The following is a 57,143-nucleotide window of genomic DNA, read 5'->3' on the forward strand; positions in this document are numbered from 1 at the left end:
GGAACACCGACGGCCGACGGCTCGACCGTGACGTCGATCCGTCGGTGCGCCGGGTTACGGGAGGCCTCGGGGAACCGGCTGTCGTCAGACGACAGCGACCCCGGCGGGCGGACCCCGAGTGGTGATCGTGTGGGTGAGGAGGAGCCGGCGCGGCATCCGGCCTTGGCCGGCGCGGCGCGCACGGACGCGTGGGCGGTCCGGTGGCGCGGGCAACCACAGCAGCAGCCCACGCAGCGGCGCGAACAGCCTGCCGGCGAAGGCACGCAGGATGCGGAACGCGGCACGTTCACCACGCGCGAGCCAGAGGGCGCACACCAGCGCGGCCAGCAGGTGGGCGGCGAGCATCCCGGTCGACGACATACCGTCCGCAGTCATGGAGTGCGCGGTGTGGTCGGCATGGGCGGAGTACGCGGAATGCGGGGTGCCCGCCATCTCACCACCCATACCGTCACCCGGGGAAAGGGGCGCGGCGTGCTGACGCATCAGCAGGTTGCCCAGCCCGCGTTCGAGCAACGAACCTCCGCCCGAGGGATCCGGGTGGACAAGCGCCTGGGCGAAGGCGAACAAGGCGTGCAGGGCGGCCTGTGCGGCCACCGCGACGGAACCGACCAGCCACGGCCCGCGCTCCCGGCCGGCCAGGAACCAGACGGTGACGCCGGTCGCCGCCGCCCCCGCCGCCAGGGCCCACCCGGGCACCGCGGTCCCTGACATCAGGACGTGGCCGAGGGCGGCGAACAGCACACAGACAGCCGCGAACACCGCGGCCCGTACCGTGCGAGAACACCACCCACTGGTCATGGCGGCCTCATCCTCGCATCCGGATCTCGAGCGTCACGTGAGGGTACGGACATTGTCCTGGTGGCCGACTCAATCGCGACGATGTGATGCGCGCCACATTCCACTGTCGGCCGAGGCCGTCACCCGGCCGGCGCAGTCGCCTCCGGCCGCCGCCCGCGCCCCCGCACCCACCCGAACAGGAGCAGCGAGCACACGGCGGCGAACGCACACCACGTCGAGACGAACTCCAGCCGCCACAGGGCCCAGCAGACGAGCGCGCTTGCGCCGGCCAGGGCACCGAGGACCCGCAGGCCGCGGTCGCCGGAGAGCAACAGGGACCCGACGGTGGCCGTCAGGTAGCCCACGACCAGCAGCGGGGCGTACGGCAGGTCCATGACGTAACCGATGGTCCGGCCGCGGATCTCCGCCCGTACGGGACGCGTGGCGAGGGTGTGCCCGAGGACCGCCGCCGTCACGGCCCCGGCGACGAGGGGCAGTGTCAGCCTGCGCAGCGCGTCCCGCCGCGCGCCCTCCGGCGCGGCGCACAGCACGCACACCGGTACCCAGAGCGCCAGCAGAGGCAGGGCGACGACCGCCCACAGCAGCACGACCGGACCCGTCCCTCCGCCCGAGACCCAGACCGCCGCCTCGATCATCTGGTGCACGCCGAGCAGCAGCGGCAGCGCGGCCGGCGGAAGGTCACCGCCGCGGCCCGCCCGCACCGCGCGGGCCACACAGGCCACCCCGACCGCCGCGATCCCGGCACCCGCCACGAGGCCGGTCTCCGCACTCCAGCACATCGCTCCGCCCTCGGGTCACCGCAGGAAGCCTCCATCCTCGCGAACCCGGAGCAACCGGACAGCAGCGGACACGGTGGCGCGCTCCCCGCCCCCGCACCCGTCCGCCCTCGCACCGCCTACCCGGTGCGCTCCCAGCCCCGGGGGGGTGTGCGGGTGCCGAGGGTGGTGTCGCGGCTGCGGTAGACGACGTAGGGGCGGGTCAGGTAGCCGAGGGGGGCGGTGAGCATGTGGACGAGCCGGGTGAAGGGCCAGGCCGCGAAGAGCAGCAGGGCGCTGAGCACGTGGAGCTGGAACAGCACCGGGGCGCCGGTCATCAGGGCCGGGTCGGGCTGGAGGGAGAAGATGGAGCGGAACCAGGGGGAGATGGTCTCGCGGTAGTCGTAGCCGCCGCCGATGTTCGCGGCCACGGTGGCGGCCAGGCCCAGCACGATGGTCGCCGTGAGGGAGACGTACATGGCCTTGTCGTTGCGGGTGGTGGCGGAGAAGACCGCGCCGACGGTGCGCCTGCGGTAGATCAGGATGGCGATCCCGCCGAGGGTGGCGACGCCGGCGATGGTGCCGAGCACGACCGCGCCGACGTGGTACATGTGCTCGCTCACTCCGATGGCCTCGGTCCAGCTCTTGGGGATGAGCAGGCCGCCGATGTGGCCGAGCAGCACGACCAGGATGCCGAAGTGGAACAGCGGGCTGCCGATGCGCAGCAGCCGCCGCTCGTAGAGCTGGGAGGAGCGGGTGGTCCAGCCGAACTTGTCGTAGCGGTAGCGCCAGATGTGGCCGAGGACGAACACCGCGAGGCAGACGTAGGGAAGGGCGACCCAGAGCAGGATGCCGCCGGTGCCTGCCTCCGCCGCCAGGGTGACGGGCTGCGCGGGCTCGGACATCGCGGGCGCGGTCATCGGGGACCTCCTACGACGGGGTCGGGCAGGAACACGGGGGATGACGCGTACGGGTCGAGCCCGACCTGTTCCTCGGGCGGGCCCTGGGCGGCGAGCCGCATGACGGCTTCGCGGTCGTCGCCGGCGAGGGCGGGCAGGGTGGCGGAGAGGGAGTCCAGGATGTGCGCCCAGGGCGAGTCGTCGTCGTTCAGGGCCAGCCGCAGCAGTTCGAGGCCGGCCCGGTGCTCGGTGAGCAGGCGTGCTCCCTCGGCGGGGTCGGCGGCGGCGAACTCGAGGACGACGGCGAGGTGGTCGGGCAGTTCGTCGTCGGCGAGCCGCCAGCCGGCCGCGGCGTAGGCCTGTTTCAGCTTCAGCAGACCCATGCCGCGCTTACGGGTGTCGCCGTACGCGTAGTACGTCAGGTACGGGCAGCAGCGTTTGCGGTGGTCGAAGGTGGCGACATAGGCGGCGGTCAGGTCGGCGGGGGCGGTCTGCTCGGCGTGTGCGGCGAAGCGGAGCAGGGGGCGGGCCACGGCCGGGTCGGGGAGGGTGTCGGCGACCCGGCGGGCCAGGGCCAGGTGCCGGCCGAACTCGTCGTCGGGGTAGGCGAGCAGCAGGGACTGGACCTGCCAGGCGGAGGGGTGCCAGGGCTGGGTGCGGGCCGCCCGCTTGGTCTTCGGGAGTCTGGCGGGCTTCGGGGACTTGCGCTTCATGGTTTCGGCTCCGTCTTCCCGTCGTGGCCCGTGCCGGGGCCGTCACCGCCCCGGTCGTCGCCGCCTTGGGACGGTGTGTCCGGGAACAGGCCGGGTGGGGAGCCCTTGCCGTCCCAGTTGAGGAGGTTCACGCGGGTGGCCTTTTCGGTGGGGGTGGCCGGGGTGTCGGAGGTCTGACGGTCGCGCAGGGCGTGGAAGTTCTCCACGGCGATGGGGGCGGCGCCGCCGGACGTCTCGCCGAAGGGGCCCGAGCCTCCCATGCCGGGGCCGCCCTCGTAGTCGAGGCTGCACTCGGTGGCCAGTTCCTCGAGCTGATGGGCCTGTTCGGCATGGGCCGGCGGGATGACGTACCGCTCGTCGTACTTCGCGAGGGCCAGCAGCCGGTACATGTCGTAGACCTGCTCGCCGGTCATACCGACCGCATCGGGGATGGCGTCGTCCGGTTCGCGGCCCAGGTTGATGTCGCGCATGTAGGCGCGCATGGCGGCCAGGCGGTGCAGGACCGCGTCGACGGGAGCGGGGTCGCCCGCGGTGAACAGCTGGGCCAGGTAGTCGACCGGGATGCGCAGGGCGTCGACGGCCGCGAAGATGTTCCGGTGGTCCTCGGCGTCGCGGCCGGTGTCGCGGACGGCGTCCACCACCGGGGACAGCGGCGGGATGTACCAGACCATCGGCATGGTGCGGTACTCCGGGTGCAGTGGCAGGGCCACCTTGTAGGTGTTGATCAGGGCGTGGATCGGGGAACGCTGCGCGGCCTCGATCCAGTCCCGCGGGATGCCGGCCTTCTCGGCCGCGGCGACGACCCGGGGGTCGTCCGGGTCGAGGAAGACCTGCCGCTGCGCCTCGTACAGGCCGGTGTCGTCGGGGGTGGAGGCGGCTTCCAGGACGCGGTCGGCGTCGTAGAGGACGAGGCCGATGTAGCGCAGCCGGCCGACGCAGGTCTCGGAGCAGACGGTGGGCAGTCCGACCTCGATGCGCGGGAAGCAGAACGTGCACTTCTCGGCCTTGCCGGTGCGGTGGTTGAAGTACACCTTCTTGTACGGGCATCCTGTGACGCACATCCGCCAGCCCCGGCAGCGGTCCTGGTCGACGAGGACGATGCCGTCCTCCTCCCGCTTGTAGATCGCGCCGGAGGGGCAGGAGGCCGCACAGGACGGGTTGAGGCAGTGCTCGCAGATGCGCGGCAGGTAGAACATGAAGGTCTGTTCGAACTCGAACTTGATCTTCTCGGAGACCTGGTTCAGCAGGACGTCCTTGTCGCCGTGGTCGGGCGAGCCGCCGAGGTCGTCGTCCCAGTTCGCGGACCAGGCGATCTTCATGTCCTTGCCGGTGATCAGGGACTTGGGGCGGGCGACGGGGGTGTGCTCCTGGAGCGGAGCGTTGGTCAGCGTCTCGTAGTCGTACGTCCAGGGCTCGTAGTAGTCGTCGAGGGAGGGCAGTTTGGGGTTCGAGAAGATCTGGATCAGCTTCTTGAACCGGCCGCCCGCCTTCAGCCCCAGCCTGCCGCGCTTGTTGAGCTCCCAGCCGCCCTGCCAGGTGTCCTGGTCCTCGTAGCGGCGGGGGTAGCCCTGGCCGGGGCGGGTCTCGACATTGTTGAACCAGACGTACTCGACGCCGGAGCGGTTGGTCCACGCCTGCTTGCAGGTGACCGAACAGGTGTGGCAGCCAATGCACTTGTCGAGGTTCATCACCATCGCCATCTGCGCCATGACGCGCCCGATGGGGGCGGCCTCGGCCCCGGCGGGGGCTTCTTCGACGGTGACCATCAGTACGTCACCTCCTGGTTCGAGCGGCGGCGGACGACGGTGACCTCGTCGCGCTGGTTGCCGGTGGGGCCGAGGTAGTTGAAGGCGTAGGAGAGCTGGGCGTAGCCGCCGATGAGGTGGCTGGGCTTGATCAGCAGACGGGTCAGGGAGTTGTGGATGCCGCCGCGCCGGCCGGTGGTCTCGGTGCGGGGCACGTCGATGAGCCGGTCCTGGGCGTGGTGCATGTAGACGGTGCCCTCCGGCATGCGGTGCGAGACGACCGCGCGGGCGGCGACCACACCGTTGCGGTTGACGGCCTCGATCCAGTCGTTGTCGTGGACGCCGATCTTCGCCGCGTCCTCCTTGCTCATCCAGATCGTCGGACCGCCCCGGGAGAGGGACAGCATGAACAGGTTGTCCTGGTACTCGGAGTGGATGGACCACTTGTTGTGCGGGGTCAGATAGCGCACGGTCACGCCCAGTTCCCCGACGTCGCCGATGCGCGGCTCGCCGAACAGGGCGTCCATGTTCAACGGCGGCCGGTAGACGGGCAGTCCCTCGCCGAGCGCGGACATCCAGTCGTGGTCGAGGTAGAAGTGCTGCCGGCCGGTGAGGGTGTGCCAGGGCTTGAGGCGCTCCACGTTGACGGTGAACGGCGAGTAGCGGCGCCCGCCGGTCTCCGAACCGGACCACTCCGGCGAGGTGATGACCGGGACCGGCGCTGCCTGGGTGTCGGCGAAGGTGATCTGCTTGCCCTCGTGTTCGGCCGCCAGGTCCGCGAGCCGGGTGCCGGTACGCGCCTCGAGGCTGTGGAAGCCCTGGGTGGCGAGGTGGCCGTTGGTGGTGCCGGAGAGGGCGAGGATGGCCTCGCAGGCGTGGGTGTCACGCGCGAGCGACGGGCGGCCGTCGGCCGTGCCGCCGCGCACGGTGCCGTTCTTGTGCCGCAGGTACTCCAGTTCGCGGTCGACCTTGAAGGTGATGCCCTTGGTGGTGGCGCCGAGGGTGTCGAGCAGCGGGCCGAGCGCGGCCATCCGGTCGGCGACGGCGGCGTAGTCGCGTTCGACGGTGACGAGTTTCGGCATGGTGCGGCCGGGCACCGGTTCGCACTCCCCCGCCTTCCAGTCGCGGACCCGGCCGTGCGGGTTCGCCATCTCGTCCGGGGTGTCGTGCAACAGCGGCGCCGCGACGACGTCCGTCCGTGCGCCCAGATGAGTGGCCGCCTGCCGGCTGAACTCCTTCGCGATGGTGTGGAAGGCGTCCCAGTCGCTGCGGGTCTGCCACGGCGGGGCGATCGCCGGGTTGAAGGCGTGCACGAAGGGGTGCATGTCCGTGCTGGACAGGTCGTACTTCTCGTACCAGGTGGCGGCCGGCAGGACGACGTCGGAGAAGACCGTGGTGCTGGTCATCCGGAAGTCCAGGGTCAGCAGCAGGTCGAGTTTCCCCTCCGGGGCCTCCTCCCGCCACACCACGTCGCGTGGACGGGCGGCGGGCGGTGCCTCGGTGGCCCGCACGGAGGAGTCGGTGCCGAGCAGGTGTTTGAGGAAGTACTCGTTGCCCTTGGCGGAGGAGCCCAGCAGGTTCGCCCGCCAGATGGTCAGCACCCGGGGGAAGTTCTCCGGCGCGTCCGGGTCCTCACCGGCGAACTTCAGCCGTCCCGCCTTGAGTTCGTCCACTACGTGATCGGCGACCGGGCGGCCGGCGGCAGCCGCGTCGTCCGCCAGGTCGAGCGGGTTGCGGTCGAAGGTGGGATACGACGGCATCCAGCCCATCCGCGCCGACTGTGCGATGACGTCCGCCGTAGTCTTCCCGGCGAACGGGCCGCTCCGGCCCGGCCCGGCTGCCGCGAGGGTGTCCGCGGAGAACGGGTCGTAGCGGAACTGGTCGGCGTGCAGGTACCAGTAGGCGGTCTGGATCATCAGCCGGGCCGGCCGGTTCCAGTCGGCCGCGGTCGCGATCGCCGAATAACCGGTGATCGGACGGACCTTCTCCTGTCCGACGTAGTGCGCCCAGCCGCCGCCGTTGACGCCCTGGCAGCCGGTGAGCGTGGTCAGGGTCAGGAAGGACCGGTAGATGGTGTCGGAGTGGAACCAGTGGTTGGTCCCCGCTCCCATGATGATCATTGAACGGCCGCCGGACTCCTCGGCGTTGACGGCGAACTCCCGGGCGATACGGGCCGCCCGGTCCGCGTCCACTCCGGTGATCGCGGCCTGCCAGGCCGGGGTGTAGGGCTCCTCCGCGTCCTCGTACGACGTCGGCCACCGACCGGGCAGTCCCTCCCGGGCCACCCCGTACTGGGCCAGCAGCAGGTCGTACACCGTGGTCACCAGACGGCCGGCGATCCGGCGCACCGGCACCCCGCGCCGCAGCCGGCCCGCGGCGCCGTCCGGGGCGTCGAACCTCGGCAGCAGGACGGTGACCGGTGCCTCGGAGGCACCGTCGGCGGACAGCGACGGATCGATGTCGCCCAGGTCAAGGTTCCATTTGCCGGCTCCGGACTCGCCGAAGCGGTCTCCCAGCGTGCCGTTCGGCACCACCGGCTCCCCGGTGGCCGCGTCCAGCAGCACGGTACGGAACTCCGCGTGCTCGGCCTCGGCGGCCCGGCCACCGAGGTCGGCGGCGGTCAGGAACTTGCCCGGTACGTATGTGCCGGGCTCGGCGCCGTCCTCGGTCTCGGCCCCGGACTCGTCGAGAGTGACCAGGAAGGGCAGGTCGGTGTACCGCTTCACATACTGGTTGAAGTACTCCGTCTCCCGGTCGACGAAGAACTCCTTGAGGATCACATGGCCCATGGCCATCGCCAGGGCGCCGTCGGTGCCCGGCTGGGCCGGCAGCCACTCGTCGGCGAACTTCACGTTGTCCGCGTAGTCCGGGGAGACTGCGACCACCTTCTGGCCCCGGTAGCGGGCCTCGGCCATCCAGTGCGCGTCCGGGGTACGGGTGACGGGGACGTTGGAGCCCCACATGATCAGATAGCCGGCGTCCCACCAGTCCCCCGACTCCGGTACGTCGGTCTGGTCGCCGAAGACCTGCGGCGAGGCCACCGGCAGGTCCGCGTACCAGTCGTAGAACGACAGCATCGCGCCGCCGAGCAGGGAGTAGAAGCGGGCGCCGGCCGCGTGCGAGACCATCGACATGGCCGGAATCGGCGAAAATCCGGCCAGCCGGTCCGGGCCGTACTCCTTGATGGTGTGCACATGCGCGGCAGCCACCATCTCCGTCGCCTCCGTCCAACTGGCCCGCACCAGACCGCCCTTGCCACGCGCTCGCTTGTAGCGGCGGGAGCGCTCGGGGTCGGAGACGATGTCGGCCCAGGCCGCCACCGGATCGCCGAGGCGGGCCTTGGCCTCCCGGTACATCTCCAGCAGGACACCCCGCACGTACGGGTAGCGCACCCGGGTCGGCGAGTAGGTGTACCAGGAGAAGGCCGCCCCTCGAGGGCAGCCGCGCGGTTCGTACTCGGGGCGGTCGGGACCCACCGACGGATAGTCGGTCTGCTGGGCCTCCCAGGTGATGATGCCGTCCTTGACGTACACCTTCCACGAGCACGATCCGGTGCAGTTCACGCCATGAGTGGAGCGCACCACCTTGTCGTGCGACCAGCGGTCCCGGTAGAACTCGTCGGCCTGGCGGCCGCCGCTCCTGTGCAGGGTGCGCAGATCCTTCGAGACCTCCGCCCGGGTGAAGAACCGGCGGCTGCGTACCAGCGCCTCCGCCAGATCGCCGTCCATGCCCGCCCGTCCCGGTCCGCTCCGCGTGCTCTCCGTGCTCACCGTGCCACTCCGCTCCGGGCACCAGCGGCCCGTTCGAATCGTGATCGGTTCCGGCCACCACGACTCTAGGTCCCCTCCCCGCTCACGGGTCAACAACCACGCCACGAACCGCAGGTGACACGGCGCAGTCCGTCCGCGTGCGAGACAGCGAGGTGGGGTGGGGTGGGGAGCGGAGAGCGCCAGGAGTCGCGGCGGGGTACGGGCGACCGTACCCCTGCGGACGGCCGGGGGTCAGCCGGCGGGACGGGGCAGGGCGCCTGCCTCCTGGTCGCGCACCGCGTCGACCGCTTCCCACTGCTCGGTGCTGAGGGTCGCGAGCGCGGCAGGGAAGACGCCGTCCTGTTCCTTGAGGATGTGGTCGCGCAGCATTTCCATCGCCTCCATCAGCCGGTCCGGCCAGGCCGGATCGCCGGGGGTGAGCCCGTCGGCGGCCTGGGCCAGCACTTCGTCGACGTGCCGGTGTTCCGCCTCCAGGATGGCGATCTGCTCGGGAAAGTCCTCGGCCATGGCGAGGAACAGGCCGCGTTCCTCCACCCGGGTGTGCGGGCCGAGCACGGCCGCGATCTCCCGGGCCACCTGCGCCATCCGGGGCACGTCGCCGTCCTCGTGGGCGGGGCGCAGGTGACTGATCAGTCGGACGACCTCGTCGTGCTCGCGGGTCAGCTCGTCGATCGCTGCCAGGGACTGGCAGCCGCAGTACTCGCACACAGGGCTTCTCCTCTGCTTCTCCTCTGCTTCTTCCTCGGTCCTGACACGCCTTCGACGGATCTGCGGGACCTCCGACCGATCTACGGGGCCTTCGGGGTCCGCTCGCTACGCGGCGGGCCTGGCATGGTGGTTCTCGGCGGGCAGCCGGTACCGGTCGCCTTCGGCCGCGGCGCGGGCACCGGTGAGGGTGTAGGCCAGCGCCGCGGCGGACACGATCGCGAGCAGCACCAGGCCGACGGCGTACGTCCCGTACGCGCCGTACAGCGAGCCCATCACCAGCGGCGGCAGGAAGCCCCCGAGGCCTCCCGCGGCGCCGACGACCCCGGTGACCGACCCGACCTGGCCTGCCGGGGTCAGCTGTGCCACCAGGGCGAAGGTCGCCCCGCTGCCCGCGCCGAGCGCGGCCGCCATGGCGAGGAACGCGATGGTCCCCACCGGCGCCAGCGGCGGGGTGAGCGACTGAACGAGCGCGCCGGCCACGACCACGGCCAGGGAGCCGGCCAGCACCCGGACCGGGCCCAGCCGGTCGGACAGCCAGCCGCCCATCGGGCGCATCGCCACCGCGAGCAGCACGAACCCGGCCATGCGGTTGGCGGCGTCGGCCTGGGTGAGGCCGTAGCCGGTCTTGAGGTAGGTGGGCAGGTAGACGGAGAAGGCGACGTAGCCGCCGAAGGCGACGGCGTAGAGCACGGACGCCTGCCAGGTGATGCTCAGCTTCATTGTGGCGGCCAGTCGGCGGGCCAGGGGCAGGCTCGGTACGGTGCGGCCCGGCGCGTCGCGCAGCACCAGCGCGGCGACCACGGCGTACGCGGCCAGCACCAGGGCAGTGCTCACGAACGGCGTCTCCATGCTGCTCGCTTCGACCAGCTTCACGGTGGTGAGGGCGCTGATGGCGGTGCCGCCCATGCCGGCGCCGAAGACTCCGATGGCCAGTCCGCGCCGCTCGGGCGGGAACCAGGCGTTGACGAACGGTACGCCGACGGCGAAGGCGGTGCCGCCGATACCGAGGAAGAACCCTCCGGTCAGCAGCGCGGCGAGCGAGGAGTGCCCGGCCAGGCCCAGGTAGAGGACCGGCACGATCGTGACCGCCGACACAATCGGGAACATCATGCGTCCGCCGAACCGGTCGGTCAGCGCGCCGACCGGGATGCGTCCCAGGGAGCCGACCGCGACCGGCACCGCGACCAGCAGCGACTGCTCGAACGACGTCAGGTCCAGGCTGTCCTGGAAGCGCGGGCTGAGCGGGCTGAGCAGAGCCCACGCCCAGAAGTTGACGGCGAAACCGATGGTGGCCAGAGCCAGCATCAGCCATGCCCGGCCGGACACCCGGGCACCCGACGGTGGGCTGCCGTTCTTCGATTTCGGCGACTGGACCATGCTGTCCGTCCCTTCCCTCTCACAGCCGTGCCTCGGCACCGGGGTCGCGCGGAAACCGCAGGCCCCTTGTCTGCGAACCGGGGCCCCGGAACCACTGTCCGAGTCCGGGACCCCGCGTCCCCAGGGGCCACGGGTCCCCAGGGGCCACGGGTCCCTGCCGTCCGGCGGAGAGTCCCTCCGGTCGGACCCGGTCGTCCCGTCGCCCGGCGCCCTTGGATCGGTGCTCCACCGATGCCCTTCCGGGCGGTCCGTGAAACAACGGCTGTGACCGCTGGTGTCCAGTGGTGTCCGGCGGTGTCAGGTGAAGGCCCGGTGGTCCGAGCGGCGCGAACGCGGGGCCGGCACAGGGCCGAACGGCCCTTCCCGTCCCGGTCAGTGGGTCCGCCCCCGGTCGTGCCCCTGATCCCGGCCCTGACCCGGCCGCCGCGACCCCACGTCGAGGCCGGGGCCGGACACAGGACGGGCCGACGCGCGCGGTGTGCGACCGCCACCGGAGCCGTAGCCGTAGCCGAAGCGGATCAGCAGTTGCGGACAGCAGCGCCGTCTCGTTCCCGCCATGGCCGCCCGCAGGTCCGGCCACTCCATCGCCTGGTGCAGCATCGAGGTGCGCACCCCGCACCGGGTCGCCGTGAGCAGGACGCGTTCCAGTGCCTGCCCCGCCCTCAGCCAGTCCTCCGGCCGGTCGTGGGAGGTCCACAACAGGGCCACCTGCGCATGGCGTTCGAACCGTACGGCCGGGAGTCTCGGCACGGGCAGCACTCCGGTGAAGTCCCGCACCGGCATCCGGCCGGACGCGTCCCGCGGGCCCAAGGCGGTCAGGGGAATGCCGTAGGGGGCGCGTTCGCCCGGGGGCGTGACCCAGGTGCGCATTTCGCCGGTGCTGGCCGGGTCGGCGGCGTTGCGGGTCTCGGCGGCCTCCGTCAGGTGCAGCAGGCGCCGGGTGCCCATGATGTCGGGGACGTCCAGGTGGGCTCCCTCGGCGCGGGCCGCGCCGATCATCTCGGTCACGATCGGGTCCGGCACCGGGCGGCCGGTGAACGGCATCCGACTGGTGTGGCGGCGCTCGACCGCGTCGTACAGGTCGCTCAGGGACAACTGCCGGTCCACGGTGGGGCAGGACAGTTGCACCGTGGCCAGCAGGTCCGGATCGTCCGCGGTGGGGCGCAGCCGGACGACGGGAGCCCAGCCGAGGTGTTCCGCGGCCACCCGGAGGTTGAAGACGGCCGCACCGACCGACATGTGCTGGGCACGCCGCAGGGGGTCCGCCATCGGCAGCTGCCGCCGGCGGTCGGCCCTGACCTGGACCGTCCCGCTGTCCGGGTCCAGGCCGAACCGCCAGGGCTGCGTGTTGTGGATCGACGGGGCCGCCACCGCCGCGGCCAGCAGGTCATGTACGGCTGCGGCGTCGAGTTCGCGGGTCTGCATCACGGCAATCACGGCTCCTTCGCAACGGCACCTCGGCCGAGTTCTCTCTGCTGCGTCCACCCTGCGCCGCGAAACCGCTCCGGAAGGAGGGTTGACCGGCCCCACGCCGCGGACCATGTGGCCCGTTCGGGGCGGTCAGTGGTCCCGTTCGGGGCCGTCAGGTGGCCGGCAGGGCCGTGGCGAGCAGGGCGACGCCGAGGGATCCGGCCAACGCGACGACCACCAGGGCACGGGCGAGCTCCGTACGACCCTTGGAGTGGGCGATCCCGTGTCCCGCCGCGCCGGCCGGCAGGGCGGCCAAGGGCCTTCATGGGCAGGGCCGTTGGTTCCTTGACCAGCCGTGTGCCGGGGGCCGTACGGTCTCGTGGTGGGGCCCGCCGGGCCCAGGTGTGCCGAGGTGCGCGCGGCCCAGCGTTCGGGACCATGGAGAACGATCGAAACGCAGGGCCGCGGGAGTCACGCGCCGCCCATGGCCGGCCGCTGGCGGCCCGTCGGCTGCTGACCCGCCGGGAGGTGTCGGCCGACAGCCGTGCCGTGTTCGGCGAGGGCGACCCTCGGTGGGAGGGCTTCCACCGGGACCGGTGGTCGCACGACAAGGCGGTGCGCTCCCCGTACGGAGTCGACTGCACGGGGTCCTGCTCGTGGATGGTGTACGTCAAGGACGGCATCATCACCTGGGAGCACCAGGCGACCGACTACCCGTCGATCGGCACGGACTGCCCCGAGTACGAGCCGCGCGGCCGCCCGTGCGGAGCGTCGTTCTCCTGGTACACCTACTCCCCTACTGCGCCGTGGTCCGGGTCGTCACCATCACCCTGTTCTGGTACGTCACCGTGCACTGCCTGGACCGGGGCCTCGTCCCGGCACCCCGGCCGGTGCGGGAGGTCGTCCGGGACACGCGCGGGATGCTGCTCGGCGCCTGGTACGCCCTGCTCGCCGTGCTCGTCCTCACCCGCTTCCGGTCGTACTGGAGCACATTGCTGTAGCCGTCGGGCCCACCTGGAGCGTCACCGGGCCGGATGCGCGGACCCTCGCCGATCAGTACGGTGGCGTCCTGGTGCGTGACCTTGAACGGAGTGACCCGCCCGAGGACGGCGCGGGTCACCGGGCGGTGGAGGCGGCGACATGGCCGGCAAGAAGGAGGCGAAGCTGCCCCGTGCGGCGTACGAGAGCGAGCTGCTGCGTCTGCAGGCTGAGCTGGTGAAGCTCCAGGAGTGGGTGCGGGCCGAGGGGGCGCGGCTGGTCGTCGTCTTCGAGGGCCGGGACGCCGCGGGCAAGGGCGGCACCATCAAGCGGGTCACCGAGCATCTCAACCCGCGCGTGGCACGGATCGCGGCCCTGCCCACGCCGACCGAGCGCCAGCGCACCCAGTGGTACTTCCAGCGGTACGTCGAGCATCTGCCGGCCGCCGGTGAGATCGTGCTGTTCGACCGGTCCTGGTACAACCGCGCCGGGGTGGAGCGGGTCATGGGCTTCTGCACGAAGCAGGAGTATCAGCTTTTCCTGCGCCAGTGCCCGATCTTCGAGCGGATGCTGGTGGAGGACGGGATCCTGCTGCGCAAGTACTGGTTCTCGGTGAGCGACACCGAGCAGGAGGCACGGTTCCGCAAGCGGCTGGAGGATCCGGTACGCCGCTGGAAACTCTCGCCGATGGACCTCGAGTCGATCACCCGTTGGGAGGCGTACTCCCAGGCCAAGGACTCGATGCTGGTACACACCGACATCACCGAGGCGCCGTGGTACGTCGTGGAGAGCGACGACAAGCGCCGTGCGCGGCTGAACATGATCGCCCATCTGCTGAGCACCGTGCCCTACCAGGAGGTGGGGCCGCCCGTCATAGAGCTGCCGGAGCGCCCGCCGTCCACCGGCTACCAGCGGCCGCCCCGCGACCTGCAGACCTACGTCCCCGACCACGCGTCCACCCTCTGATCCGGTGTCCGGGTGACCGGCCGGGGCAGCCTGGGGTGCCCCGGCTGCCCCGGTGTGCACCCCCTTCCTGCATGATCGGTGGTGGCCCCTCGACCTTCACGGCGGGGAGGCGACTCACCGAATCAGAAGGAGATGGCCTTGTCCATCTGGGAGGCACTGGCGGTCTTCGCCGCCGGAATCGGCGCCGGCACCATCAACACCATCGTCGGCTCGGGCACGCTGATCACGTTTCCCGTTCTGCTCGCCACCGGGCTGCCTCCGGTGACCGCCACCGTGTCCAACGCCCTCGGGCTGATCCCCGGTTCGGTCAGCGGCGCCATAGGCTACCGGGCGGAACTCAAGGGCCAGCGCCGTCTCGTCCTGCGGCTCGGCGTGGCCGCGGTGATCGGCGGACTCGCCGGGGCGATGCTGCTGCTCACGCTCCCCGCCACCGCCTTCGAGACGATCGTCCCCGTGCTCGTCGCGCTCGCGCTGGTCCTCGTCGTGCTCCAGCCCCGTATCTCCGCCCGCGTCCAGCGCCGCCGGGCACGTACGGGCACGGTCACCAGGACCGACGGCGGGCCCCTCCTCTTCGGCGGGCTCCTGCTCGCCAGCGTCTACGGCGGCTACTTCACGGCGGCCCAGGGGATCATCTACCTCTCCCTGATGGGCATGCTGCTCGAGGACACCCTCCAGCGGCTGAACGCCGTCAAGAACGTCCTGGCCGCCCTTGTGAACAGCATCGCGGCCCTGTTCTTCCTGTTCGTCGCCGACTTCGACTGGACCGCCGTCCTGCTCATCGCCGTGGGCTCGGCGATCGGCGGCCAGGTCGGCGCGAAGGTCGGGCGCCGGCTCCCTGCGCCCGTCCTGCGGACCTTCATCGTCGTCGTGGGCACGTTCGCCATCGTCCAACTGCTCCTGCGCTGAACCGGCGCCCGCCGGAGGCGCCGGCCATCGGTGCCCCCGCCGGCCCGGCGGGGGCCGACGGCTCCGGCCCCCGCCGCCCGGTTCACGAGCAGACGGTGTCGTTCCTCGGGACCGCCCCCTCGAGCAGGTACTTGTCAACGATCTTCGTCAGGCACTTGTTGACACCGTAGGTGCCGTGCCCCTCGCCCTCGACGGTGAGGTGGACGCCGACTCCCCTGCCCAGCTCGTCCGCCATCTTCTTGGCACCCTCGTAGGGGGTGGCCGGGTCGCCGGTGTTGCCGATGACGAGAACGGGGCCCGCGCCGTCGGCCTTCACGTCGACGGTGGACGCCTGACCTTCCACCGACCAGTCGGTGCAGGCGAGCAGCCCCCAGGCCATCATGTCGCCGAACACGGGGGACGCCTTGCGGAACTCGGGAAGCCGCCCGCGCACGTCCTCTACGGTGAAGCGGTCCTTGTAATCGGCGCAGTTCACCGCCGTGTTGGCGAAACTGGAGTTGGCGTACGAGCCGTCGGGGGTACGCTCGGAGTACGAGTCGGCGAGCCACAGCAGCCCGCCGCCCTCCCCCTTCTTGGCGGCCTCCAGCGCAAGGCTGAGCCACGACCAGCTGTCCTGGCTGTAGAGGGCGGTGATGATGCCCGTGAACGCCTGGCTCTGCGTCAAAACACGGTCCTCGTCCTCCGCGGGCAGGGGTTTCGCGTCCAGGCTCCCGAGCAGTTCGGTGATCTCCTTTTCCCCCTGAGCGGGGTCCTTCCCCTCGAAGAAGCACTTCTCCTGCTTCACGCAGTCCTTGAGGAAGTTTTGCAGCGCGCCCTCGAACCCCTCCGTCTGGCCGAGGAGACCTGCCGCGAAGTCCTCGGTGGGATCGACCACCGCGTCGAAGACGGTCCGTCCGACGTTCTTCGGGAACAGATGCGCGTAGACGCCGCCGAGCTGCGTTCCGTAGGAGATACCGAAGTAGTTCAGCTTGTCGTCGCCGAGGACCTGGCGCATCAGGTCGAGATCGCGTGCGGCCTCCTGCGTACCGACGTACTCCAGCACCCCACCCGAGTTGCTTTTGCACGCCCGGGCGTACACGCTCCCGCCGGTGGTGAGGGCCTTCTCCTCCGCCGCGTCGTCCGGCGTCGAGTCCTGAGCCATCCAGGCGTCCATGGCCTTGTCGTCCAGGCACTTCACACCGGCGCTGTTCCCGACCCCCCGCGGGTCGAAGCTGACCAGGTCGTATCGCTTGTGCAGCTCCAGGTACTCATCGGCGGCGAAGGCGGGAAGCATCGGCACCCCGGAGCCGCCGGGACCACCGAAGTTGAAGACCAGGGATCCGAGGCTCTTCTTGCCGGAGTCCTTCGCGGCCCGTGCCCGGACGAGGGCGATATCAATGGTCCTGCCGTCGGGCTTCGCGTAGTCCAGGGGCGCCTTCATGGTGGCGCACTGCCATGTCGTCCCGTCCGGCATGTCCTCGGGTTTCTCGCCGCCGCCCTGGGCCGCGGACGGAGCGGGACATGCGGCCCAGTCCAGTTTCTGCTCACCGAGAGCGGCGGGGACCGCGGGTATCGCGGCGGCTCCGTCGTCCTCGACATCCGGGTCGCAGGCTGTGAGGGTGGCGGCTGCCAGTACGGCGAGCGAGATCAGGCCGATGGCGGCCCGGGACGAACGGTGGTGGGACATGCTTCCGCCGATCTGAGGTCGTTGCTGGTGAAAGGGACGGACGCTCATGCGTCGACGTCCTGGTCGTGGTGCTGGTCGTGGCGTTGACGGCCGGCACGCCTGTCCCGGCGGGCCTTGTATCCCCGGACGACCGGCGCGGTGAGTACGGCGAACACAAAGGTCACGCTGATCAGGAGGGGATACTTGGACCATGGGCTGTTGACGATCCCGGCCGATTCCAATACCGAGAGCAATACCCTGTCCACGGGGTAGAGGAGGACGGCCAGAACGCCGATGTGCCAGGTGGGCACCTTCTTCAACGGCTTGGCCGTGACCACGAGGATCAGAACGGCGGCCAAGACGACGATGACATCGGTTCGTTCCATGCCTCAATCCTCCCGGCCCGGGACCCACCGGGACGTCGACCACCGGAAGGAACGTCACCTAGGCCGCAAGACCTAGAGCTCCGGCACGACCTCTAACCCCCCTTTGGTGAAGGCTCCCTGTCGAGACGTCACCAGACCTGTAATACAAGGGGGTTCGGCTAACCGGACGGACTCCCCCGCGCGCCGGGACCTTGCGGTTCCGGCGCGCGAGGTACGGCGTTCCGACGACACACGGCTCCATACCCAGCCATACACTTGTGCCAATGGGCAAGATCCGAGGCCGGCTGCTGCCGGGCCTGTTCGCTGTGACGCAGTTGGCCCAGTGGTGCGCCACCGTACCGACGCTGGAGAAGCCTCCGGGCGTCATGACGTGGATCGCGGCCTTGTCCACCACGGCACTCACCACGTTCGCGCTCGAACGGCGGAGGCAGGCACCGCTCCACGCCCTTGGCTGCATCCTCGTGGTATCCGTGCTGGTGCGGCTTCTGACCCCGCCCGACACGGTGGCCCTGGCGTCAGGGCTGGCAGTCCTGATGGCGCTCTACTCCGTCACCACTCTGCGCGCCTGGACCGTCGGCCTGGGCGCGACCGCCGTCGCCGCCGTCGTGGAGTTCCTGCCGAGCGCGGTGGAGAACGGATTCGGCAGGGTTTTCCTCAACGATTGGCTCACCACCGTCAGCCTGTACCTGGTGGCCTCCGCTCTAGGCGTCGGCCGTCGACACTGGCTGCGGGAACGGCAGGTGACGAAACAGCGGCTGACCCGTGCCGAGCAGGAGCGGGGGCAGGCCGCCGTCACCGAACGGGACCGGCTGGCGAACGAGTTGCACGACATCAGCGCGCACCACCTCACCTCCGTCGTGGTGTCCGTCGAAGCCGCCCGCAGGCTCGGGGACACCAGGCCCGAACTGACCGCGGAAGCCATCACGTTCGCGAGCCGTACCGCACTCGAGACCCAGTCCGCACTACGGCGTCTCGTGGCGGTCATGCAGGTGGACGACGTACCGGCTCCGCAGTCGATGACCCCTGCGATCGAGGCCCTGATCGCAGGATTCGGCAGGCTGGGGCGCCCCATCTCCGTTTCCCTGCCCACCGATCTCGTCGGCCCTGCGGCGGAGGCGGTCCACGGCATCATCCGGGAGGCTCTGACCAACGCCCTGCGCTACGCACCGGGCGCCTCGGTCGGCATCCGGGCGGAACGGTCCGAGGACGCCCTGGACCTGATCATCGACAACGGCAAGCCGCCCAGCGACACCGGCAGCTACCGGCTGAGTATCGGATCGGGTCGCGGTGTGGAGGGGATGCGCCGACGCGCCACCGCCATCGGCGGGGAGCTGTCCGCGGGGCCCCGCCCCGATGGGGGCTGGCGCGTACACGCGGTACTTCCCGACGCCCGGCCCGCACGGCAGCCGACCACAGGACGCCGGCGCAACTTCACGCGGGAGCAGCGGATCGCGGATGTGGCGGTCTTCGGCTCGATCACCATGACGTTGTTGAGCTACACCCTGAACACCGCGGTGGACCACGGCCACGGGGTCTCGCTCTCCCTGCTGCTCGCGCTGCTGCTGACCTTTCACGCGCTGCCGCTGCTGTGGCGCCGACGGGCCCCTTGGCTGGCCCTCGCCGCGGTCGGGGCCACCCCCTTCGTGTGGCCGGCCCTCCTGGTGAACGGTGTACTGCCGCGGTCCGCCGTGGACTATCTCGTGGTCGGTGGGCTCGTCGAAGTGGCCGCCGTCTACGGCGTCGCGGCATACGGCCGTGTCCTGGTACCCAGAACCGTGCCTGCCGGCCGGTACGTTCAGCCCTCGACCCTGCACATGACGCATCCGCACGGTAACCGGCTGTCGTATCTGCCGGTTCCTGCCATGACCCTCTCGTTCGGGGTCTCGGTAACGGGCGCCTGGGCCAGTGACGGGGTGCTGGACAGGGAGCCGATCAGCGCTTTCGAATTGGTGCTTTCGCTCTTCACGGGACTGTTCTACTTCGGCCTGGTGTTCACGGCCGCATGGCTGGCGGGGTGGCTGATGCACATGCGCCGAAGGCGGGAACTGAGCCGCGAGGACGCGACGCTCACGGCTCTGGTGTGGAGCACGAAGGACGCGGTACACAGCGAGCGGCAGCGCATCGCCGCCGGTCTGCAGGAGACGGTGCTCCAGCAGACCACAGGGGTGATCTCCGCGGCGGAGGAGGGCAGTCTGGACGCCGTCGCCGTCGCCACACGGGCGACGTTGACCGCCATGCGTGAGCTGCTCAGGAGTCTGGACGTGAGCGGTCGTCAGGAAGTGGACAGCCCCGACGGACGGATGAGTCCGCTTTCATAGGCGAAAATGGTCGCCTGCACACGATCCCGCAGACCCAGTTTGTTCAGCACCGCGCTGACATGGACCTTCACCGTGCCGATGGCGACCCCCAGACGCTCCCCGATCTCCGCGTTGCTCAAGCCCGTGGCGACCAGCGTCAGAATCTCGCGCTCGCGCTGGGTGAGGCTGCTCAGAGCCCCGGTGCTCTCCGGAGAGACCGGGGCGCCTTGGGCGAAGGCGGCTATCAGACGTCCGGTGACCGCGGGCGCGAGGACGCCGTCACCGGCGGCGACATCCCGTATCGCGGCCAGCAGGGCTTCCGGCTCGGCGTCCTTGAGCAGGTAGCCGGAGGCTCCGGCACGCAGGGCTTCGTAGACGTAGGCATCGAGGTCGAACGTGGTCAGCACCAGGACTCGGGTGCGACTGTTGTGACGCGTGATCAGCCGGGTGGCCGTCAGCCCGTCCATGCCGGGCATGCGGATGTCCATCAACACCAGGTCGGGCACGAGCTCGGCCGCCATCGCGACCGCCGTGTCCCCTTCGGCGGCCTCGCCGACCACGGTCATGTCGGCCCCGGCCGTCAGGATCGCCGCGAATCCCGCGCGGACGATCGTCTGATCGTCCGCGACCAGCACACGGATACTGATGGCCTTCTCCTCTTCCTGAGATCTTTCGTCCGGGCGGGCCGGATGGGGGCGGGGTCCGATGCCGGGGCACCGCTCACGCCCTTCGGACAGCGGAGGGGGAGCTCCGCGAGGCGCGGAGGTACAGTGCACGATCACGCCGGCCCGGCACGATCCCACCGGACGGGCCCCGGCCCACGTGGGGCCCGGTCGCCCGCGTCGTATCCTCCCACGGACGCCGAGCACGGCGTGCCGGGCCGGGACACGTCCACGGGTGGCTGGAGCGCCAACTCCCCCTCTCCTCCGGAAGAGTCGGGGCTCTCGAATGCCCTGCCTCCAGGCACGGATCACTCGGACATCGACGCCGCCCCCTGTCGGGAGACCCGGGCGATGCCGGCGCGGCGGGCCGGTCGGCCACGTTCCCGGCAACTGGGCCGGTTCGGGACCGCGGTCGTCTCCGACCCGCGGACGTCCGCCGCGTGTTGCTCCCGGGACCCGTCGCCGCGCGCCTTGATCGCGGACCTGCACGGGCCCCGAGGGCCGGCGGGGACGGGAGCGGGGAAGGAAGCCGAACAGCGCGAGGCCGCGCCCCGGTCGAGAAGGGGGCGCGGCCTGAAGGCGGTGGAGTCCGGCGTGGGCGAGGACCACCGGCAGGTGGTGGTGTCCCGAGCGGAGCTCAGGCGGGTATGAGTTCGAGGACGGAGACCCGGGAGGCGGAGGGCTTGGTGGAGGCCAGTGTCAGTCCGGCTTGTTCGAAGAGGTTCTGGAACTCGTCGGGGCTGCGTTCGCGTCCGGTCGACAGGGCCATCATGTTGAGGTCCATCAGCGGTTCCAGACCGGGTGTGCCCACCGTGTCGACGAGGAGTTCCATCACCAGCACGCGCCCACCGGGCTGGAGGGCTGCCCGGCAGTTGCGCAGGATGCGCACGCAGGAATCGTCGTCCCAGTCGTGCAGGACGAACTTCAGCAGGTGCACGTCCGCGGACGGCACCGGCTCGAAGAAGTCGCCGCCGACGAAGGCGAACCGGTCCGTGACACCCAGAGCCGCCGCCGAGGCGTCCGCCTCGGCGCCCACGTGCGGAAGGTCGAGGACCATCCCGGTCAGTCGGGGATGTCGCTGCATGAGCGTCTGGACGAGGTTTCCGCCGGCGCCGCCGACGTCCACGACGACTTCGGTGCCCTTGAGGTCGATCACGTCCGCGAGCTGGTGGGCCAGGCCGCGGGTCATGGCCGTCATGGCGTTGGTGAAGATCTCGGCTTCCTTCGGGGCGGCGGCGAGCCAGTCGAAGATGGGTGCGCCGAGAGCGGATTCCGCCTGGGTGGTGCCGGTGCGGATCGCGTCCGCCAGCCGCCCCCACGGCAACCAGTGCGACTCGGCCCCGCCCCACAGGGCCAGGTCCCGCAGGGAACCCGGTGCGTCGGTGCGCAGGGTGTCCAGCAGGGGCGTACCGGTGAACCGCTTCCCGTCGGTGGAGGTGGCCAGGCCGAGGGAGGCGCACGCCCGCAGGAACCGGAAGGCCGCATCCGGGTCCAGTGACTCCGCCTCGGCCACCTCCGCGGGGGTGGCACCGCCTGCGTGCAGGTGATCGGCGATACGCAACTCGGCCGCGGTGCGCACCACCTGGGTGACCCAGTACCCGGTCATCATCTGGAGCATCCGCCCCGTGTCACCCACCGGCCGCTCGGTGGAACCCGCCGCGACGAAATCATGCTCGAACAAAGTCATGATGATGATCATGGTGCACCGGAGACGTTCCGGCGTCGTCCGTCATGAGGAACAGCGACTAGGCCGCAGGACATAGAGCAGGTGCCGGCCGCCGGCCGGACCGTGCCTCAGTCCTCGCCCTCCAGGTCGCCCTCCGTCTCCAGGTACACCTTCCGCAGCGCGTCGAGGACCGCCGGGTCGGGCTTCTCCCACATGCCGCGCGACTCGGCCTCCAGCAGCCGCTCCGCGATGCCGTGCAGGGCCCAGGGGTTGGCCTGCTGCAGGAACTCACGGTTGGTCGGGTCCAGGACGTAGGCCTCGGTGAGCTTGTCGTACATCCAGTCGGCGATGACCCCCGTGGTGGCGTCGTAACCGAACAAGTAGTCCACGGTGGCGGCGAGTTCGAAGGCGCCCTTGTAACCGTGGCGGCGCATCGCCTCGATCCACTTCGGGTTGACCACCCGGGCGCGGAAGACGCGCGAGGTCTCCTCCACCAGGGTGCGGGTGCGGACCGTCTCGGGGCGGGTGGAGTCGCCGATGTACGCCTCGGGCGCGGTGCCGCGCAGAGCGCGGACGGTGGCGACCATGCCGCCGTGGTACTGGAAGTAGTCGTCCGAGTCGGCGATGTCGTGCTCGCGGGTGTCGGTGTTCTTGGCGGCCACCGCGATCCGCTTGTACGCCGTCTCCATCTCGTCGCGGGCCGGGCGGCCGTCCAGTTCGCGGCCGTAGGCGTAGCCGCCCCAGACGGTGTAGACCTCGGCGAGGTCGGCGTCGGTGCGCCAGTCGCGGGAGTCGATGAGCTGGAGCAGGCCGGCGCCGTAGGTGCCGGGGCGGGAGCCGAAGATGCGGGTGGTGGCCCGGCGTTCGTCGCCGTGTTCGGCGAGGTCGGCCTGGACGTGGGCGCGGACGTGGTTGGCCTCGGCGGGCTCGTCCAGCGAGGCCGCCAGGCGGACGGCGTCGTCGAGGAGGCCGACGGTGTGCGGGAAGGCGTCGCGGAAGAAGCCGGAGATGCGCAGGGTGACGTCGATGCGGGGGCGGCCCAGCTCGTCGTACGGGATGGCCTCCAGCCCCGTGACACGGCGTGAGGCGTCGTCCCAGACGGGGCGGACGCCCAGCAGGGCGAGGGCCTCGGCGATGTCGTCCCCAGCGGTGCGCATGGCGCTGGTGCCCCAGAGGGAGAGCCCGACCGAGGTGGGCCAGTCGCCGTTGTCCGTGCGGTAGCGCTCCAGGAGGCTGTCCGCGAGGGCCTGACCGGTCTCCCACGCGAGGCGGGAGGGGACGGCCTTGGGATCGACCGAGTAGAAGTTGCGGCCGGTCGGCAGGACATTGACCAGACCGCGCAGCGGGGAGCCGGACGGGCCCGCGGGGACGAAGCCGCCGTTCAGGGCGTGGACGGTGTGGTCGAGTTCGGCGGTGGTGGCCGACAGCCGCGGGACGACCTCGCGGGCGGCGAACTCCAGGACGGCGGCGACCTGCTCACCGTGCTCGGCGGGCACGGCGGCCGGGTCCCAGTCGGCGTCCTCCATCGCCTGGACCAGGGCGCGGGCCTTCTCCTCCGCCTCGTCGGCCGTCGTGCGGGTGGCGGCGGACTCGTCGAGACCGAGGGCCTCGCGCAGGCCGGGCAGGGCGGTGACGCCGCCCCAGATCTGGCGGGCGCGCAGGATCGCCAGGACGAGGTTGACCCGGTCGGCGCCGGCGGGCGGGACGCCCAGGACATGGAGGCCGTCGCGGATCTGGGCGTCCTTGACCTCGCAGAGCCAGCCGTCGACGTGCAGGAGGAAGTCGTCGAAGCCGTCGTCGTCGGGGCGGTCGTCGAGGCCGAGGTCGTGGTCGAGGCGGGCGGCCTGGATGAGGGTCCAGATCTGGGCGCGGATCGCCGGGAGCTTCGCCGGGTCCATGGAGGAGATCTGGGCGTATTCGTCGAGGAGTTGTTCCAGGCGGGCGATGTCGCCGTAGGAGTCGGCGCGGGCCATCGGGGGGACGAGGTGGTCGACGAGGGTGGCGTGGACCCGGCGCTTGGCCTGGGTGCCCTCGCCCGGGTCGTTGACCAGGAAGGGGTAGATCAGGGGGAGGTCGCCGAGGGCGGCGTCGGGGCCGCAGGCGGCGGACAGGCCGGCGTTCTTGCCCGGCAGCCACTCCAGGTTGCCGTGCTTGCCCAGGTGGATCATGGCGTCCGCGCCGAACCCGCCGTCCTCGGCCCGCGCGGCGAGCCAGCGGTAGGCGGCGAGGTAGTGGTGGGAGGGCGGCAGGTCGGGGTCGTGGTAGATGGCGATGGGGTTCTCGCCGAAGCCGCGCGGAGGCTGGATGAGGATCAGCAGGTTGCCGCGGCGCAGGGCCGCGAGGACGATGTCGCCCTCCGGGTTGCGGCTGCGGTCGAGGAACATCTCGCCCGGCGCCGGGCCCCAGTGCTCCTCGACGGCGGTGCGCAGTTCTTCGGGGAGGGTGGCGTACCAGCGCTTGTAGTCGGCGGCCGGGATGCGCACCGGGTTGCGGGCGAGCTGTTCCTCGGTGAGCCAGTCCTGGTCGTGGCCGCCCGCCTCGATCAGCGCGCGGATCAGTTCGTCGCCGTCTCCGGAGGCCAGTCCGGGGACGTCGGTGTCGCCGAAGTCGTATCCCTCGTCCCGCAGTCGGCGCAGGAGGGCCACCGCGCTGGCGGGGGTGTCGAGGCCGACCGCGTTGCCGATGCGGGAGTGCTTGGTCGGATAGGCGGACAGGACGAGGGCCAGGCGCTTGTCGGCGGCCGGGATGTGCCGCAGGCGGGCGTGGCGCACGGCGATGCCGGCCACGCGGGCGGCGCGTTCGGGGTGGGCGACGTAGGCCGGGAGGCCGTCGGCGTCGATCTCCTTGAAGGAGAACGGCACGGTGATCAGGCGGCCGTCGAACTCGGGCACGGCGATCTGGCTCGCGGCGTCCAGCGGGGAGACGCCCTCGTCGCTCTCCTCCCAGGCGGTGCGGGAGCCGGTCAGACACAGGGCCTGGAGGATCGGCACGTCCAGGGTGGTGAGCGCGCCCGCGTCCCAGGACTCGTCGTCGCCGCCGGCGGACGCCTCGGCGGGCTTGGTGCCGCCGGCCGCGAGGACGGTCGTGACGATGACGTCCGCCGCGCGCAGCTCCTCGATCAGTTCGGATTCGGGGGCGCGCAGGGAGGCCACGTACAGCGGCAGGGGCCGCCCGCCCGCGTTCTCCACGGCGTCGCACAGGACGTGGACGAAGGCGGTGTTGCCGCTCATGTGATGGGCGCGGTAATAGAGCACGGCGACGGTCGGGCCGTCGGTGTCCTCGCGGGGTGTGCGCTCCAGCGGGCCCCAGGTGGGCGCGGGTGCGGGCGCCTCGAAGCCGTGGCCGGTGAGCAGAACCGTGTCGGACAGGAAGCGGGCGAGCTGCTCGAGGTTGACGGGTCCGCCATGGGCGAGATAGGCGTGCGCCTCGGCGGCGATGCCGACGGGGACCGTGGAGGCGGCCATCAGCTGGGCGTCGGGGGCCTGTTCACCGGTGAGAACGACGACCGGGCGGCCGTCGGCGAGCAGCAGGCCGAGGCCGTCCTCCCAGGCGCGCAGTCCGCCGAGGAGGCGTACGACGACCAGGCCGACGCCGTCGAGGAGCGCGGGCAGGTCGTCGAGCGGGAGGCGGGAGGGGTTGGCGAAGCGGTAGGGCACCGGGCCGTCGGCCGCGCGGGCGCTGAGCAGGTCCGTGTCGGACGTCGACAGGAGCAGGATGCGGGGGTGCGTCGAGCGCTCCCCGGACGAATGCGGCATGCGTCGGCCGGCCTTCCTCGGGATCCGCGCCCCGGGCAGTGGTGGACGGCGGGAGTTCCTGACTCGTCCGGCCTCGTGGTGGCCGGACTCACAGTGGCGGGACCGCGCCGGATTCGCACCGGGCTTCCTCCCTGTCGCCGTCGTGGCGATGGCGGATCCGATGATCCGCCGAGAGACATAGTAAGGGTCGGGGCAAGAGGGCAGGGCTTGGAGGCGGTGTGACGATCGGTATGCTCGCCGCCATGTCCACGGCTCCCCTCCCTCCGTCGTCCCAGGCCACAGTGGTCTCCCGGGACCGTGGTGACGCCTGTCCGGGGTCGTTGCGGCTGCACACGGCCGACGACGGGGCGCTGGCCCGGGTCCGGGTGCCCGGCGGGGTGCTCACCGTGCCGCAGGCCGAGGCGCTCGCGGACGCGGCCGACCGACTGGGCGACGGCGAACTGCATCTGACCTCGCGCGGCAATGTGCAGGTGCGTGGACTGCGCGACGACTGCGGTACCCGGCTCGCCGGGCTGCTGGACGCGGCCGGGCTGCTCCCGTCACACGGGCACGAACGGGCCCGCAACATCGTCGCCTCGCCGCTGTCCGGTCTCGACGGACGGGGTGTCCGGGAGGTGCGGCCGTGGCTGTCGGCCCTGGACGCGTCGCTGTGCGCGAGCGAGGCGGCACGGGCGCTGTCCGGGCGGTTCCTGTTCGCGCTCGACGACGGGCGCGGCGATGTCGCCGGACTCGGCGCCGATGTGACCGTGCGTGCGGTCGGCGACGGCGGCGCCCTGCTCGTCATCGGCTCGGCGGACGAGGCCCTGCGGGTGTCCGGGGAGGAGGCGCCCCGGGCCGCGCTGCTCGCCGCCGAGGCGTTCCTCGACATGCTGCGGGAGACCGGGGCGCGGGTCTGGCGGGTCGACGAACTGAACCTCTCTCCCGGCGAGTTGACGCATGCGGTCCGGTCCCGCCTGACCGCCGCCGGCATCGGCTGCGTTCCGGCGCCGAACGACCGCGCCACGAACGACCGCACCCCGCTGGAGGGTCCGCCGCCGGGGGTGATCGGGGCGGCCCTGTCCGTCCATGTACCCCTGGGCCGTCTCACGTCCCGTCAATGGCGGACCGTGACCCGGGTGGCCGCCGAAGTCCGGTCGGGCGAAATGCGCCTGACACCGTGGCGCGGCATCGTCGTCCCCGCCCACGGGAGGAGCGGGGCGACAGCGGCCGACGCATTGGCCCGTCTCGCCGGCACCGGCCTGGTCACCGACGCCTCCTCCCCCTGGCTGCGCGTCGGTGCCTGCATCGGCCGGCCGGGGTGCGGAAAGTCGCGTTCCGACGTGCGGGCGGACGCGACCGCCGCCCTCGCCGACGCGGGCCGCTCCCCCCTGCCGTTGTACTGGTCCGGCTGCGAGCGGCGCTGCGGCCACCCCCGGGGCGACCGGATCGACGTGGTCGCCGCCCCAGAGGGCGGCTACCGGATCGGCATGGCCGCCCAGGGGCGGCCGGCGCGTACCGCCGCCCTGGACGATCCCTCCCACCTCGCCGCCGCCCTGGCGGCCCTCACCTCATGAGCCGTACGACGACCGAGAGCAGCGAGAAGAGCACCGTGACCCCCTACGACTACGAGAAGGACGGGGCGGCCATCTACCGCCGGTCCTTCGCCACCATCCGCGCGGAGGCGGACCTCGCGGCCCTGCCCGCCGACGTCAGCCAGGTCGCGGTCCGGATGATCCACGCCTGCGGGATGGTCGACCTCGTCCGCGACATAGGTCACACACCCGGTGTGGTGGCCCGCGCACGCGAGGCCCTGCGCGACGGGGCCCCGATCCTCTGCGACGTGCAGATGGTGGCCAGCGGTGTGACCCGCAAGCGGCTGCCCGCCGGCAACGACGTGCTGTGCACCCTCTCCGACCCGGCCGTGCCGGATCTGGCGGCGAAGCTCGGCACCACGCGCAGCGCCGCCGCGCTGGAGCTGTGGCGCGACCGTCTGGAGGGCGCCGTGGTCGCCGTCGGCAACGCGCCCACCGCGCTCTTCCGCCTCCTGGAGATGATCGAGGAGGGGGCGCCGAGGCCGGCCGCCGTCATCGGCGTGCCCGTCGGTTTCATCGGCGCGGCCGAGTCCAAGGACGCCCTGGCCGCCCACCCCTCGGGCCTGGAACACCTGGTCGTCCGAGGCCGTCGCGGAGGCAGCGCCATCGCCGCCGCCGCTCTCAACGCGATCGCGAGCGAGGAAGAATGAGCGGCAAGCTGTACGGGGTCGGGCTCGGTCCCGGCGACCCGTCCCTGATGACCGTAAGGGCCGTCGAGGCCATCGCCGAGGCGGACGTGATCGCTTATCACAGTGCCCGTCACGGCCGGTCCATCGCCCGTTCCATCGCGGCGAAGCACATACGGGCCGACCACGTCGAGGAACCGCTGGTCTACCCCGTCACCACCGAGACCACCGACCACCCCGGCGGCTACCAGGGCGCCATCGACGACTTCTACGCGGAGGCGTCGGCCCGGCTCGCCGCCCACCTGGACGCGGGCCGGACGGTCGCCGTCCTCGCCGAGGGCGACCCGCTCTTCTACGGCTCCTACATGCACATGCACAAGCGGCTCGCGGACCGCTACGACACCGAGGTGATCCCCGGTGTCACGTCGGTCTCCGCCGCCGCGGCCCGCCTGGGCACCCCGCTCGCCGAGGGCGAGGAGGTGCTGACCATCCTGCCGGGCACCCTGCCCGAGGAGGAGCTGACCGCCCGGCTCGCCGCGACGGACGCGGCCGTGGTGATGAAGCTGGGGCGCACCTTCCCCAAGGTGCGCCGGGCGATGGAGCGTGCGGGGCGGCTGGAGGCGGCCCGGTACGTCGAGCGGGCCACCATGGCCGGGGAACGCCTTGCCGAACTCGCCGACGTGGAGGCCGGGTCCGTGCCGTACTTCGCGGTGGCCGTGCTGCCGAGCCAGGTCGACGCCGGGCCTGCCGCCCGGGAGCCGGGCTCCGTCGGTGAGGTCGTCGTGGTCGGCACCGGGCCGGCCGGGCCGCTGTGGCTGACGCCCGAGTCGCGCGGCGCCCTCGCCGCCGCCGACGACCTGGTCGGCTACACCACCTACCTGGACCGTGTGCCCGCACGGACCGGTCAGCGTCGCCACGGCTCGGACAACCGGGTCGAGGCCGAGCGCGCCGAGTTCGCGCTGCAACTCGCTCTGCAGGGGCGGAGGGTGGCCGTCGTGTCCGGCGGCGACCCGGGTGTCTTCGCCATGGCCACGGCCGTGCTGGAGGCCGCCTCGGCCCAGGAGTACACGGATGTGCCGGTGCGAGTACTGCCGGGCGTGACCGCCGCCAACGCGGCCGCCGCCCGCGCGGGCGCCCCGCTCGGCCACGACTACGCCGCCGTCTCCCTGTCCGACCGCCTCAAGCCGTGGGAGGTCATCGCCGGGCGGCTGCGTGCCGCCGCCGGTGCCGACCTGGTGCTGGCCCTGTACAACCCCGGGTCGCGCAGCCGGACCTGGCAGGTCGGCAAGGCCCGCGAACTGCTGCTGGAGCACCGGGCGCCGGACACGCCCGTCGTCGTGGCGCGGGACGTGGGCGGCGCCGGCGAGCGGGTGCGGATCGTCCGGCTGGCGGACCTGGACCCGGCCGAGGTCGACATGCGCACGATCCTGCTGGTCGGCTCCTCGCAGAGCCGGGTCGTGCGGCGGGGGGACGGCGAGGAGGTCGTCTGGACGCCCCGCCGCTATCCGGAGGCGTGAGGGCCGCGGCGGTTCAGCCGGCGTCCGGGTGCGCACACCTCGCGTACGCCTCCCGGACCCACTGGACCGCCTGCCCGGGCTCGGCCACGGCGCTCACTTCCCCGGGCACCGGCGGTCTGCGCACCACGACCACGGGCACACCCGCCTCACGAGCGGCCGTCAGCTTCGGTGCGGTGGCCGCTCCCCCGCTGTCCTTGGTGACCACGACGTCAATCCGGTGCCGGCGCAGCAGCTCACGTTCCCCGTCGAGGGTGAACGGGCCGCGGTCGAGCAGCACCTCCATGCGGGGCGGACGCGGCGCCCCGGGCGCGTCCACGGACCGTACGAGGAACCACAGGTCGTCCAGGCCGGCGAAGGCGGCCAGGCCCATCCGGCCGGTGGTGAGGAAGACCCGCCGGCCGAGTGCGGACAGCAGCCCGGCGGCCTCGGTCAGGGAACCGGCCTCGTGCCAGACGTCCCCTTCGACCGGCAGCCAGCCGGGGCGCCGCAGCGCGAGCAGGGGAACATGGGTGGTGGCGGCGGCCCGTGCCGCGTTGAAGCTGATCGTGCCGGCGAAAGGGTGGGTCGCGTCGATGAGCAGGTCCACCCCGTGCCCGCGCAGCCATGCGGCGAGCCCGTCGGCCCCTCCGAAGCCGCCGACGCGCACCTCGCCGGGCGGTGTCCGGGGTGCGGCCACCCGTCCCGCCAGGGAGTTCGTCACGCGCAGCCACGGCAGGGCTTCGGCCGCCAGCAGTTCGGCGAGGCGGCGGGCCTCGGTGGTGCCGCCGAGGATCAGCACATGCACGGCAGTTCCGTTCCCTTCATCCGGTTCCCTTCCCCCGAGCGAGACATGAGCAGCGACGCATGAGCAGCGAGGCCGAGGGCGGTCGCAGCGCCCAACTCAAGCACACCGGTCTGCGGCCCGGCTGGACCACCGGCGCCTGCGCGACCGCGGCCACGACCGCCGCGTACACCGCACTGCTCACCGGCGACTTTCCCGACCCGGTGACGATCACGCTGCCGAAGGGGCAGACACCGTCGTTCGCGCTGGCCACCGAGGAGTTGACGGACTCGTACGCCATGGCGGGGATCGTCAAGGACGCCGGCGACGACCCGGACGTCACGCACGGGGCGCTGGTCCGGGCGACGCTGCGGCGGCTTCCCGCCGGGGCCGGGGTCGTGTTCCGGGCGGGGCCCGGCGTGGGCACGGTCACCCGCCCCGGCCTGCCGCTGCCCGTCGGCGAACCGGCCGTCAACCCCGTCCCCCGGCAGATGATGCGCGACCACGTCGCACGCGTCGCCGGACGGTACGGCGGCAGCGGCGACATCGAGATCACCGTCTCCGTCGACGACGGCGAGGAGATCGCCCGCTCCACCTGGAACCCGCGGCTCGGTATCCTCGGCGGACTGTCCGTCCTCGGCACCACCGGCATCGTGGTCCCCTACTCGTGTTCGGCGTGGATCGACTCGATCCGCCGGGGTGTGGACGTGGCGCGGGCGGCGGGGCGCACGCACGTCGCCGGGTGCACCGGCTCCACCTCGGAGAAGACCGTCGTCGCCGAGTACGGCCTGCCCGAGGACGCTCTGCTGGACATGGGCGACTTCGCGGGCGCCGTGCTGAAATACGTCCGACGCCACCCGGTGGACCGTCTCACCGTCTGCGGAGGCTTCGCCAAACTCTCCAAGCTTGCCGCCGGCCACCTCGACCTGCACTCCGCCCGCTCCCAGGTCGACAAGGGGTTCCTCGCCCAACTGGCCCGGCGCGGCGGTGCGGACGAGGCCCTCGCCGCCGAGGTGGCGGACGCCAACACCGGCCTCGCCGCACTCCAGCTCTGCCAGGCGGCCGGGGTGCCGCTGGGCGACCTGGTCGCGACGGTGGCCCGCGACGAGGCGCTGGCCGTGCTGCGCGGGGCGCCGGTCGCGGTCGACGTGATCTGCGTCGACCGGGCGGGGACGGTGGTGGGCCGCAGCTCCGTGGCCTGAGGGAGGGCGGGTCCGGGGGCGGTTGCCGTCCGGGTCCCGGAGTTCGGGTTCCCGGCCCCACGGCATCTCCTCGGCCGGGGCCTCGCACTCGGTTGCGACGGCTTCGAAGGCCGGCGACCCTCGGTTACACCAGGATGTCCGGCCGTGCGTCGCCCTCGTGCTCCGACAGGCAGAGCCGGGCGTGCCCGCGGGTGACCTCCGTGCACACGGGAGGTCCCGGATCGAACCGCTTCTCCCCCTGCCGGACGAAGCCCGGCCGCGCGTACCACCGCACCGCCATCGTGGCATCGCACACCCGCCGGACCGGGACGTCCTGCTCCCTCGGGACGTCCTGCTCAGCAGGTATGCCTCTCCCGCTCGGGCGAGTACAGGTGGCTGTCGCGGAACTGCTCCGCTCCCAGCGTCCGCCCGACCATGATCACAGCCGTCCTCAGCACTCCCGCGTCCTTGATCTTCCCGGCGATGTCGTCGAGCGTGCCGCGGATGATCAGCTCCTCGGGGCGGGAGGCGTACGCGACGACGGCGGCGGGGCAGTCGGCGCCGTAGTGCGGCAGCAGTTCGTCGACCACGCGGTCCGCGTACTTCGCCGCCAGGTGCAGCACGATCAGCGCGCCGCTGCGGCCGAGGGTGGCCAGGTCCTCGCCGTCCGGCATGGCGGTCGCCCGGTTGGCGACCCTGGTGAGGATGACCGTCTGCCCGACCGTCGGCACGGTCAGCTCCCGCTTCAGTGAGGCCGCCGCCGCGGCGAAGGCGGGCACGCCCGGGACGACCTCGTAGGGCACCCCTGCCGCGTCCAGCCGCCGCATCTGCTCGGCGACCGCGCTGAACACGGACGGGTCCCCGGAGTGCAGCCGGGCCACGTCGTGGCCCTCCTGGTGCGCCCGGAGCAGCTCGGCCGTGATCTCGTCCAGATTGAGCTGCGCGGTGTCCACCAGCCGTGCGTCGGGCGGGCATTCGGCCAGCAGCTCGCGCGGCACCAGGCTGCCCGCGTACAGACAGACCCCGCAGGCGGCGAGCGTCCGGGCGCCGCGCACGGTGATCAGGTCGGCGGCGCCGGGTCCGGCACCGATGAAGTACACGGTCATGCGTCTGCTCCTGCTGTTCCTGGTACGGCTTCTGACGAGTCGGATGTCTTCTGTACCGCCCACTGGGTCACCGGCATCGCCTGCCGCCACCCGGTGAAGCCGCCCACGGGCACGGCGTGCGCCACGGCCAGCCGCACCAGCTCGCCTCCGTGACGCCGTCGGGCGTCGGCCAGCAGCGCCTCGGACTCCAGCGTGACGGTGTTGGCCACCAGCCGCCCGCCCGCGGGGAGCGCTTCCCAGCACGCGTCCAGCAGTCCGGGTGCGGTGAGCCCGCCGCCGACGAAGACGGCGTCCGGCTGCGGGAGTCCGGCGAGGGCCGCGGGCGCCGCGCCGGTCACCACCCGCAGCCCCGGCACGCCGAGCCGTTCCGCGTTGCGGATGATCCGCTCGGCACGGACGGGGTCGCGTTCGACGGTGACTGCCCGGCAGGCGGAGTGCGTACGCATCCACTCGACGGCGATCGAGCCGGAGCCGCCGCCGACGTCCCACAGCAGTTCGCCGGGGGCGGGGGCCAGGGCGCCGAGTGTGGCGGCACGGACATGACGCTTGGTCAGCTGTCCGTCGTGCTCGTACGCCTCGTCCGGGAGCCCGGGTACGGCGCCGAGGCGCAGGGCACCGGGGGCACGGCGGCATTCGACGGCGACGACGTTGAGGGGGTCGGGGTCGTCCCCCGTGTGCGGCGGTGGCCAGTCGTCGGCGGAGGTCTCCCCGGATGTCCGTTCCCTGTCGCCGCCGAGCTGTTCCAGCACCCGCATCCGGCTCGGCCCGAAGCCGCGGTCCCGCAGCAGGGCGGCGACCTCGCCGGGGGTGGCGGCGTCCGCGCTGAGCACCAGCAGCCGCCGGCGGTCGTGCAGGGCTGCGGCCAGGCGTGCGGTGGGCCGGCCCACGAGCGTGACGACCTCGGTGTCCTCCAGGGGCCAGCCGAGACGGGCGCAGGCGTAGGAGACGGACGAGGGGTGCGGCAGGACATGCACGGAGCCGGCGCCGAGCACCTCGGCGAGGGTGCGTCCGATGCCGTAGAACAGGGGGTCCCCGCTGGCCAGGACGGCGATCCGGCGGCCGGCGTGGGCCGCGAGCAGGCCGGGGACCGCGGGCCGCAGGGGTGAGGGCCAGGGCACCCGGTCCCCGCCGCATCCCGGTGGCAGAAGGTCCAGCTGGCGGGGACCGCCGATCACCACGTCCGCACCGAGCAGGGCCTGCCGCGAGGTGCCGGGGATTCCCTCCCAGCCGTCGGCGCCGATACCGACGACGGTCACTGCGGCGGTCGGTGCGGGTCGGGCGGCGGTCGGTGCGGGTCGGGCGGCGGTCACTGCTCGGTACCTCGGGGGTCGGGAGAACATCAGAGACGCACTCTACGGGGCGACGGCCCGCGCAGAGTCGCTCGGGTGCACCTCACCGGCGACCCTCCTGCTCACTGCCTGCAATAACGTAACGAGTGCGGGACGAACGGGTGATGAGGTCCACAAGGGACATGACGACGTGGAAGGCTGTGCCGAAGGCGTTGCAGTCTCTCGGCGCCCCCGCCGTTTCCCCGGTTCAACGCGCCCTTCCTGGCAATGCCGGCTGTAGCGGCGAGAGTTCAGGAGCAGGCGGCAGAGCACTGTCGTAACCCTTCACCCGGTCGGCGGCTGGTGCGGCGGCTGAAAGGCGGTCTGCCGCACCAGGACTCGGCTTCCGATGACGCCCTCAGGGGCCGCCGGACATGGAGAGTCTCACGGCCGTCCTGGGCACTGAACCACCGAGCACGGGGTCACCTGCTCCTTGGCGCCATTCGTGACCAGCGAAACCCACCCCCCATACCGTTAGCATGTTCGAACTCGCGACGATCCCCCTGATCGCCTGCCCTTCACCGGCAAACCATGCCAAACAGCTCGATAAGTGACCTATTTGTCCAATGTCTAGTAAATGGGCCAAACAATTGAAAACTACTCCACCACGAACATCCTCGCGGACAGACCGCAGCTTTGTGTTCGCCGCGTGGCTTCAGCCACGCGCGATGCTGTGGGCCACGGCGGGTGTGGCAGCCCTCGGTTTCCTCGTCGCGCTGGAACTCTCCGCGCGCCACTACGGCCTACCGGGGCCGATCACCAATCAGGCACGAGAGGTGATATTCGCCCCCCATTCGGGTCCGCTGCTGTACGCCGGTCTGGCGTTGACGATGGTGGTGCTCACCTGGCGGCAACGGCTCATCGCGGCCGGTGCCGCGATCGGCATCGACGTCCTCTTCTGGCTGGTGCGGTGGGCGGTCGACGCCGAAATGAACTTCGGCAACGGCGCGTTGTGGGTGGTTCTGGGTTGTGCGGTCATCGCTGTCACGCGCCGTACCGGCCGGGAACGTGCGTTGCTGCTGAAGGGCGTCGGGCTGGGCCTGCTGCTGGTGGCCGGCCACAAGACGGGCGACACCTGGCTGCTCATCACGTCGAAGACCCGACCGGCAGTGCTCGACCAGTACGTGGCAGCCGCCGATCACGCGCTGGGCGACCCCTCGTGGCTGGTCGGCCGGATCGTCAACGCCACCGAACCGATCAGCGGCCATGTCCTCGGCCTGATCTACGGTCAGCTCCCGCTGGCAGCGGCACTCGTCGGGCTCTACCAGTTGCGTCACGTGGCGGTCGAGCGTCGTTTCCCGGGCCATCACCTGGTGCGCACCTTCCTGGCCATCGGCCTGCTCGGGCCGGCCATCTACATGATCTTCCCGGTCGTCGGTCCGGTCTACGCCTACGGCGCCGACGGCGGACCCTGGGCTGCGGCCAACCTGTGGCCGGACACGCTGCCGCCGATCAACACCCCGCACCCGATGCCGTTCGACGAGATCACCCCGCGCAACTGCATGCCCAGCCTGCACACGGCGTGGGCCGTCACGCTCTTCATCCATTCCCGCAAGGGCTCGCGGACGATGCGATACGCGGGTACGTTCTGGTTGGTCGGCACCCTCGGCGCGACGCTGGGCTTCGGCTACCACTACGGCGTGGACCTCGTCGCCGGCGTGGTGTTCGCGCTCACGATCGAGGCGGCGATGCGCTCGCTCGCACGTGGCTGGGACCGGCCGGGCATCCAGCTGGTCGCCTACGGCACGACGGTTTTCACCGTGCTCCTGGTGTCGTACCGCTATCTGCCGAGGGAGATGGCCGCACATCCGTGGGTGTTCGGCCTCCTTCTCATCCTGGCGATGACGTCAGTGGTCCACGGCTATGTGCGGACCACCAGGCTGTGGGATGCGAAGGCCACTCCGGCGCGGCAACCGGAGCCGCACCCCGCAGGACCGCAACCCGAACTGGTCTGAGCCTGAATCCACCGACGAAAACCGGACCCGAGCAGCCTTAGTCCAGGTCAGCGGCCCGATTGAGCCGTTCCGCGCCTTCACCTCTCAGGTGAAGATCGACTACCCCCCGAAGGACTGGTTGACCTGGGAGGACACAGTCTGCCCTCCATGATCATCGGTGGATCCAGGCTGAGTCATGTCGCATCGGGCTGGGGGCTGAACGCTTCCCGGGCGGAGGCGGAGGCGGGGCCGGGACGCTGAACGCGCGCCGGCGCCGCCCCTCCCCTTGAAGAGGCTGCAGGAGCGGGCGGCGCACCGGCCAAAGACGCAGCCGTCTCCAGCGCCGCAGCCACGAGCATCGCCGGCCACACGCGCGTCACCACGGCCTCCGGCTTCGACGACGCCTTCCTCGTGGCTACCGGTGTGGCCGCAGTCTCCGCCGCCGTCGCCGTGTGGCTGATCCCGCCCAGGAGCGATGAAGTGATCCCGCTGCCGCCGCACCGTAGAAGGGACCGGGCGTACTGCGGGTGGAGGGGCCGCCCGCGAATCGCATGATCATGATCATGCTCCGTTCCGTCGGCAGGTCCTTCCCGCCTCACCCCTTGGACAGCGCTCGGGACCCGGAGGACAGGAAATGGCAGCGAGTTGGTGCGGTCCCTCCGCGTCCCGCCGGGCAGCGGCTCCCGGTAGCTCGGGCGGACATGGTCTGCCGGCGTCACGCGTCGGACTCCTCGCCGGAAAGGCCGGCCAGTAGCGCGGCGAGCTGATCGGTGCCGGCGGCCGTGTCCAGCTCGGTCCGGTCGGGGGTTTCGACGGCAGCCACCAGGTCCGCGAGGTCAACGGGGTGATGCCGAACCGGGCCTGCGCCCAGACGGCGAATGCCTCGTCGGTGTCCTCGGGGAGCGGACGAACCTGCTCCGCCCGTGGCGGTCCGACAGCGGCGGTGCGGGCCTTGATGCGGTCCAGGGGCGGGAGAGCCGGGTTCAAAGCTCAATCCTCGGAATTGACTGTTGACACCCCATTAACGTCCTGGCAATGATGATACTCCGTAGTATGAAAAGGGAGCGGGATGAACTTCGAAGGTCAGGTCGCGGTGGTGACCGGTGCCGGTGGTGGGCTGGGGCGGGCGCACGCCGTGGCCCTTGCCGAGCGCGGCGTCAAGGTGGTTGTCAACGACATGGGGTCGCCGAGCGGAGTGTCCACCGGCCGGAGCGCGGCGGCACAGGTTGCCGCGGAGATTCGGGCCGCCGGTGGTGAGGCGTTCGCCTACCTCTGTGATGTCACGGACGCGGAAGCCGTCGAGAAGATGATCGGCGAGACCCTCGCCCAGTGGGGCCGCGTCGACATCCTCATCAACAATGCCGGGATCCTGCGCGACAAGTCCTTCGCGAAGATCCAGCTGGATCACGTCCGCCAGGTCGTCGACGTGCACCTGATGGGCTCGATCCACTGCACCAAGGCGGTGTGGCCGCACATGGTGGAACAGGGCTACGGCAGAGTGCTGATGACCACGTCCGCATCCGGCATCTACGGCAACTTCGGCCAGTCCAACTACGGTGCGGCGAAGTCCGGCCTGGTCGGTCTGATGAATGTCCTCGCGATCGAGGGCGAGGGAAAGGGCATTCGTGTCAACGCGCTCGCCCCGACCGCGGCCACGCAGATGACCGAGGGCTTGATCGACGAGCGGATCCTCGGCCTGCTCACCCCCGAATCGATTGCGCCGGGGGCCTTGTTCCTCGTCAGTGAACAGGCCCCCACCAAGACCATTCTCGCCGCCGGCGCCGGTGTCTTCGCCATAGCGCAGATGAAGGAGTCCGCAGGGGTTTACCTCTCCGAGGGCGACCGCTCACCCGAAACCATCGCCGAGCGGTGGGCCGATATCAGTGACATGAGCGATCCCGTGGTCACCGCGTCCGCGTTCGACCAGACGAAGCGGTATGCCGCCATGGCCGGCACCGAGATGGGGGCCGTACCGTGAGAGAGGCCGTCATCGTGTCCACGGCCCGGACGCCGATCGGCAAGGCATTCCGTGGCTCGTTCAACAACACGTCGGGCCAGCAACTGGCCGCCCACGCGATCACCGGCGCACTGCGGCGAGCGGGACTCGACGGACAAGAGGTCGAGGACGTCGTGTTCGGCTGCGCGATGCAGGAGGGCTCGACGGGGATGAACGTCGCTCGCCAGGGGGCGCTGCGGGCGGGTCTGCCGGTGACGGTGCCCGGAATGACCGTCGACCGGCAGTGCGCGTCGGGTCTGATGGCGATCGCGACCGCGGCGAAGCAGGTTGTCGCCGACGGGATGAGTATCGTGCTCGGCGGCGGAGTCGAATCCATCTCCCTCGTCCAGAACGAGCACAGGAACGCCCACCGGGCCCTCGACCCGTGGCTGGCGCGGGAGAAGCCCTCGCTCTACATGAGCATGCTGGAGACGGCGGAGATCGTGGCAGAGCGTTACGGCATCAGCCGCGACGAGCAGGACGAGTTCGCCCTGCTGTCCCAGCGGCGGACGGCCGCCGCGCACCAAGCGGGACTCTTCGACGAGGAGATCGTCGCCTTGTCCGGCCGACGAACGACTCCCCAGGAACCGGACGCCCCGGCGGCCGTCCGGGAGTTCACCCTGCGCAAGGACGAGGGAAGCCGTGCCTCGACCACACGTGAGGCGCTGTCCCGTCTCCGGCCGGTGCTGCCCGACGGGAAGGTGTCCGCGACCTCCACCGTCACCGCCGGCAACGCGTCCCAGCTCTCCGACGGCGCCTCCGCCGCCGTCGTGATGGAGGCCCGCGAAGCCGCGAAGCGCGGACTCACCCCGCTCGGCGCCTACCGGGGGATCGCCGTCGCCGGCTGCGAGCCGGACGAAATGGGGGTCGGCCCCGTGCACGCGGTCCCCCAACTGCTCGCCGAACACCGTCTCTCCGTGGACGACATCGACCTGTGGGAGCTCAACGAGGCCTTCGCGTCGCAGGCCGTCCACTGCCGTGACCGCCTGGGCATCGATCCGGCCAAGCTCAATGTCAACGGCGGCGCCATCGCGGTCGGCCACCCTTACGGCATGACCGGGGCCCGCCTCGTCGGCCACGCCCTGCTCGAGGGGCGCCGGCGCGGTGCCCGGTTCGCCGTCATCACCATGTGCGTCGGCGGAGGCATGGGCGCTGCCGGTCTCTTCGAGATCTTCTGACGACCACCGCCTGCCGACGCGGCCGGCGCGCGGACTCCCTCCTTCGAACAGCGCAGATCCAGAGCGGCGCGGCTGCCGCTGCCGTACCGAGGCGACACGCCGCCACCACTCCGGGTGCGTTCTACGCACGACACCAGTACCTCAACCTGTTGGAAGGGCTTCGATGGCTATCGATCCGGTTTCTTCGGCGGCGGACACACTGCACGCGCGCGCCACTCGCAAGGCCATGGTCAGGCTCCTGCCGATCATGCTGGCCGCCTACTTCATGGCCTACATCGACCGCACCAACGTCGCGCTCGCCAAGACCCATCTGCAGGCCGACGTCGGCATCAGCGTCACCGCCTTCGGGCTGGGCGCCGGCATCTTCTTCATCAGCTACGCCTTCCTGGAGGTGCCCGGCAGTCTGATCATGCACAGAGTCGGCCCAAGACGGTGGATCACGCGGATCGCCGTCACCTGGGGCGCGCTCTCGGCGGCCATGATGTTCGTCCAGGGCGAGTGGTCGTTCTACGTGCTGCGCTTCTTCCTCGGCATGGCCGAGGCCGGCCTCTACCCGACCCTCATGTACATGGTCACCGTGTGGTTCTCCCAGAAGCACCGCGTCACCGTGGTCGGATTCATCTACCTGGCCCCGACCGTCGCCCTGATCGTGGGCAACCCGATGGGCGGCGCGCTGATGGAGTTCGACACCGCTCTGGGGCTGCACGGATGGCAGTGGATGTTCCTGATCGAAGGCATCGTGACCATGCTCGTCGGCGTCCTCGTCTGGTTCAGCCTGCCGGAGACGCCCCGCGACGCCTCATGGCTGACGTCCGAGGAAGCGGAGATACTCTCCGCCCGTGCCGTCGGCGCCGACACGGGAACCGGAAACCGCATCAAGGGCAACCTGAAGCACGCCTTCGCCCGCCCCTTCATCGTCATCGTCGCGCTGATCTACCTGTTCAACCAGGTCACGAACGTCGGCATCGTCTTCAACATGCCGTCGATCGTCGAGGGGCTGAACATTCACGGCTCGTTCCTCATCGGCCTGGTGTCGGGAAGCGCCGGTATCGGGGCCACCGTCGGAGTGCTCCTCGTTCCCCTCGTGCACCGTCGTTTCGGCAACGAGGTGGCGCTCATCGGGATCCTCGCGGCGTCGACGGCGGTGACAGCGGCAATCTTCGTGCTCTCGTCGTCCCCGACCGTGCAGATCCTGCTGATCGTGGTGTCCATGATCTTCGTGTTCGGCACGCTGCCGCTGTTCTGGTCCGTGGCCATGGCGCGGATGTCCGGACTGGTTGCCGCCGCCGGTCTCGCGTTCATCAACACGATCGGACTCCTCGGCGGATTCCTCGGCCCGTACGCCTTCGGCCTGGCCGAGGACGCGACCGGGAACCCCAGCGCGGGGCTCTACGTCGTGATCGCCTCCTCGGTCATCGGCGTCCTGCTCACTCCTCTCCTCGCGCGGGCCGTCCGCAGTGAGGACGCGGCCGAGGCCCCGGTCCCTGTCGCGCGTTAGCCGCGACCCATCCCGGAACGAGACACGAAGGAAACGCACATGCACGGCCTCATGCAGGACCGCCCCTTGTCGCTGCCGATGCTCATGGACGGCATGGAGCACCGGTTCAGCCGCAAACACGTCACCACGACACAGCTGAGCGGCACAGTGTCCGCGTCCTACGGCGACGTCGCCGAACGCGTCCGACGCCTCGCCGGAGTGCTGGATCACCTGGACGTCCCCGCCGGCGCCCGGGTGGGGAGTTTCGGATGGAACTCGCAGCGCCACCTGGAGCTGTACATGGCCGTGCCCTGCTCGGGGCGGGTCCTGCACACGGTCAACCACCGTCTCTTCACGGACGACATCGCCTACATCGTCGACGACGCCGCAGACGACATCCTCTTCGTCGACCGGTCGCTCCTCGACGTGGTGCACCCCCTGCTCGACACGTGCCCGAGCGTGCGGCACCTCGTCGTGATGGACGACGGCTCATCGACGGAGCTGCCGATCGACCCCCGGGTACACGACTACGAGACGCTCCTGAGCGTCGCGCGGCCGGTCGCGGCGTTCGAGAGCGTCGACGAACGCACCGCCGCCGCCCTGTGCTACACGTCGGGGACGACGGGCCGTCCCAAGGGAGTCCTCTACGACCATCGCTCCATCGTGCTGCACGCGATGACGCTGCTGATGGCGGACACCTTCGCCATCAGCGAGGACGACACGGTGATGCCGATCGTGCCCATGTTCCACGTCAACGCCTGGGGCCTTCCCTACGCCGCGCTGATGGCCGGAGCGAACCTGGTCATGCCCGGCCCGGTCATGTCACCGGAGCGTCTGGTGCAGGGAATGGAGGCGTGCCGGGTCACGTTCGCCGCCGCGGTGGCCACGGTCTGGCGCGGGATGCTGCCCCACGTCGGCGACGTCGACCTGAGCGCACTGCGGCGCGCCGTCAGCGGCGGGGGCGCGCTGCCCGTCTCGCTCTCCCGCGCCTTCCACGAAAAGGCCGGGATCCCGCTGGCGAGCTCGTGGGGGATGACCGAGACCAGCCCGCTGGTCTGCAGCGCGAGAGTACCCAGCGAAACAGCGCACTCCCTGACCGAGAACGACCGCATCGCGGCACTGGCCGCCCCCGGTCCTCCCACGGCGCTGTGTTCGCTGCGCCTGGTCGCCGAGGACGGTTCCCCCGCGCCCCGCGACGGACGGCACCGAGGTGAACTGCAGGTCGCCGGACCGACCATCGCGGCCGCCTATTTCGGCAGTTCCCCCGATGCCTCGGCGTTCACCGAGGACGGCTGGTTGCGGACCGGCGACGTGGCCACCATCGACCCCTTCGGTGTCGTGCGCATCGTCGACCGGACCAAGGACCTCATCAAGTCGGGAGGAGAGTGGATCTCGTCGGTCGAACTCGAGAACGAGATCATGGCGATGACCGATGTCCTGGAGGCCGCGGTCATCGCGGTGCCCGACGACAAGTGGGGAGAAAGGCCGCTCGCCTGCGTGGTGCCGGTACCGGATTCGGACCTCACCGCCGAGAGCGTCCGCAGGCATCTGTCCGGACGGGTGGCCAAGTGGTGGATCCCCGAGAAAGTGGTCATGCTGGACGGTCTTCCCAAGACGGCGTCCGGAAAGTTCGCGAAAGCCGCACTGCGCCGGTCACTGACCACTATGAGCGGCTGACGGGCAGCCACACCACTGAACGGTCCGTCGCGGTCGCGGGTTCTGCCACGGCGGAGTCTCAGCGAACCGGATCGAGGAGCAGCCCTCCGACCACGATGTCCACGACCTCGTCGGCAAGTTGCCGCAGGTCGTCCGACGACTGCCCCTCGATCCGGTGGAACCACATGTCGACGGCATTGAGACTGCACAGCAGCGTCCGGGCGGCCAGATTCGCGCGCACGGGACGAATGGTGCCGTCGGCGATACCATCCTTGACGACCTGAAGGAAAAGGTCTTCGTACTCGGCCCTCAGGACATTCAGCGCATCCAGCGCCTTCCGCTGACGGGGCTTCAGCGCGGTGGACGACTGCTCACGCACTCCGAGATGAACCACATGGTGATACGTGAGATTCGTCATCAGATTCATCACGTGCTGGGTCGACATGGCAATGAGTCTCTCCCGCCCGCTCCCAGGAGCCTGGGCCAGCGGCTCCACTTGTTCGCGGACGGTTCGCATGCCGTGCTCGTACGCGGCGAGGAAAATGTCGAACTTGGAGCGGAAGTGGTAGTAGATCAACCCTTTGGTGGCGCCGACACTGTCGGCGATGTCATCGATGGCGACGCCGAACCCCTGCTCCATGAAGGCCTCGGCGGCGGCGTCCAGAATTCGGCGCTTGGCATTGTCGGCCTCGACGCCGTCCGTGACTGCCATCCAGATCCTTCTCTCGTTCGGTATGCGTTCGGCGCACCGCTCGCCGACGCACTCTTCGAGGGGCGGAACACCCCCATGATGATACTCCCTAGTATTTCAGGCGAGAAACAGGCAGTGAGCCCACGACCACCGGCGGCAGCGGCCCGCCGGCAGGGGGCTGCATGCCGCTCCGGCAGCCGGTAGACCACCCCCTGGATCATGGGCTTCAGCGCTTGGCTGTCGTGAATGTTCGCTGGGGAGTGCTACCTGCACGCCCCGGACGGCCCCCTCATCGAGGTGGACCAGGCAACAGGGCTGCTCCAGGATGTCCTGGCACGCACCGACGCCTGACCGGGGCGGTGCCGCGGTGACCACGCCAGCGGGCCGGGTCGCGCGGCGTGCGGGTCTCAACCGGACGCGGTACCAGGCCCCGGGGCCCGCAGTTGCGGGTCCGTCGCCCCGCCCGGGCATGCCATCCGCTCGATCTGCCATCCGGCGCGTCGGGCACCGGCCCGGTACGCGCTTTCGTAGAAGGCGAGCACGGCGGCACGCGGGTCGGCCTCGGTGCGGACCTCGTCGTACCGCAGCACGGACAGGTGGCTGTTGTTCCGGGCGATCCAGTGGGCCGCCGCGGGCCGGAGCGGCTCCTCCGCCAGGTGTGCCGGCTCCGGAGCGGTGTAGGAGTAGAACGCGGGCTCGGGGAAGGTGTCGTCCCCGAACCAGAAACCGAAACTGATCACCTCCCGGGAGTACGCCTCCCGGGTGACCGGGTCGATCTGCTCGGGCTGCTCGATGTGGCGCCCGGAGAACCGGGTGTGCGCGATGTCGAAGGTGTGCCAGAAGTGGTGCACCGGGCTGACCTTCCCCGAGTACCCCGCGGCGAATTCCTCCAGTACGGACGCCACCTGGCTGAGGACCCGCCAGTAGCGGTTGGCCTGCACGGGATCGTAGGTCGCGTGCTCGGTGTCCTCGGCGAACGGCCGGCCGGAATCGGGCAGGTCGAAGGGCCTGGGTACGTCGAGCCGCACCCGGATGCCCAGCGCGGCCAGCGAGTCCATGACCGCGTCGTGGAAGGACGCCACGGACCGGCCGATGAGCGGGAAGGAGATCTCCCGGCCGTCCAGAGTCGAGACAACCAGCTGATGTGCGACGAAGTCGAAGTCCATCGCGAAGATCGGGTTGCCGTCGACCTGCCCCATCGGGCGAGTGGTGGTGCCGCGCCCCGTGAGGTGGAACGGGACATTCCACCAGTGGTTGCGCCGGGCACTGGCGGCGAGACGGATCTTCCCGACGATCTGCGCGAAGCGATGGAGCGTCTCCTTGGTGTCGCGCCACTCGGCGAGCGGGATCGGCGGAAACAGCTCCATGGTCATCACCCTTCCCTCCCGCCCAACGCTCCTGATGGCCGGACGAGGCCTGATGACCATGATGACCACGTCCGACAGGTGCGGCACCTCGTCGAACCCGGAAGGTCTATCGGCGTGCGCTGCGCAAACATGAGCATCGGGCAACCGCCCCCTGAAGCCCGACCAGCGGCCGCCGGCTCCGGCAGATGCCGGCGCCCCGCGCCGTCATGCTCCTGCCGGCGGCGACATGCCGGGCCGCAGCGAGCTTTGAGTACCCGGTGCGCGAGCTGGTGCACCGGGCGCTCCTCGCCGACCGGGAGGCAAGGGCCACTTGGTCCGACATCGCCCGGCCACTGGGCGGAAGCCCGGACGCCGCCCGACCCCATGCGCTCCGGGTGCCCGGAGCATGGGGGCATGACGCCGCCGCGCGGCACCCGACCCACAGGTTCCGGCCGATCCACCGAAACCGTCGAGCCCGACCTGCGCATCGTTCACCGCCTCCGGCAGTCTGAGAGCGTTGCTGGGCTCGCCAAGGTCTTCAAAGAGTGCCGTCTCGGCCGTATGGTCCGCCGCTTCGGCGCGGTACGGGGCCGGGCACCGTCGCCGCGGCGACAACGGCGAGGTCGAGGTCGAGGTCGAGGTGGGAGTTTATGTACAGCTCGAACTGGCCGTAGGGGTTGGAGCTGCTGGGTTCACGTGCGCCCAGAACAGCGGTGACAGGACCACCCGGCGTCGCGGAGACGGAGCCGGCCGTCGTCACCCGCGTCCTGGGCATCTACGCCCATCGGGTCATCACTCCGCGGCGATACGGCGGTTAACGGCCTGGAGCTGATGACCGCGCTGCGCCCGCCCAGGCCCCCGGTGCGCGATGAGGCGGCCGGCAACTACGGCTGCGAATGTGACAGCCCCACCAGACAACCGACCATGTGTTGCAACGACCGCTAGAAACCGTCAGGGGGAGACGGCCCTTGAGGATCAACGGCCGGAAATCTGGCGCTGAGCCGGTGTTCGCAGGTCAACGTCCTGCCCGTTGTAGGCCGTGTAGGCCCTCGACAGAAGTTCTTCCTCGGCGCTCACGACGACCCCTGGCCCTCGAATCGCCGGCCCGGCTCGTCCGCGGCTGCCGTCACAGGCTCAGCAGCAGGTCCCGGACCGCGGCGGGCTGGGACAGGAACGGGTGGTGGCCGGCGTCGAGTTCGACGACGCTGCCGGCCCGGCGGGCGAACTCGCGCTGCAGGCGCGGCGGGGTGCCCCGGTCCTGGGTGCAGATGAGGTACGTCGAGGGCACCTGCTGCCATGCGGCCGCCCCGACCGGCTGCCCGGTCACCTGCACGCTCTGCCGGGCGAGGTGGTCCGCCGCCTGCGCCTGGACCTCGGGGTCGCAGTCCTGCAGGAATGTGTCGACGAGCAGCTCGGGGCGAACCTCGAAGGTGCCGGCGTCGGGGTCGACATCGAGGAACGGGGCGGGGCTGCCGTCCCCGAACTCCGACAGGCTCTGCCCTACCTCGGGCAGGTAGCTGGAGACCATCACCAGGTGGCGTACCGACCCGACGCCCGCGGCGGCTTCCGCGGTGATGATGCCGCCGTAGCTGTGGGCGACCACAACGGTCGGCTCGTCGCTGTCCAGCAGCGCCTGCCGCACCGCCGCGACGTCCTCGGACAGCCCCGGACCGCCGGCGCCTCCGGGCAGGCCTGCCTCGCCGCAGCTCGGCAACGCCGGGGCCACGCTCAGCACCCCTCGCTCCTGCAGCAGCTCGGCGGTACGGTGCCACCACCACGACCCGTCCCGCACGCACGCCCCATGCACGAACACGACCCTCATCGCTACCTCCACGTCTGCCTTGACTGCCTTTCGATCAACAGTAGACGTAGCCGCCGTTACGGAAAAAGATGTCGACATGGGCAGACGACCGCAGCCAGACATCAAGAACAGGCTGCTCGACGCCTGCGCCGATTACGCCCTCGCGCACGGCCTCCCCGACCGGCTCGAGCCGCTGGCCACCGCCACCGGCACCTCGGCCTGAATACTGATCTATCACTTTGGCACCCGCGACGCCCTGTTGCGGACCGTTCTCGGGCACGCGCGCCAACGCCGGCTCGTCCTGGACGCCCTTCAGATGGCACTGTGGCAGCGCGGCCGGGACGGATACCCGTATTCGCAGGACGAGTTGATACATCACTCGGACGCGGGGTCGCCGTACACATCGTTCGCGCCGACCGGGCCTCTGGACCAGGCAGGGATCGCGGCATCGATCGGCTCGGTCGGCGACGCCCACGACCGTCAGTCTCTTCGTACCGGATCCCGCAAGGACCGGGTAATCCCGGCCGCGACGGTCTGACTCCTGCTTACGACCGACCCCACGGGTGTCCTGGCGTTGATCTGTCGACCGTCCGGCCGGGCACGCAGCATGCGCTGCCGGGTCGAACCTCGCCGCCGCCGAGTGGATCGACTGGTACTGCCACCGCCGACTCCACGGTGGGACAGGCCACGTCCCACCCGTCGAGTACGAGCCCGATCGACGTTTCGCTCGCTCGGCGTCTCTCCCTCGATCAGCAGATCCGCCGTTGATTGGACACTCCCCATGGTCACGGGGAGTGTCTTCCTCCCTATAGCGTGACGCGGCCCAGCCGCACGTGCCAACGGCCGGCGCACGACGTAAAGGACACCGTCGACAGAGGCGGCACTTTGAGGTGCCAGAAGGCTCTCACAGGTGCTGACAGAGCGTGGACAAGCGCGGCCCGGATAACGGCCGGTTCCGTGATGGCCAGTGCGCGGTCCATGTCGGGCGGCAGGCTGTTCAGCCAATGCATGATCCGTTGGCAGAGCTGGCGCACGGACTCACCTCCGTGGGGCGTGGCATCCGGGTCCGTCAGCCAGGCGGAGAACCCGTAGGGGTCGGTAGCAGCGACTTCGGCGGCTGTGCGGCCGCGCCACTTGCCGTAGTCGAAGTCGCGTAGCGCAGGCTCGAGTGTGGTCTCGAGGGCTAGAGCGTGAGCAGTCTGGGCGCAGCGGGTCGAAGGTGCCCGGACGGCCACCGAGTATCGGGGCAGGGCTGCTCCGGTGGCGTCTGCCTCGGACAGGCCGCGCTCACTCAGGGCATCGTCATCGAAGATTGCCTCGCTGGTGTCGTCCCCGGCGATCGCGCACAGAAGTGTCAGGCAGATCGTCATGGCTGATCCCCTTCCTGCCCTGCAGCGGGCCGACCGGTGCGAGACGGCCGAAAACCCGTGGAGCTGGTGGTGTGACACGGAGCTTTTACTTCTGTCGCCAGTCGGTTGATCAGGCGGGCAGGCTTGGTAGCGGTATGCGGAACTCCCACCTCCACAATCAGGCAAAGCTACGCACCGCAACCATCCGGCACCTGTCCGGAACCGACCCCGCCGACTGGCTGGCACGCTCCCGCCACCCGGCCGCATCCAGTGTCGGCCACCCACAGGACCGGCCTCGGCGTGGTACGAATCGGACAGTGGGCCCGACGGCGAGCGGAGCACGCGTGATCCGGGTAATGGTGGTCGACGACGAGGCGCTGATCCGTACCGGCTTCCAGCACATCCTCGAGACGACCGACGGCATCAAGGTCGTGGCGGCGGTTCCCGGCGGCCAGGCGGTCCGAACGGCGCAGGAGAGACGCCCCGACGTCGTGCTGCTGGACATCCGGATGCCTGACGTGGACGGCCTCACCGTCCTGGCCGACCTCCTTCGGCTGCCGCACCCTCCGGTGGTGGCCATGCTCACGACGTTCGACATGGACGAGTACGTCACCACGGCACTCCGGTCGGGCGCCGCCGGCTTCCTGCTCAAGGACACCGACCCGGATCAACTGCCCTACCTGGTACGGACCCTGGCCGAAGGCGGCACCGTTCTGTCGTCCAAGGTCACCCGGACCGTCGTAGACGGCTACTTGAACTCCGGCCTGCAGGAAGACGCCGCCCGCAGCCTCGACCCGCTGACCGACCGCGAGCGCGCCGTACTCGCCTTCATCGCCGAGGGGCTGTCCAACACCGACATCGCCGCACGGATGCACCTGAGCACCGGCACGGTCAAGGACCATGTGAGCGCCATCCTCACCAAGCTGAAGGTGGGCAGCCGCGTCCAGGCCGCCCTGCTCGCGGAACGAGCCGGCCTGCTCAAGCCGCCGCGGGACCAGAAGAAAACATGAGCACTCGCCGCCTGCCCGCCCCGCTGCTGGACGCCGCCCTCGTCGGAGCCTCACTGCTCGATGTCTGGGGCCATGTCGACATTTCCGAGCCGCTGCGCATGGTCTGCGCCCTGGCCGCTGCCTTCGCTCTTCTCCTGCGCCGTCGCCTGCCGCTGCTCACGTTCCTGCTCACCCTTCCCGCAGTCCTCGTCTCCGACGCGGTTTTCGCCGCCCTGGCCGCGCTGTACACGCTCGCCTCACTCACCCGCCGCCGCACCCTGCTGGCCGTCTGCGCTGTGGCGTTCACCATCAGCGACATGACCTCTTTTCCGTCGCCGGACTTCGATCTCTCGGCGCCGGCGACCTTTGTCACCCTGGGCTACACAGCGGCGACGGCGGCCGCACCCGTCTTCCTCGGCCAGCTCGTCCAAACCCGGCGTGATCTGTCGTTGCGACTCGCCGAGATCTCCCGGGCACACGACCACGAGCGGCAGCTGACGGCCCAGACCGTGCTGGCCAAGGAACGCACGGCACTCGCTCGAGAAATGCATGACGTGGTCTCCCACCAGGTCAGCCTCATCGCGGTGCAGGCCGGGGTACTCCAGGTCGGCAGCCGGGACGCCGAAGTCAAACAAGCCGCAGCCACGATCCGCAGGCTGAGCGTGCAGACCCTGGACGAACTGCGGCACATGGTCAGCGTCCTGCGGGCCACCGGGGGCCGCCCCACGGAACTCATCCCACAGCCCTCCCTGGCCGACCTCCCTCAGCTGGTCGACGACAGCGGCATCGAGGCCGAGCTGCACACGGGCCTGTCCGGCAGCCTTCCACCGCCCTTCCAGCGCGCCATCTACCGCACCGTCCAGGAGGCACTGACCAACGTGCGCAAGCACGCCCCCGGCGCGACAGCGGTCGTCCGCATCCGCCACGAGAACACAACCGTCCGTGTCACAGTCACCAATACGGCACCGACCCGGCCCGCTCTGCCCCTTCCCAGTGCCCACTATGGCTTGGTCGGCCTGCGCCAGCGTGCCGAGCTGCTCGGCGGCACGGTCACCTGCGGCCCCACCACAGACGGCGGCTACCAACTGTGCCTGGAACTCCCGGCCGACGGCACGTGGTGAGCAGGCGAGCCCGAGTGGTCTGGTGCGTTGAGGCCGGTAGAACGACTCGTCAGCACTGGGCACTGTCCTGGCGATCACGAGCGGAGCCAGATCGCGAGGGCCGCGACGGTGACCGTGCCGAAGAGATCAACAACCAACCCCGCCGCCGCCTCGGCTACCTCACCCCACAAGAAGCCTTCCAACGAGCCCTCACCGAAGTTGTTGCTTCAACGAATTGACACCGCCAGTCGGTACCGAGCGGCAGGAGCGTGTCCGCGTCCTGGAGAGCCGACGCTGCCGCGGGGTTGCCGATCAGACCCGTCCGACCGACCTGGAAGGGATGGGCGACGCCCCGCACCCCGCGTCGTAACGGTGAGGCGGGGGCATCGTCACGGTCGGCACGTCGTCTCATCTCTCGTAGGTGTGGAAACCTCGGCCGCTCTTCTTGCCGAGTCGGCCCTCCTCCACCAGCCGCAGCAGGACCGGCGGTGCGGCGTACTGCGGTTCGGTGTACTCACGGTGCAGGGCGTCGGCCACCGCCTTGACCACGTCCAGCCCGATCAGGTCCGCCAGCCGCAGCGGTCCCACCGGGTGGGCGCAGCCCAGCGTCATGCCCCGGTCGACCGTCTCCGCCGTCGCCTGCCCGGACTCCACCATGCGCATCGCGCCGAGGAGGTAGGGGATGAGGAGCCCGTTGACCACGAAGCCCGCGCGGTCCGGAGCCTCGATGAGCGTCTTGCCCAGGGCGTCGGTGAGGAGCGCCGCGGTCCGGGTGCGGGTCCGCTCGTCGGTCCTGGACGTGCTGATCAGCTCGACCAGCGGCATGAGCGGCACCGGGCTGAAGAAGTGGACGCCGATGACCCGTTGGGGGTTGCGGGTTCCCCAGGCCATCCGGCCGATCGGAAGGGACGACGTGTTGGTGGCGAGAACGGCCTCGTCGTCCTCGAGGAGGCAGTCGATGCGGGTGAACAGGGCGGTCTTCAGGTCCTCGTTCTCGGGGACCGCCTCGATCACGCACTCGCGGTCGGCGAGCCGGCCGATGTCGGCGGTCACCTCGATACGGCCGAGGGCCGCGTCCCGGTCCTGCTCGGTGAGTGTTCCCCGGCGGACGGCCTGGCCCATGGAGCGCCGGATACGGTCGCGTCCCACCGGGACGGCTTCGGCGCGCGACACGACCACGCGGACGTCGAGGCCGGCCCGGGCCGCGATGTCGGCGATGCCCGCGCCCATCACGCCGCAGCCGACCACTCCCAGTCGGGTCGTCGGATCGTGGGTCATGAGTTCTCCTGCCAGCGCATCAGGGTCGTCCCGACCGACATGCCGCCGCCGAACCCGGCCAGCAGCACGATGTCGCCGTCGCGGATCGCTCCCGAGCGCACCCCGTCGTCCAGGGCGACCGGCACGGATGCGCTCCCCACGTTTCCGTATCTCTCCAACGTGCGACAGGTGCGGGCTCCGGTCATCCCGGCCTTCTCCACCAGGCGGGTCAGCAGCACCCCGTTGGGCTGGTGCGGCACGAAGTGGTCGACGCTGTCGGCGCCGACCCCGGCGCTCTGCAGCAGCCGGTCCAGGATCGGCGGCACGTGCTCCATGACGAAGTCGCGAACGCCCCGGCCGTCCATCCGGAAGAAGTGGCCGCCCTCATCGACGGTGTGCGGAGTGAGGGGGGTGCGGCTGCCGCCTGCCTCGACGTGGATGAGCCGGTGGGCCTCGCCACTGCTGGACAGCTCGGTGCCCAGGAAGCCGTGACCGTCGCGGACCGGGCCGACGACCGCGGCGCCGGCGCCGTCGCCGAGGAGGACCGTGGTGCGGTGGTCTGCGTGGTCCAGGATGCGCGAATAGACATCAGCACCGACGACGACGGCGTATCCCCGCGGCCGCCCGGCGAGCAGCCGGTGGGCCAGTTCGAGCCCGTACACGAAGCCACTGCACACCACGTTGATGTCGAAGCAGGCGGCGCCCGAAGCCCCGATGGCGTTCTGGACCAGGTAGGCGGTGGGGGGCTGCGGAGAGTCGCCGGTGGATGTCGACACGATCAGGTAGTCGAGCTGGTCCGCGGTGATGCCGGCGGCCTCCAGGGCCCGGGTGACGGCGTGCACGGCGAGGTCCGACGTGGCCTCGTCGGGGGCCGCGTACCGGCGGGTGAGGATTTCGGTCCGTTCCTCGATCCACTGCGCGGTGACACCGCACCAGCCGGCGACCTCCTCGTTGCCGACCTGTCGTGCGGGCAGGTAGGAGCCGGTGCCGAGGATCCCCCGGGCGTTCATCGGGCGGCTCCCGCCGGGGCGGGGACCGCGGCGGCGTGGCGGCGCCAGGCGGTGAGGCGTTCCTCGCCGATACGGGCACGGGCGGCCGGGTCCGTGACGCCGAGCCCGTCGCTCGGCGCGAGGCAGCGGACGCCGACCTTGCCGAGGTGCCGGTTCTGCTGCACGAGCCGCGCGGCGTCCCCGACCCGCTCCAGCGGATAGACGCTCGTGAGCACGGGCACCAGCTTGCCGCGGCTGAACAGCCGTACGCACTCCGTCTGTTCCCGGAGGTTCGCGATGTGGCTGCCGACCACCCGCTTGAGGTTCATCCAGAGGTAGCGGTTGTCGTAGCTGTGCTCGTAGCCGGTGCTGGACCCGCAGGTCACCACGGTGCCGCCGCGGCGCACCACGTGCACCGAGGTGCCGAAGGTGGATCGTCCGACGTAGTCGAACGCGATGCTCGGGTCCTCGCCGACCTCGGCCCGGATAATGCGGCCGAGCCTGCGGCCGAGCTCGGCTGCGTCGGCCCGGGGGTCGGCGTCGTCGCCCATGCCGATCTCCCGGCGGTCGATCACCAGGTCGCAGCCCTGCTGCCGCAAGAGGTCGGCCTTGGCCCGGGAGCCGACGACGCCGACCGCGACGCCGCCGCCGTTGCGGACCATCTGCACGGCGTACGCGCCGAGTCCCCCGGTGGCGCCCCAGATCAGCACCACGTCGCCCTGCTTCATCCGGGCGCCGTGGTCGCCGACCAGCATCCGGTACGCCGTGCCCGCGCACAGGGTGATCGTGGCCGCCTCCTCCCAGGTGAGGTGGGGCGGTTTGGCGACGAGTTGGGTGGCCCGTACGATCGTGTAGTGCGCCAGGCCGCCGAAGTTCGTCTCGAATCCCCAGGCCCGCAGGTGCGTGCCCATCATGCCGTCGTCGTGGGAGCCCGGGTCCTGGTCGTCGACGTACGCGGGGCTCACCACCACGTGGTCGCCGGCCCGCCAGTGCCGTACGCCGGCTCCGACGCGCACCACCACACCCGAGGCGTCCGAGCCGACCACCTGGTACGGCAGGTCGTGGCGCGTGGCGTAACCGCCCTGGCGCGCGTAGCGGCGCAGCGTCGTGAACGTGGAGATCGGCTCGAACATGGCCGACCACACGGTGTTGTAGTTGATCGAGCTGGCCATGACGGCGACGACGACCTCGTCCGGCGCCAGCTCGGGCATCGGTACGAGACCCACGTGCAGGGTCCGGCGCACATCGGTCCCGGCCGCGCGGTCCACCGCCTCGGCGTCCTCGGCCCGTAGGTGTCCGGCGAGGAACTCGTCGGGGAGCGGCAGTCGTTCGAGTTCATCGGGGGGTGCGCCGTTGAGCGCCGCCTTGCTGAGCAGGTCCATGTGTGTTCCTCGCGATCGACGTCGGAATCCTGCCGGCGGACACCGCCGGACGAAGCGGGAGTGGGAGAGGTACGTCCCCTGTGTGCCCCGCGCGCGGGACCCTGCGGTCGTCCCGGTCGGACGCTGCGCCCGCCCGTGCGGGCGCGCCGGGGAGCACGGGCGGCGGCGGGGTGGTGGTGGTGGTGGTGCTGCTGCGTGCGACCGGTGAGGGCAGTCCGGCACCGCGTGGGCCGGTCGGGGTGGGTGGGCGACGGCCGCCCGAGGTCCGGACCGCCATGTCCCGGTGGGCGGGCCGCGGCGGGCCCGTGGCCCGCCGGATCCGGAACGCCCGGGACCGCCGGTCACCCGGGCGGGGCCTCCAGTTCAATGGCCGAGACGGGGCAGTAGTCCGCGGCCTCCTCCGCCGCGGCCAGCAGATGGCCGGGCGGCCGGGGGTTCTTGAGCAGTACCTTGCCGTCCTCGCCCTGGTCGAAGAGGTCCGGCGCGACCAGCGAGCAGGCACCGGAGCGGCAGCAGGCGGCGTGGTCCACCCTCAGCAGCGGCCCGGGCTCTTCCTGTGTACTCATGCGGGCGTTTTCGCCGGCTGCTCGCCCCAGGCGACCGGCAGGTCGATGGTGCCAAAGACGAGGGTCTCCGTACGGAACGGCACCTCGGACTCGGGCACGGCAAGGCGCAGGTCGGGCAGCCGGGTGAGCAACCGCTCGAAGGCCGTCTGGAGTTCGATGCGGGCCAGGGTGTGCCCGACGCACAGGTGCGGGCCGTGGCCGAAGCTCAGGTGGGGACGGCCGCGGCGGCGGACGTCGAGGGTGTGCGGGTCGTCGTAGACATCCTGGTCGCGGTTGCCCAGCAGCGGCGAGACGATGATGCCCTCCCCCGCGGCCACGGTCTGGTCACCGACCCGTACGTCCTCCGTGGCCACCCGGGTGATGCCGAACTGGAAGATGCTCAGGTAGCGCAGCAGCTCCTCCACGGCGCCGCGCAGCAGATGCGGCTCCTCGCGCAGGGCCGCCAGTTGACCAGGGTGCATCAGCAGCGCCGCGGTGCCCGTGGTGATCATGCTGGCGGTCGTCTCGTGGCCGGCCGCGAGCAGCAGGTACGAGGTGAGCAGCAGTTCCGGCCGGTCCACCTTGCCGGGTATCAGGTAGTCGGCGACGAGCCGGCTGATCATGTCGTCGCCGGGCTCCTTCTCCTTGCGGGAGACCAGCTCGTCGAGGTAGCCGCTGAGAGCGGCCTTGCTCTCGGCGATCCGCTCCGGGGCGCCGGCGCGGTGCGGGTCGAAGAGGGCTTCCAGATGGGTGGTGAAGAAGTCCGCGTCCTCGTAGGGAACACCGAGCAACTGGCAAATCGAGCGGGACGACACGGGGACGCCGTACGCCTGGTGCAGATTGGCCGGCGGTCCCTGGCGGATCATCTCGTCCAGCAGCTGGTCGCAGGCCTGCTCGATCTCGGGGCGCATGGCCTGGACGCGCTTGACCGAGAACTCCCCCGCCAGCATGGTGCGGTAGAAGGCGTGCTGGTCACCGTCCATCCGCATGAAGGACCCCTTGAGCACCGGCCGCATCTTCTGCCGGTAGAGCGTGGGGAATCCCTCCCGGCCCATGTCCGAGCTCATGCGCGGGTCGTCGAGCAGGGCCCGCGCCGCGTCGTAGCGGGTCACCAGCCAGGCCGGACCGGTGGGCAGTTGCACCCGCACCAGCGGGGCCTGCTCCTGGAGAGCCAGCAGACCGGCGGGCGGGTCGTAGGGACAGGTGCGATCGGTGATCGGGTATGTGGGCAACTGGTCAGCCACTGCGACCTCTTTCCTGCTCGGACTGCAAGATCCGCAACCTCCGCGGGCAACGGCCCGAGGTTGGCACAGCGTTCTGCCGCAGGACGCTCAAACGTGAGCGGGCGCCGGTGATCGGCGCGCCTATCGTCGCAACGGTTTCCCAGTGGCGGGTACGACCCTGGAGGTCACGGTGACGATGTACGACCACGTCGGCGGCGAGGACGCGCTTCGGCGCCTGGCCGAGGCGTTCCACCGGGCCGCGGTGGCCGATCCGCAGATCGGGCGCATGTTCCGGTACACGGGTGACGCGCATGTGCGGCACCTGACGGCGTACCTCGTCGAGGTCTTCGGGCACGGCAGCGCCTTCACCGACGAGATCGGCGGGTTCGAGCACGTGAAGAAGATGCATGCGGACCTGCGCATCACCGACGAGCAGCGCGAGCGGTTCGTGGAGCTGATGCTGGCCGCGGCCGACGAGGTGGAGCTGCCCGACGACGAGAGGTTCCGCACCCGCTTCGAGGAGCAGTTGCGCCGGGCGGCGGCGATCACCACGCGGGCCTCCCGTATGAGCCAGGAGGACCTGGGCACCCGGCACGGCACCCTGGGGAGGTGGACGTGGTGACGCGAACACCCCTCACTCCGCAGGAGGAGACCGCCCCTTCGCCCGGCGATGCGGCCGCATCGCTGCTGGACGGCGTCGCCGCCGCGCTCCACGACACGTTCGACAGGGAGGTGCCGGCCGGCGGCGAACCGGTCCTGCCGCCCGGCGCCGACTCGATGACGGCGGTCCGGCTGGCGCTGGCCCTGGAGGACCGCCTCGGTGTCCCGGTGCCGCTGAGCCTGCTCCGTGCGGGGCACGACGCGGCGACACTGGCCGGCCTGATCGCCGAGGCCGGGGGCACCGCGACCGCCGGGCTGCGGCTGGCCGTACCCGACGATCCGGCCGGACCCGACGAGCCGTTCCCCGCCACGGCGCTCCAGCAGGCGTACCTCGTGGGCAAGGAGGACGACCTGGTGCCGGACGCGGTCGGCTGCCACCACTACCGCGAGTTCGACGTCTCCGGCCTGGACGTCGACCGGCTGCGACGGGCCTGGCTGGCCGTGCGTCGGCGGCACCCGGTGCTGGACTGCGGCCTGACCGCGGCCGGGGCCCTGCGCGTGCGGCCCGCCCTGGACCTGCCGCTGACCACTCATCCCGTCGGTCACGACCCGTCCGAGGTCCGTGCCCGGCTGGGCCACCGCCGGTACACGGCGGCGGACTGGCCCCTGTACGAGGTGGAGGTCACCCCCGGGGCGGCCGGCGACGGACGGGTCCACCTGGCCGTCGACGGCGTCCTCTGCGACGGCCGGAGTCTGCGGGTACTGCTGCGCGACTGGTGGCGTGCGTACGACGGGTCCCCCGACGTCCTGGCGTCCGAGCCCGCGACGGTGTCCTTCGGCGACTACGCGCGCGCCGTCGCCCGGGAGAGCGGCGGGGAGCGGTACGCGGCGGACCTCGCCCACTGGGAGAAGCGGCTGGCGGCCCTGCCGGCTGGACCGGGCCTTGTTCGGACGCCCGCATGGGAGACCGGCGACGTCGGTGGCGGACCCGGCCGACGTCCACTCACCGGGTCGCTCGACGCGCGCGCGTGGGCGCGGCTGCGTGAGGTGGCCGCGCGTCAGGAGGTGAGCGCGACCGCGTTCGTGCTGAGCACGTTCGCGGACGTACTCGCCGGGGCCGGGGCACCGACGCCGTTCAGTCTTGTCCTGACCACCAGTGATCGGGCGCGGATGCGAGGAGCCGAGGACACCGTCGGCACATTCACCTCGACGGTGGTCTTCCCGGTCCACGACACCGATGCCCGGGCCGTGCACGAGCGCCTCGCCGAGGACCTCGACCACCCGACGGTGCCGGGGGTCGCAGCGCTGCGCCGCCGCCGCGGGCCGCTGCCCGACCTACCCGTGACCTTCACCAGCATGATCGACGACGGGGTGCCCGAGGGCGCCTTCGCCGCAGCCGAGTGCTACGCGGTGGGCCGGACCTCCGGTGTCTCCCTCGACCACCAGGTGTGGGAGGAGGACGGGGCGCTCCGCTACCGGTGGGACGTGGTCGAGCGGGCCTTCGAGGCGCCCGGCGCCGAGGCTCTGTTCACCGCGTACACCGCCCGGTTGGAGGCGCTGGCCGGGTCCGGGGAACCGGCACCGCCACCAGAGTCGGAAGAGGCCCGGGGGCAGGAGCCGGCGGCGTTGGCAGCCCGGCCCGAGCCGCGGGCCGGGTCCCTCTCCCCGGCGCCGCTCAACGACCTCCAGCAGGCCTATCTGGTCTCCCGAGCGCTGGGATCGGACGACGCGGGCGGGTGCCGTCTGCTGCTCAGTTACGAGGTCCCCGACCTGGACACCGACCGGCTGTGGCGGGCCCTGGAGCGGCTGACGGCCCGGCATCCGGTGCTGTCCGCGCGCGTCGATGCCGGGCACGGCCTGCAGCTGCCCGCCGTGCCGCCGTCGCCATCCGTGCCGGAGGTACCGCTCGTACCGGAGCTCGTAGGGGAGCTCGTAGGGGACCTGTTGCGGGAGGCGCACCTGTGGGACGAGGGCCATCTGGATGTCCGCGTGGGCCGTGCCGAGGGGTCGGACGGTGCGGGCACCGTGTTCCTGACGGCCGACCTCGCGCTGATCGACGCGCGCAGCATCCATCTGGCCGGTCGGGAGCTGATGCGGCTCTACGC

46 protein-coding genes, 1 pseudogene and 1 riboswitch (1 of these 48 only partly in view) are annotated in these 57,143 nt (G+C 71.0%); of the genes and pseudogenes, 19 read left to right on the top strand and 28 right to left on the bottom strand.

The features are described 5' to 3' along the window. Positions 1-84 precede the first annotated feature (84 nt). The 10 genes from ACFPZI_RS01700 to ACFPZI_RS01745 form a co-directional block, all read right to left on the bottom strand. Positions 85-798: a hypothetical protein gene (locus tag ACFPZI_RS01700; protein WP_381357113.1), complete on the bottom strand. Its 714-nt coding sequence runs from the start codon at positions 796-798 to the stop codon at positions 85-87. Positions 799-917: 119 nt separating this feature from the next. Continuing rightward, complete coding sequence (locus tag ACFPZI_RS01705) at positions 918-1,577, bottom strand: DUF6629 family protein (RefSeq protein ID WP_381357115.1); 660 nt, start codon at positions 1,575-1,577, stop codon at positions 918-920. A gap of 116 nt (positions 1,578-1,693) precedes the next feature. Then, a complete protein-coding gene (gene narI / locus ACFPZI_RS01710; RefSeq protein ID WP_381357370.1) occupies positions 1,694-2,458 on the bottom strand; it encodes a respiratory nitrate reductase subunit gamma in 765 nt (254 codons plus the stop codon). 11 nt (positions 2,459-2,469) lie between these two features. Further along, entirely contained in the window at positions 2,470-3,165 is a 696-nt protein-coding gene (narJ, locus tag ACFPZI_RS01715; RefSeq protein WP_381357118.1) for a nitrate reductase molybdenum cofactor assembly chaperone, read from the bottom strand. Next, complete coding sequence (gene narH, locus ACFPZI_RS01720) at positions 3,162-4,931, bottom strand: nitrate reductase subunit beta (protein WP_381357121.1); 1,770 nt, start codon at positions 4,929-4,931, stop codon at positions 3,162-3,164. Before narH ends, narJ begins: the two co-directional genes overlap by 4 nt. Then, positions 4,931-8,638: a nitrate reductase subunit alpha gene (locus ACFPZI_RS01725; protein ID WP_381357371.1), complete on the bottom strand. Its 3,708-nt coding sequence runs from the start codon at positions 8,636-8,638 to the stop codon at positions 4,931-4,933. The genes narH and ACFPZI_RS01725 overlap by 1 nt, the downstream gene beginning before the upstream one ends. A gap of 273 nt (positions 8,639-8,911) precedes the next feature. After that, positions 8,912-9,388 (bottom strand): hemerythrin domain-containing protein, encoded by a 477-nt coding sequence (locus ACFPZI_RS01730; protein ID WP_381357124.1) that lies wholly within the window; start codon positions 9,386-9,388, stop codon positions 8,912-8,914. Between the two features lie 105 nt (positions 9,389-9,493). After that, the gene (locus ACFPZI_RS01735) at positions 9,494-10,765 is read right to left on the bottom strand and encodes a nitrate/nitrite transporter (RefSeq protein ID WP_381357127.1); all 1,272 of its coding nucleotides are present in this window, start codon (positions 10,763-10,765) and stop codon (positions 9,494-9,496) included. Between the two features lie 372 nt (positions 10,766-11,137). Further along, the gene (locus ACFPZI_RS01740) at positions 11,138-12,190 is read right to left on the bottom strand and encodes an Acg family FMN-binding oxidoreductase (protein ID WP_381357374.1); all 1,053 of its coding nucleotides are present in this window, start codon (positions 12,188-12,190) and stop codon (positions 11,138-11,140) included. Between the two features lie 157 nt (positions 12,191-12,347). Then, complete coding sequence (locus ACFPZI_RS01745; protein WP_381357129.1) at positions 12,348-12,491, bottom strand: hypothetical protein; 144 nt, start codon at positions 12,489-12,491, stop codon at positions 12,348-12,350. Positions 12,492-12,613: 122 nt separating this feature from the next. Here ACFPZI_RS01745 and ACFPZI_RS01750 point away from each other — a divergent pair. From ACFPZI_RS01750 to ACFPZI_RS01765, 4 genes and pseudogenes are all read left to right on the top strand, one after another. Beyond that, positions 12,614-12,976, top strand: a pseudogene (locus ACFPZI_RS01750) (hypothetical protein); the annotation flags it as partial. A 5-nt stretch (positions 12,977-12,981) separates the two neighbouring features. Next, positions 12,982-13,176, top strand: coding sequence for a hypothetical protein (locus ACFPZI_RS01755; RefSeq protein WP_381357394.1), 195 nt, complete (start codon positions 12,982-12,984; stop codon positions 13,174-13,176). Between the two features lie 139 nt (positions 13,177-13,315). After that, a complete protein-coding gene (gene ppk2, locus ACFPZI_RS01760) occupies positions 13,316-14,119 on the top strand; it encodes a polyphosphate kinase 2 (RefSeq protein ID WP_381357132.1) in 804 nt (267 codons plus the stop codon). A gap of 132 nt (positions 14,120-14,251) precedes the next feature. Next, entirely contained in the window at positions 14,252-15,025 is a 774-nt protein-coding gene (locus ACFPZI_RS01765; RefSeq protein WP_381357135.1) for a sulfite exporter TauE/SafE family protein, read from the top strand. 82 nt (positions 15,026-15,107) lie between these two features. On the opposite strand, the gene ACFPZI_RS01770 is transcribed toward ACFPZI_RS01765, so the two are convergent. Both ACFPZI_RS01770 and ACFPZI_RS01775 read right to left on the bottom strand, forming a co-directional pair. Then, the gene (locus ACFPZI_RS01770; RefSeq protein ID WP_381357138.1) at positions 15,108-16,691 is read right to left on the bottom strand and encodes an alpha/beta hydrolase; all 1,584 of its coding nucleotides are present in this window, start codon (positions 16,689-16,691) and stop codon (positions 15,108-15,110) included. A gap of 44 nt (positions 16,692-16,735) precedes the next feature. Further along, a complete protein-coding gene (locus ACFPZI_RS01775) occupies positions 16,736-17,056 on the bottom strand; it encodes a hypothetical protein (RefSeq protein ID WP_381357141.1) in 321 nt (106 codons plus the stop codon). Positions 17,057-17,319: 263 nt separating this feature from the next. On the opposite strand from ACFPZI_RS01775, the gene ACFPZI_RS01780 reads away from it, so the two are divergent. Beyond that, on the top strand, positions 17,320-19,374 hold the full coding sequence (locus ACFPZI_RS01780) for a histidine kinase (RefSeq protein ID WP_381357143.1): 2,055 nt from the start codon (positions 17,320-17,322) through the stop codon (positions 19,372-19,374). Here ACFPZI_RS01780 and ACFPZI_RS01785 read toward each other — a convergent pair. From ACFPZI_RS01785 to cobN, 3 genes are all read right to left on the bottom strand, one after another. Continuing rightward, positions 19,329-20,000, bottom strand: coding sequence for a response regulator (locus ACFPZI_RS01785; protein WP_381357377.1), 672 nt, complete (start codon positions 19,998-20,000; stop codon positions 19,329-19,331). The two genes, ACFPZI_RS01780 and ACFPZI_RS01785, sit on opposite strands and share 46 nt — an antisense overlap. Positions 20,001-20,652: 652 nt before the next feature. Continuing rightward, on the bottom strand, positions 20,653-21,702 hold the full coding sequence (locus ACFPZI_RS01790) for a methyltransferase (protein WP_381357146.1): 1,050 nt from the start codon (positions 21,700-21,702) through the stop codon (positions 20,653-20,655). A 107-nt stretch (positions 21,703-21,809) separates the two neighbouring features. Next, complete coding sequence (gene cobN, locus ACFPZI_RS01795) at positions 21,810-25,436, bottom strand: cobaltochelatase subunit CobN (RefSeq protein WP_381357148.1); 3,627 nt, start codon at positions 25,434-25,436, stop codon at positions 21,810-21,812. Positions 25,437-25,469: 33 nt separating this feature from the next. After that, positions 25,470-25,621, bottom strand: a riboswitch (cobalamin riboswitch). Positions 25,622-25,666: 45 nt separating this feature from the next. On the opposite strand from cobN, the gene cobG reads away from it, so the two are divergent. From cobG to ACFPZI_RS01810, 3 genes are read left to right on the top strand one after another with little or no spacing between them, the layout of a single operon-like run. Then, complete coding sequence (cobG, locus tag ACFPZI_RS01800; protein ID WP_381357379.1) at positions 25,667-26,989, top strand: precorrin-3B synthase; 1,323 nt, start codon at positions 25,667-25,669, stop codon at positions 26,987-26,989. After that, complete coding sequence (locus ACFPZI_RS01805; RefSeq protein ID WP_381357151.1) at positions 26,986-27,657, top strand: precorrin-8X methylmutase; 672 nt, start codon at positions 26,986-26,988, stop codon at positions 27,655-27,657. Before cobG ends, ACFPZI_RS01805 begins: the two co-directional genes overlap by 4 nt. Beyond that, entirely contained in the window at positions 27,654-29,150 is a 1,497-nt protein-coding gene (locus ACFPZI_RS01810) for a precorrin-2 C(20)-methyltransferase (protein WP_381357154.1), read from the top strand. The genes ACFPZI_RS01805 and ACFPZI_RS01810 overlap by 4 nt, the downstream gene beginning before the upstream one ends. Before the next feature lie 13 nt (positions 29,151-29,163). Here ACFPZI_RS01810 and ACFPZI_RS01815 read toward each other — a convergent pair whose 3' ends face one another. Further along, positions 29,164-29,934, bottom strand: coding sequence for a cobalt-precorrin-6A reductase (locus tag ACFPZI_RS01815; RefSeq protein ID WP_381357157.1), 771 nt, complete (start codon positions 29,932-29,934; stop codon positions 29,164-29,166). Between the two features lie 59 nt (positions 29,935-29,993). Between ACFPZI_RS01815 and ACFPZI_RS01820 the strand changes: the two genes are divergently transcribed. Next, on the top strand, positions 29,994-31,112 hold the full coding sequence (locus ACFPZI_RS01820) for a cobalt-precorrin-5B (C(1))-methyltransferase (protein ID WP_381357160.1): 1,119 nt from the start codon (positions 29,994-29,996) through the stop codon (positions 31,110-31,112). 124 nt (positions 31,113-31,236) lie between these two features. Here ACFPZI_RS01820 and ACFPZI_RS01825 read toward each other — a convergent pair whose 3' ends face one another. From ACFPZI_RS01825 to cbiE, 3 genes are read right to left on the bottom strand one after another with little or no spacing between them, the layout of a single operon-like run. Continuing rightward, positions 31,237-31,392, bottom strand: a complete 156-nt coding sequence (locus tag ACFPZI_RS01825) for a hypothetical protein (RefSeq protein ID WP_381357163.1) — start codon at positions 31,390-31,392, stop codon at positions 31,237-31,239. Between the two features lie 55 nt (positions 31,393-31,447). Further along, positions 31,448-32,197 carry a precorrin-4 C(11)-methyltransferase gene (cobM, locus tag ACFPZI_RS01830; RefSeq protein ID WP_381357166.1) on the bottom strand — a complete coding sequence of 250 codons (750 nt, stop codon included), beginning with the start codon at positions 32,195-32,197 and terminating at the stop codon, positions 31,448-31,450. Then, positions 32,194-33,537, bottom strand: a complete 1,344-nt coding sequence (gene cbiE, locus ACFPZI_RS01835) for a precorrin-6y C5,15-methyltransferase (decarboxylating) subunit CbiE (RefSeq protein WP_381357169.1) — start codon at positions 33,535-33,537, stop codon at positions 32,194-32,196. Before cbiE ends, cobM begins: the two co-directional genes overlap by 4 nt. A 656-nt stretch (positions 33,538-34,193) precedes the next feature. Here cbiE and ACFPZI_RS01840 point away from each other — a divergent pair. The 5 genes from ACFPZI_RS01840 to ACFPZI_RS01860 all read left to right on the top strand — a co-directional run bounded on the left by ACFPZI_RS01840 (position 34,194) and on the right by ACFPZI_RS01860 (position 41,787). Next, a complete protein-coding gene (locus ACFPZI_RS01840) occupies positions 34,194-35,480 on the top strand; it encodes a phosphatase PAP2 family protein (RefSeq protein ID WP_381357172.1) in 1,287 nt (428 codons plus the stop codon). A gap of 1,048 nt (positions 35,481-36,528) precedes the next feature. Then, positions 36,529-37,437 (top strand): SDR family NAD(P)-dependent oxidoreductase, encoded by a 909-nt coding sequence (locus ACFPZI_RS01845; protein ID WP_381357175.1) that lies wholly within the window; start codon positions 36,529-36,531, stop codon positions 37,435-37,437. Further along, positions 37,434-38,633 (top strand): acetyl-CoA C-acyltransferase, encoded by a 1,200-nt coding sequence (locus tag ACFPZI_RS01850; protein ID WP_381357178.1) that lies wholly within the window; start codon positions 37,434-37,436, stop codon positions 38,631-38,633. The genes ACFPZI_RS01845 and ACFPZI_RS01850 overlap by 4 nt, the downstream gene beginning before the upstream one ends. 163 nt (positions 38,634-38,796) lie before the next feature. Beyond that, on the top strand, positions 38,797-40,131 hold the full coding sequence (locus tag ACFPZI_RS01855; RefSeq protein ID WP_381357181.1) for an MFS transporter: 1,335 nt from the start codon (positions 38,797-38,799) through the stop codon (positions 40,129-40,131). 39 nt (positions 40,132-40,170) lie between these two features. After that, complete coding sequence (locus ACFPZI_RS01860) at positions 40,171-41,787, top strand: long-chain fatty acid--CoA ligase (protein WP_381357183.1); 1,617 nt, start codon at positions 40,171-40,173, stop codon at positions 41,785-41,787. A 58-nt stretch (positions 41,788-41,845) separates the two neighbouring features. Here the strand turns inward: ACFPZI_RS01860 and ACFPZI_RS01865 are convergent, their stop codons facing one another. The 3 genes from ACFPZI_RS01865 to ACFPZI_RS01875 all read right to left on the bottom strand — a co-directional run bounded on the left by ACFPZI_RS01865 (position 41,846) and on the right by ACFPZI_RS01875 (position 45,625). Beyond that, positions 41,846-42,478: a TetR/AcrR family transcriptional regulator gene (locus ACFPZI_RS01865; protein WP_381357186.1), complete on the bottom strand. Its 633-nt coding sequence runs from the start codon at positions 42,476-42,478 to the stop codon at positions 41,846-41,848. A 386-nt stretch (positions 42,479-42,864) separates the two neighbouring features. Then, positions 42,865-43,824 carry a DUF5996 family protein gene (locus ACFPZI_RS01870; protein WP_381357382.1) on the bottom strand — a complete coding sequence of 320 codons (960 nt, stop codon included), beginning with the start codon at positions 43,822-43,824 and terminating at the stop codon, positions 42,865-42,867. A 1,105-nt stretch (positions 43,825-44,929) separates the two neighbouring features. Continuing rightward, the gene (locus ACFPZI_RS01875; protein ID WP_381357189.1) at positions 44,930-45,625 is read right to left on the bottom strand and encodes an alpha/beta hydrolase; all 696 of its coding nucleotides are present in this window, start codon (positions 45,623-45,625) and stop codon (positions 44,930-44,932) included. 76 nt (positions 45,626-45,701) lie between these two features. Between ACFPZI_RS01875 and ACFPZI_RS01880 the strand changes: the two genes are divergently transcribed. Beyond that, the gene (locus ACFPZI_RS01880) at positions 45,702-45,827 is read left to right on the top strand and encodes a hypothetical protein (protein WP_381357192.1); all 126 of its coding nucleotides are present in this window, start codon (positions 45,702-45,704) and stop codon (positions 45,825-45,827) included. Positions 45,828-46,410: 583 nt separating this feature from the next. Here the strand turns inward: ACFPZI_RS01880 and ACFPZI_RS01885 are convergent. Next, positions 46,411-46,974: a histidine phosphatase family protein gene (locus tag ACFPZI_RS01885; protein ID WP_381357195.1), complete on the bottom strand. Its 564-nt coding sequence runs from the start codon at positions 46,972-46,974 to the stop codon at positions 46,411-46,413. Positions 46,975-47,297: 323 nt separating this feature from the next. On the opposite strand from ACFPZI_RS01885, the gene ACFPZI_RS01890 reads away from it, so the two are divergent. Next, complete coding sequence (locus tag ACFPZI_RS01890; RefSeq protein WP_381357198.1) at positions 47,298-47,963, top strand: response regulator; 666 nt, start codon at positions 47,298-47,300, stop codon at positions 47,961-47,963. Next, positions 47,960-49,063: a sensor histidine kinase gene (locus tag ACFPZI_RS01895; protein WP_381357201.1), complete on the top strand. Its 1,104-nt coding sequence runs from the start codon at positions 47,960-47,962 to the stop codon at positions 49,061-49,063. Before ACFPZI_RS01890 ends, ACFPZI_RS01895 begins: the two co-directional genes overlap by 4 nt. A 387-nt stretch (positions 49,064-49,450) precedes the next feature. Here ACFPZI_RS01895 and ACFPZI_RS01900 read toward each other — a convergent pair whose 3' ends face one another. The 5 genes from ACFPZI_RS01900 to ACFPZI_RS01920 form a co-directional block, all read right to left on the bottom strand. Continuing rightward, entirely contained in the window at positions 49,451-50,320 is an 870-nt protein-coding gene (locus ACFPZI_RS01900) for a 3-hydroxybutyryl-CoA dehydrogenase (protein ID WP_381357204.1), read from the bottom strand. Further along, positions 50,317-51,309 (bottom strand): 3-oxoacyl-ACP synthase III family protein, encoded by a 993-nt coding sequence (locus tag ACFPZI_RS01905; RefSeq protein WP_381357207.1) that lies wholly within the window; start codon positions 51,307-51,309, stop codon positions 50,317-50,319. Before ACFPZI_RS01905 ends, ACFPZI_RS01900 begins: the two co-directional genes overlap by 4 nt. Continuing rightward, positions 51,306-52,670, bottom strand: coding sequence for a crotonyl-CoA carboxylase/reductase (ccrA, locus tag ACFPZI_RS01910; protein WP_381357210.1), 1,365 nt, complete (start codon positions 52,668-52,670; stop codon positions 51,306-51,308). The genes ACFPZI_RS01905 and ccrA overlap by 4 nt, the downstream gene beginning before the upstream one ends. Positions 52,671-53,011: 341 nt before the next feature. Then, complete coding sequence (locus ACFPZI_RS01915) at positions 53,012-53,236, bottom strand: ferredoxin (protein ID WP_381357213.1); 225 nt, start codon at positions 53,234-53,236, stop codon at positions 53,012-53,014. Beyond that, positions 53,233-54,459, bottom strand: a complete 1,227-nt coding sequence (locus ACFPZI_RS01920) for a cytochrome P450 (RefSeq protein ID WP_381357216.1) — start codon at positions 54,457-54,459, stop codon at positions 53,233-53,235. The genes ACFPZI_RS01915 and ACFPZI_RS01920 overlap by 4 nt, the downstream gene beginning before the upstream one ends. Positions 54,460-54,601: 142 nt before the next feature. Between ACFPZI_RS01920 and ACFPZI_RS01925 the strand changes: the two genes are divergently transcribed. After that, complete coding sequence (locus ACFPZI_RS01925) at positions 54,602-55,060, top strand: group II truncated hemoglobin (RefSeq protein ID WP_381357219.1); 459 nt, start codon at positions 54,602-54,604, stop codon at positions 55,058-55,060. Next, on the top strand, positions 55,057-57,143 hold the 5' portion of the coding sequence (locus ACFPZI_RS01930; RefSeq protein ID WP_381357222.1) for an amino acid adenylation domain-containing protein. It continues 5,089 nt past the right edge of the window; only the first 2,087 of its 7,176 coding nucleotides appear in the window; its start codon is at positions 55,057-55,059; its stop codon lies off the right edge, out of view. The genes ACFPZI_RS01925 and ACFPZI_RS01930 overlap by 4 nt, the downstream gene beginning before the upstream one ends.

The organism is Streptomyces chlorus, assembly GCF_042655885.1.
GTDB lineage: Bacteria > Actinomycetota > Actinomycetes > Streptomycetales > Streptomycetaceae > Streptomyces > Streptomyces chlorus.

Excerpts from the sequence above, each read along its gene's own strand:
- ACFPZI_RS01700 (WP_381357113.1), bottom strand. The coding sequence starts at position 798 with ATGACCAGTGGGTGGTGTTCTCGCACGGTACGGGCCGCGGTGTTCGCG.
- ACFPZI_RS01705 (WP_381357115.1), bottom strand. The coding sequence starts at position 1,577 with ATGTGCTGGAGTGCGGAGACCGGCCTCGTGGCGGGTGCCGGGATCGCG.
- narI (WP_381357370.1), bottom strand. The coding sequence starts at position 2,458 with ATGTCCGAGCCCGCGCAGCCCGTCACCCTGGCGGCGGAGGCAGGCACC.
- narJ (WP_381357118.1), bottom strand. The coding sequence starts at position 3,165 with ATGAAGCGCAAGTCCCCGAAGCCCGCCAGACTCCCGAAGACCAAGCGG.
- narH (WP_381357121.1), bottom strand. The coding sequence starts at position 4,931 with ATGGTCACCGTCGAAGAAGCCCCCGCCGGGGCCGAGGCCGCCCCCATC.
- ACFPZI_RS01725 (WP_381357371.1), bottom strand. The coding sequence starts at position 8,638 with ATGGACGGCGATCTGGCGGAGGCGCTGGTACGCAGCCGCCGGTTCTTC.
- ACFPZI_RS01735 (WP_381357127.1), bottom strand. The coding sequence starts at position 10,765 with ATGGTCCAGTCGCCGAAATCGAAGAACGGCAGCCCACCGTCGGGTGCC.
- ACFPZI_RS01740 (WP_381357374.1), bottom strand. The coding sequence starts at position 12,190 with ATGCAGACCCGCGAACTCGACGCCGCAGCCGTACATGACCTGCTGGCC.
- ppk2 (WP_381357132.1), top strand. The coding sequence starts at position 13,316 with ATGGCCGGCAAGAAGGAGGCGAAGCTGCCCCGTGCGGCGTACGAGAGC.
- ACFPZI_RS01765 (WP_381357135.1), top strand. The coding sequence starts at position 14,252 with ATGGCCTTGTCCATCTGGGAGGCACTGGCGGTCTTCGCCGCCGGAATC.
- ACFPZI_RS01770 (WP_381357138.1), bottom strand. The coding sequence starts at position 16,691 with ATGTCCCACCACCGTTCGTCCCGGGCCGCCATCGGCCTGATCTCGCTC.
- ACFPZI_RS01775 (WP_381357141.1), bottom strand. The coding sequence starts at position 17,056 with ATGGAACGAACCGATGTCATCGTCGTCTTGGCCGCCGTTCTGATCCTC.
- ACFPZI_RS01780 (WP_381357143.1), top strand. The coding sequence starts at position 17,320 with ATGGGCAAGATCCGAGGCCGGCTGCTGCCGGGCCTGTTCGCTGTGACG.
- ACFPZI_RS01790 (WP_381357146.1), bottom strand. The coding sequence starts at position 21,702 with ATGACTTTGTTCGAGCATGATTTCGTCGCGGCGGGTTCCACCGAGCGG.
- cobN (WP_381357148.1), bottom strand. The coding sequence starts at position 25,436 with ATGCCGCATTCGTCCGGGGAGCGCTCGACGCACCCCCGCATCCTGCTC.
- cobG (WP_381357379.1), top strand. The coding sequence starts at position 25,667 with ATGCTCGCCGCCATGTCCACGGCTCCCCTCCCTCCGTCGTCCCAGGCC.
- ACFPZI_RS01805 (WP_381357151.1), top strand. The coding sequence starts at position 26,986 with ATGAGCCGTACGACGACCGAGAGCAGCGAGAAGAGCACCGTGACCCCC.
- ACFPZI_RS01810 (WP_381357154.1), top strand. The coding sequence starts at position 27,654 with ATGAGCGGCAAGCTGTACGGGGTCGGGCTCGGTCCCGGCGACCCGTCC.
- ACFPZI_RS01820 (WP_381357160.1), top strand. The coding sequence starts at position 29,994 with ATGAGCAGCGAGGCCGAGGGCGGTCGCAGCGCCCAACTCAAGCACACC.
- ACFPZI_RS01825 (WP_381357163.1), bottom strand. The coding sequence starts at position 31,392 with ATGGCGGTGCGGTGGTACGCGCGGCCGGGCTTCGTCCGGCAGGGGGAG.
- cobM (WP_381357166.1), bottom strand. The coding sequence starts at position 32,197 with ATGACCGTGTACTTCATCGGTGCCGGACCCGGCGCCGCCGACCTGATC.
- cbiE (WP_381357169.1), bottom strand. The coding sequence starts at position 33,537 with ATGTTCTCCCGACCCCCGAGGTACCGAGCAGTGACCGCCGCCCGACCC.
- ACFPZI_RS01840 (WP_381357172.1), top strand. The coding sequence starts at position 34,194 with ATGCTGTGGGCCACGGCGGGTGTGGCAGCCCTCGGTTTCCTCGTCGCG.
- ACFPZI_RS01845 (WP_381357175.1), top strand. The coding sequence starts at position 36,529 with ATGAACTTCGAAGGTCAGGTCGCGGTGGTGACCGGTGCCGGTGGTGGG.
- ACFPZI_RS01855 (WP_381357181.1), top strand. The coding sequence starts at position 38,797 with ATGGCTATCGATCCGGTTTCTTCGGCGGCGGACACACTGCACGCGCGC.
- ACFPZI_RS01860 (WP_381357183.1), top strand. The coding sequence starts at position 40,171 with ATGCACGGCCTCATGCAGGACCGCCCCTTGTCGCTGCCGATGCTCATG.
- ACFPZI_RS01865 (WP_381357186.1), bottom strand. The coding sequence starts at position 42,478 with ATGGCAGTCACGGACGGCGTCGAGGCCGACAATGCCAAGCGCCGAATT.
- ACFPZI_RS01870 (WP_381357382.1), bottom strand. The coding sequence starts at position 43,824 with ATGGAGCTGTTTCCGCCGATCCCGCTCGCCGAGTGGCGCGACACCAAG.
- ACFPZI_RS01875 (WP_381357189.1), bottom strand. The coding sequence starts at position 45,625 with ATGAGGGTCGTGTTCGTGCATGGGGCGTGCGTGCGGGACGGGTCGTGG.
- ACFPZI_RS01880 (WP_381357192.1), top strand. The coding sequence starts at position 45,702 with ATGGGCAGACGACCGCAGCCAGACATCAAGAACAGGCTGCTCGACGCC.
- ACFPZI_RS01885 (WP_381357195.1), bottom strand. The coding sequence starts at position 46,974 with ATGACGATCTGCCTGACACTTCTGTGCGCGATCGCCGGGGACGACACC.
- ACFPZI_RS01895 (WP_381357201.1), top strand. The coding sequence starts at position 47,960 with ATGAGCACTCGCCGCCTGCCCGCCCCGCTGCTGGACGCCGCCCTCGTC.
- ACFPZI_RS01900 (WP_381357204.1), bottom strand. The coding sequence starts at position 50,320 with ATGACCCACGATCCGACGACCCGACTGGGAGTGGTCGGCTGCGGCGTG.
- ACFPZI_RS01905 (WP_381357207.1), bottom strand. The coding sequence starts at position 51,309 with ATGAACGCCCGGGGGATCCTCGGCACCGGCTCCTACCTGCCCGCACGA.
- ccrA (WP_381357210.1), bottom strand. The coding sequence starts at position 52,670 with ATGGACCTGCTCAGCAAGGCGGCGCTCAACGGCGCACCCCCCGATGAA.
- ACFPZI_RS01915 (WP_381357213.1), bottom strand. The coding sequence starts at position 53,236 with ATGAGTACACAGGAAGAGCCCGGGCCGCTGCTGAGGGTGGACCACGCC.